Origin of the sequence: Sabulicella flocculans, from assembly GCF_045449635.1 — a bacterium.
In the GTDB taxonomy this organism is placed as follows: domain Bacteria; phylum Pseudomonadota; class Alphaproteobacteria; order Acetobacterales; family Acetobacteraceae; genus Roseococcus.
Genome location: NZ_JBJJBR010000001.1, coordinates 382,583 through 437,262, shown reverse-complemented (window position 1 = coordinate 437,262; position 54,680 = coordinate 382,583). Strand labels below are relative to the sequence as shown.

Genomic DNA, 54,680 nt, shown 5'->3' with positions numbered 1-54,680 from the left:
TAGGTAGGCGTGGTCGCGCGCCACGAAGGCGGTGTTGGTGAAGGGGTCGATGTTGCCCGGGTTGGCGTGCGGCACGTAGCGCAGCACGCGGTCGCGCGCCGGCTGCGCCATGGCGGGGGCGGACAGCGTGGCGGCGCCGAGCGCGGCGGTCGCGCCCATCAGGCTGCGGCGTTGGATCATTCCCTTGGATCTCCCAGGCATCCGGTTCGGTGGCCGGCACACTAGCAAGGGATTCGGCGCCGATGCCACGGGCTTGCGCACCCCCTGGCGTTTTGCCCGCCCACGGTCCATGGAGCAGCCATGATCGGGCAGTTCCTGCGGTTCGGGGTGGTGGGCGGCGTCGGCTTCGTCGTGGACGCCGCGGTGCTGCTGGCGGCGATGGCCCTGGGCCTGGACAAGTATTCCGGCCGCCTGCTCTCCTACCTCGCGGCCGTTTCCACCACCTTCGCGCTCAACCGCGCCTGGACCTTCCGGGACCGGCGCAGCGGCGAGGGCGGGCTGGCGGCGCAGTGGGCGCGCTTCGCCGCGCTGAACCTGGTGGGCTTCGCCGCCAACTACGGCACCTACGCCCTCCTGGTCGCCTTCACTGCCACGCACCCGGTGCTGGGGGTGGCGGCGGGGGCGCTGGCGGGCATGGGATTCAACTTCGCCTTGTCCCGCCGCTATGTATTTCGCGCGAGTTGATTTACCTCGCATCAATGGTACGGGGATAGCCTCACCAGGCGCCAGGATGGGCAGGATGACAGGCACGATCCCCGTGGGGCGCGGGCGCGCATGATGCCGCCGCGCCACGCCGCCGAGGCGGCGAAGCAGACCCCCCTCGCGCGGGCGGTCGCGGCGTGCCGCGGCCAGTTCTGGATGGTCGGCGCCTTCTCCGGCGTGGTGAACCTGCTGCAGCTCACTGTCTCGCTCTACATGATGCAGGTGTTCGACCGCGTGCTGGCCACGCGCAACACCGACACCCTGCTGTTCCTCACCCTCATCGCGCTGTTCGCCCTGCTGGTGCTGGCGGCGCTGGAGGCCGTGCGCTCCGTCGTCATGCAGCGCGTCGCCGCCTGGATCGAGCTGCGCGTGGCGCCCGAGGGCTTCCGGCGCGCCATCGAATCCCAGCTGCGCGGCCGCCCCTACCGGATGGAGGCGCTGCGGGACCTCGCGCTGTGCCGCGGCTTCCTGGGCTCGCCCGGCATGCTGGCGCTGTATGACGTGCCCTGGGTGCCGGTGTACCTCGCCGTCATCTTCATGCTGCACCCGCTGATGGGCTGGATCGCGCTGGGCGGCGCCGCGCTGCTGTTCGGCCTCACCCTGCTGACGGAGGCCATCTCCTCCGGCCTGATGCGTGAGGCCAACACCGCGGCGATGCAGAGCCAACGCCGGGCCGAGGCCATCGTGCGCAACGCCGAGGTCATCGACAGCATGGGCATGGCCCCGGCCGTGATGGCCCGCTGGCGCGAGGGCGTGGCGGCGATGACGCCGCCGCAGCAGAAGGCGGCGGACCGCGTCGCGCTGATCCTCGCCACCACCAAGTTCTTCCGGCTGGCGGTGCAGCTGGCCGTGCTGGGCGTGGGCTGCTGGCTGGTGCTGCAGCAGCAGCTCACCTCGGGCGCCTCCATCGCCGGCTCCATCATCATGGGCCGGGCGCTGGCGCCGGTGGAGCAGCTGATCGGCGGCTGGAAGGCCCTGGTGGCGGCGCGCCAGGGCTATGCCCGCCTGCAGGCCTTCCTTGTGCAGCCGCGCATCCGCCCCGCCGGCATGCCGCTGCCCGCGCCGGACGGGCGGCTGGAGGTCGAGCGCGTCTCCTTCGGCTTCCCCGGCCAGGCGGTCGCGCTCATCAAGGGGGTGAACTTCGCCCTGGCGCCGGGTGAATCCCTGGCGGTGATCGGCCCCTCGGCCGCCGGCAAGACCACGCTGATCCGGCTGCTGATCGGCACCCTGCCCGCCTCGGCCGGCACGGTCCGGCTGGATGGCGCCGACGTCTACACCTGGCAGCGTGAGGATTTCGGCCGCCACCTCGGCTACCTGCCACAGGACGTCGAGCTGTTCGACGGCACGGTGATGCGCAACATCGCCCGCATGGGCGAGCCGGACGCCGAGGCGGTGTTCGCTGCCGCCCGGCTGGCCGGCTGCCACGAGATGATCCTGCGCCTGCCGCTGGGCTACGACACCGAGATCGGCGAGGGCGGGCAGCACCTGTCTGGCGGGCAGCGCCAGATGATCGGCCTCGCCCGCGCGCTCTACGGCTCGCCGCGGCTGGTGGTGCTGGACGAGCCCAACAGCAACCTGGACGGCGACGCCGAGGCCAACCTGGTGGAATCCCTGGGCCGCCTGAAGGCCGAGGGCACCACGGTGGTGCTGGTCAGCCACCGGCCGGCGCTGGTGCAGGGGGTGGACAAGGTGCTGCTGCTGAAGGAAGGCGCCATCGAGATGTTCGGGCCGCGCGCGGAGGTGCTGAAGCGCCTGATGGCGCCGCCCCGCCCGGCTGAGGCCGCGGTGCCCGCCCCGGCCGGCGCGTTGCGGGCATGAGCGAGGTGATCCCCGCCCCGGCGGCGGCGCCCCCGGCCCGCCGGCCGCTGCCGCCGCTGGCCGTGCCGCCGCCCCACCCCCTGCTGGACGCCGCCCGCCCGCGCACCCGCTGGCCGATGCTGGTCGGGCTGGTGGTGATGGTCGGCTTCTTCGGCGGCTTCCTGGCCTGGGCCTTGCTGGCCCCGCTGGCCGAGGCCGCCATCGCCCCCGGCGTCATCAAGGTCGAGGGCCAGCGCCGGACGCTGCAGCACCTGGAGGGCGGCATCGTGCGGGAGATCGCCGTGCGCGACGGCGACCAGGTGCGCCGCGGCCAGGTGGTGATGCGGCTGGACGACGTGCAGTCCGGCGCCAACATGGAGGCGATGCGCGCCGCCCTCTGGGCCGTGCTCGCGCAGTCCGCCCGCCTGTCCGCCGAGTTGCAGGACCTGCGCGAGCCCCCCTTCCCCGCCGAGCTGACCGCCAGCCGCGACCCGCGCGCGCAGGAGGCGCTGGCCGGCCAGCGGGCGCTGTTCCAGGCCCGGCAGGAAAGCCTGCGCTCCCAGCTCGCCGTGCTGGAGACGCGGCGCGACCAGGCCGCCGCGACCATCCGCTCGGCCGAGGGCCAGCTGGGCGCCACGCGCGACCAGCTGCGCCTCATCGTCCAGGAGGAAGGGATGCGGCAGGCCCTGGTGAACCAGGGGCTGGCGCGCCTGCCGGAATTGCTGGCGCTGCAGCGCTCGCGCGCCGGGCTGGAGGGGCAGATAACCGACCTGCAAGGGCAGATCACTCGCGCCCGCGCCGCCATCGCCGAGGCCGAGGGCCAGGCCCGCGCCACGCTCGACCAACGCCGGCAGGAGGTGGGGACCGAGGCGCGCGAGGTGGCCGCCCGCCGCCACGAGGCCGAGGAGCGGCTGCGCGCCGCGGAGGACGTGGCGAACCGGCGCGAGATCCTGGCGCCGGAGGACGGCACGGTGGTCAACCTGCGCCTGTTCACCGTGGGCGCCGTGGTCCGCGCCGGCGACCCGGTGATGGACCTGATCCCGCGCGAGGACCGGCTGGTGGCCGAGGTGAACGTCTCGCCCACCGACATCGACGTCGTGTATCCCGGCCTGCAGGCGGAGGTCCGGCTGCCGGCCTTCAAGCAGCGGCTGGTGCCCTACCTGCACGGCCACGTCACCTTCATCGCCGCCGACGTGACCACCGACCCGCAAACCCGGCAGAGCCACTACCGCGCCTATGTCCGCATCGACGAGGACCAGCTGGCACGCCTGCCGGCGGTGTTCCTGGCGCCGGGCATGCCGGTGGAGGCGCACATCCAGATCGGCACGCGCTCCTTCTGGCGCTACGTCACCCAGCCGATCCGCGACAGCCTGCAACGCGCCTTCACCGAGCAGTGAGGACGGGCTAGGAAGGGCCATGACGAACGCCACGATCTTCGCGGATGGGCTGGTGGAGGCCTCGGTGCAGCACGGCGTCGTGCGGCTGACGCTGGGCCAGGTGCAGGCGGACGGCGCGCCGCGCCCCGCGGGCCAGCTCTGCGTGCCGGTGGTGCAGATGGCGGCGCTGGCGCGGTCCCTGGCCGCGGTGGTGGCACAGATCGAGGCCCGCGCCCGTCCGGCCGCCGCCCCGCCCGCGGCGGAGGCCGCCCTGCCCGGCGCCTTCACCTTCGGAGACCGCCCATGACCGCGCGCCCCCTGCTGCTTGCCGCCCTTCTCCTGGCGCTGCCGGCCGTGGCGCAGGCCCAGGGGATGCTGGGCCGCTCCGGCGCCGTGCGCCCCTCGGAGGAGCAGGCCCGCCCGCGGGAGGCGCCGCAGGGCCTGCCCGGCATCGCCGCCCGCCGCGGCGCCCAGCCCATCCCCGCGCAGGAGAACCCGGCGGGCATGAACCCCAACGACGCCCTGTTCGACGGCATCAGCCGCGGCGACCTGGGTACGGTGCGCGACGCCATCACCCGCGGCGCCGACGTGAACGCGCGCAACGCCCTGGGGCTGACGGCGCTGGACAGCGCGGTGGACCAGGGCCGGCCCGAGATCACCTTCTACCTGCTGTCCGTGCGCGGCACCGGCAGCAGCGCCCCGCCGGAGGCCGCGCCGCGCCCCGGCCGCGCCGCCCCGCCGCCGCGCGAGGCCCGCGCCCCCCGGCCGGAGCGCGAGGCCGCGCCTGCCGCCCCGGCCCGCCCGCGGCTGTTCGCCAATGATGGCGGCGCCCCGCGCCCCGAGATCGGCTTCCTGGGCTTCGATGCCGGGCGCAGCGGCGGGCCGCGCGGCTGACGCCCGGTTGCGCGGCGCGGGGCGCCTCGCCGCCCCGTTGAAGGCCGCATTCTAGCGCGCCCGCGCCGCGTCCAGGATGGCCGTGGCCTCGGGGGTGTCCAGCAGCGCCTCCAGCGGCACCGGCAGGCGGTGGCGCCAGTTCGGGCGCTCCCGGTCGGTGCCGGGCAGGTTCACCGCCACGCGCGCCCCGGCCAAGTCCTCGGCCTGCACCAGCAGCATGGCGCTCGGCGCGCTGCCGGCATGGGCGTGGAAGCGCGCCGCCAGCGCGGCGGACCACGGCGTGCTGGCGGGCAGGTCCAGGCGCCGCAGCCAATCCGCCTTCTCCGCCTCGCGCGCCGCCGCGTCGGCCGGCAGGCCCAGCGCGGCGCGCTCGCGCAGGTCGTCGCCGTGCCACCAGCCGGCCAGGGTGGGCAGGTCGTGGGTGGTGACGGCGGCGGCCGCGGCGGCGGACCAGTCGCGCGGCGGGCGTTCCTCGAAGCGCAGCACGCGGAAGGACAGCACGCCCGCGGCGTCCAGCGCCGGGCGCAGCCCCTCGGGCACGGTGCCCAGATCCTCGCCCACCACGGCGCAGGCGTGGCGGGCGCTTTCCAGCGTCAGCTCGGCCAGCAGCGCCGTGCGCGGCATGGCCAGGGAGCAGCCTTCGCTGCCCCGCGCCCCGGCGGGCAGCACGAACAGGCGCTGCACCCCCATCACGTGGTCCACCCGCAGCCCGGCCGCGTGCCGCATGTTGGCGCGCAGCAGGGCGCCGAAGGCGGCAGGCAGGCCCGGATGCAGCGGGTCCGGGCAGGGGATGCCCCAATCCTGCCCCTCCGGCCCCAGCGGGTCGGGCGGGGCGCCGACCGACAGGCCGCGCAGCAGCGGCACGTCGCCCGACCACGCCTCGGCGCCGTCGGGGGCGGTGCCGACGGCCAGGTCGCGGAATAGGCCGGGGCCGATGGCGGCCACCTGCCGGTCGCACTCCTCCTGCAGCCAGGCGTGGAAGGCGACCTCCCGCTCGTGGGCGGCGATGAAGGGCTCGACGTCGCCGTCGCGCAGGGCGGCGGGCCAGTGGCGCCAGTCCTCGTGGCCTTGCGCCTCGGCGATGGCGCAGAAGGCGGCGAAGCGGCGCAGGCTGCGCTCCGCCGGCAGGGCGGCGGGCGCGGCCTGGAAGCGCGCCCACAGCGCGGCGCGCCGGGCCGCCCAGGCGGCGGGCCAGTCCACCAGCGCCGCATCTCCCGGCGGCAGGCCCGGCACCTCCAGCAAGGCGGGCTCCAGGAAGCGTCGGTCGCTGGGCTGGTAGGGGCTGGCGCGCCCGCGCGTCACCGGCGGCAGGGCGTGGAAGGGCGAGGCGCCGGCCCAGGCCGCCCCGGCCTCGCGCGCCCGCGCGGCGAAGCGCGCGAAGGTGCCGTAGGTGCCGATGCCGGCATCCCCGGCCTCGCGCAGCGCATAGGCCTGGGCGCACAGGGCGAAGCCGCGGGCCGGCGGCGGATGCGCGGCGGCGGGCGCCGCCACGAGCGGCCGCGACCCGCCCGGGCCGTGCAGCATGTGGCGCCCTGGCGGCAGCGGCGGCAGCGCCAGGACGGGCGGGCCGCCGCGCAGCGCCACCTCGCCGCCGCCTTCCAGCGCCAGCACGAAGGCGCCGGTGTCCTGCACCGGCAGCGCCGCCGCCCGGCCTTCCCGCACCGCCAGCGGCGGGCGGCGGGCACGCAGCCGCGCCAGGGCCTCGCGCGCCTGGGCGGCGGTTTCGGCGCGCAGGCCCAGCGCGTCCAGCACGGTGCGCAGCGTCGCCTCCGGCACGGCATGGGGCGTGCCATCCACCGCGTGCCAGCGCAGCGCGATGCCGGCCTGCCCGGCCAGGGTGGCCAGCAGGGCGCCGTCCGGCGCGCCGGGCGCGCGCGGCGGCAGCGCTTCCTCGGCCAGCAGCAGGGCGGCGCGGGCGGGCAGCGCCTCCGGCGGCGTGCCGGCGCGGTCCGGTGCGGCGCTGTCAGCCAGCAGGCGCCAGCGGTGGCCGGGGCGCGGCGCGGGCAGGCGCAGCGGCCGGGCGGCGGGGCCGGCGTTCAGCGCCACGGCGCAGCGGTCGGCGCCGTCCCTCAGCACCGCCACCAGGGCGGAGGCGCCCGCCCATTCGGCATCGGCGATGGCCGGGCCTTCCGGGTGGTGCCAGCGCCCGGTTGCCGCCGTCAGCGGCGCGGCGCCGTGCAGGGCCGGGTGGGCGGCCCGCGCCGCCGCCAGCCGGGCGACGAAGGCGGCCAGTCCCGGCTCCTCCGGCGGCCAGCGCAGCGGCATGTCCTGGCACCAGGCATTGTTGTTGCCGCCCTGCGAGCGGCCGGACTCGTCGCCCATGCCCAGCATCGGCGTGCCGCGGGCGCCGAACAGAGTCAGCAGCAGCGCCCGGGCGTCGGCCGGGCTGCCTTGCCAGGAGGGCTCGTCCGGCCCGTCGCGGTTGCCCTCGCCATTGGCGTGGTTCCGCTTCGCCGCGAAGGTGACGAGGTCGCGCAGGGTGAAGCCGTCATGCGCGGCGACGTAGTTCACCGAATCGGTCAGCGGCCGGTCCCGGAACAGGTCGGTGGAGCCGGCCAGCCGCGTGGCCATGGCGCCGGCCATGCCGGGGTCGCCACGCCAGAAGCGGCGCGTGTCGTCCCGGAAGCGGTCGTTCCACTCGCCCCAGCCGGCGGGGAAGCGGCCGCCGGCATGGCCCGCCATGTCCCAGGGCTCGGCGATGAAGCGGCGGTGGCGCAGCACCGGGTCCTGCCGGCAGGCCAGCAGGAAGGGGGCGTCCTCGCGGAAGGCGCCATCCACCCGGCCCAGCGCGGCGGCGAGGTCGAGGCGGAAGCCGTCCACCCCGGCGGCCTCGGCCCAGTGGCGCAGCGCGTCCATCGCCAGGCGCAGCGGCCAGGGCTTCTCCACCGCCAGCACGTTGCCGCAGCCGGATTCATTGGTGCCGCGGTACCAGTGCGCCTCGCCCAGCCCCTTGAGCGACAGCACGGGGCCGAGCGCGTCGCCCTCGCCGGTGTGGTTCAGCACCACGTCCAGGATGACGGCGATGCCGCCCTCGCGCAGGGCGGCGACGGCCGCGCGCACCTCCGCCATGCCGCCGGGCGCCAGGCGCGGGTCGGGCGCCAGCAGGGCCACCGGGTTGTAGCCCCAGATGTTGTGCATGCCGTCGGGCAGGTGGCGGTCATCCACCCAGGCGGCGCAGGGCATCAGTTCCACGGTGGTGACGCCGAGCCCCCGCAGGTGGCCGATGGCGGCCGGGTGCGCCAGGGCGGCGAAGGTGCCGCGCAGCGCCGGGGGCACTTCCGGGTGCAGGCGGGTGAAATGGCCGACATGCAGCTCGTAGATGAAGTCCGGACGGGCGGGCAGCGGCGCCCAGGGCAGCGGCGGCAGGTCGGCCTCCAGCACCGCGCGGGCCAGCGGCGGGGCGCGGCGCAGCGGGTTGTCCAGCCGGCGCGCCCAGGGGTCGAGGACCAGGCGCTCCGGGTCGAAGCCGGGGCCGTGCAGGCGGAAGCCGTAGGCGGTGCCGGGGGCGGGGGGCGGGACGCGGCCGTGCAGCACCTCGCCCCTGCGCCCGGCCAGTTCGTGGCGGGCCACTTCCGCCTCGCCGTCGAACAGGCACAGGAAGGCGCGTTCCGCCCCCGGCGCCGGCAGGGCGCAGCCGCCGTCCGGCGCCAGCCCCAGCCTCACGCCAGGGCGCGCAGCGTGGCGGCGTAGCGCCGCGCCGGCCGCGCCCAGGACAGGTCCTGCCCCATGCCGCGCCGTTGCAGCGCCGCCCAGGCCGGCGCGTCGCGCCACAGGGCGCCGGCCCGGCGCAGCGCCGCCCCCAGCAGCGGGGCCGAGCCGGGGGCGCAGCAGAAGCCGGTGCCCGCCTCCATGGCCAGGGCGGCGTCGTTGGCGTTCACCACCGTGTCCGCCAGCCCGCCGGCGAAGGACACCACCGGCGGCGCGCCGTAGCGCAGGGCGCAGAGCTGCCCCAGCCCGCAGGGCTCGAAGCGCGAGGGCATGGCGAACAGGTCGCACCCGGCATAGACCAGCCGCGCCAGCGCCTCGTCATAGCCCAGCACCACGCCGACCCGGCCGGGGTTCGCCGCCGCCAGCGCGTTCGCCGCCTGCTCCAGCCCCGGCTCGCCGGAGCCCAGCAGCGCGAGCTGCGCGTCAACCGGCAGGGCGGCCAGCAGCAGGTCCACCCCCTTCTGCCAGGACAGCCGCCCGACGAAGCCGATGAGGGGCGCCTCGGCCTCGGCCAGGGCGAAGCGGGCGCGCAGGGCGGCGCGGTTGGCGGCGCGGCGGCCCAGGCGGCGCGCGTCGAAGCGCGCCGGCAGCCGGTGGTCGGCCGCCGGGTCCCATTCCGCGGTGTCCAGCCCGTTGGCGATGCCCTCCAGCACCGCTGCGCGGCCGCGCAGCAGGCCGTCCAGCCCCATGCCGCCCTCCGGCGTGGTGATCTCGGCGGCGTAGCCGGGCGAGACGGTGGACAGCCGCGCCGCGAACCACAGCCCGGCCTTCAGGTAGCCCACGCCGCCATGGTACTCGGCGCCCTCGGTGGCCAGGAAGGCGGGCGGCAGGCCCAGGGCGGGAAACAGCGCCGCCGGGAACTGCCCCTGGAAGGCCAGGTTGTGCACGGTGAACAAGGTGCGCGGCCCGCTGCCGGCCGCGGCCAGGTAGGCCGGCAGCAGCCCGGCCTGCCAGTCATGCGCGTGCACGGCGTCGAAGGCCATGTCCCGCGCCGCGCGGGCGCCGGCGGCGGCGAAGGCGGCGAAGCGGAGGGGGTTGTCGCCCCAGTCGCGCCCGTCCGGCCCGGCATAGGGGCCGCCGGGGCGGGCGAACAGGTGCGGCGCGTCCAGCACCAGCAGGTCCAGCCCGGCATGGGCGGCGCGCAGCAGCCGCGCCGGCCCGCCGAACAGGTCGGGGATGGCCAGCGCCGCCTCGCCGCCCGCGAGGGCCGCCATCACCGCCGGATAGCCGGGCAGCAGGGTGGTGACGGCGATGCCCTCGCGCGCCAGGGCCGCCGGCAGGGCGCCCGCCACGTCGGCCAGCCCGCCGGTCTTGACCAGCGGGAACACCTCCGAGGCGACGGCGAGGACCCTCACAGCCGGTCCAGCATCGCCTGGGTGATCAGGGTGACGCCCTTCTCGGTGCGGCGGAAGCGGGCGGCGTCGGCCGCCGGGTCCTCGCCCACCACAAGCCCCTCGGGGATGCGGCAGCCGCGGTCCACCACCACGCGGGACAGGCGCGCCCCGCGTCCCACATCCACCCGCGGCAGGATCACCGCCTCCTCCACCCGCGCGAAGGAGTGCAGGTGCGCCCCGGTGAACAGCAAGGAGCGCCGGGCGCTGGCGCCGGAGACGATGCACCCGCCGGAGATGAGGGAGGAGATGGCCTCGCCCCGCCGCCCGTCCTGGTCGTGCACGAACTTGGCCGGCGGCGTCACCTCGCCATAGGACCAGATGGGCCACTCGGCGTCGTAGAGGTCGAGGGCGGGCAGCACGTCCGTCAGGTCCAGGTTGGCCTCCCAGTAGGCGTCCACCGTGCCGACGTCGCGCCAGTAGGGCGCCGTCTCGCTGGCCGAGCGCACGCAGGAGCGCTCGAAGCGGTGCGCCACGGCGCGGCCGCGCGCCACCAGCCGGGGGATGACGTCCTTGCCGAAGTCGTGGCTGCTGGCGGCGTCGGCGGCGTCGCGCCGCAGCTCCTCCAGCAGGAAGCGCGTGTCGAAGACGTAGATGCCCATGGAGGCGAGCGCGAGGCCGGGCTGGCCGGGGATGGCGGGCGGGTCGGCCGGCTTCTCCACGAAGTCGGTGATGCGGCCGGCGCCGTCCACCGCCATCACGCCGAAGCCCCGCGCCTCCTCCCGCGGCACCGCGATGCAGGAGACGGTGACCTCCGCCCCCGCCTCCACGTGCTGGCGCAGCATGCGCTCGTAGTCCATCTTGTAGATGTGGTCGCCGGCCAGCAGCACGATGTGGCGCGGCGCCAGGTCCTCGATGATGTCCATGTTCTGGAACACGGCGTCCGCCGTGCCCTGGTACCACGCCGTCTCGCTCACCCGCTGCGAGGCGGGGAGGATGTCGAAGCTCTCGTTGCGCTCGGGCCGCAGGAAGTTCCAGCCGCGCTGCAGGTGGCGGATCAGGCTGTGCGCCTTGTACTGCGTCGCCACCGCGATGCGGCGGATGCCGCTGTTCATGGCGTTGCTCAGCGCGAAGTCCACGATGCGCGACTTGCCGCCGAAGAACACCGCCGGCTTGGCGCGCCGGTCCGTCAGCTCCATCAGGCGCGAGCCGCGGCCGCCGGCCAGCACGAAGGCCATGGCGGTGCGCGCCAGGGGTGCGCCGGCCGGCGCCTCTTGTCCGTCACGCATCGCCCGTCTCCTCCTCCTCCAGATACAAGGCGCAAAGCCCCGGCAGGTCCACCGCGGCGGCCGACAGCCCCACCGCCTCCCCTGCCCCGCCCCAGCGCGCGGCGCCGGTGTCCAGCAGCACGCGCCACCGCCCGGGGGGGATGGGCACGGCCTCGCGCCGCACGGGGGTGAAGTTCACCAGCACCAGCACCTCCGGCACGCCGTCCCCGCCGCGCCGCCGCCAGGAGAACACGGAGCGCTCGGCGTCGTCCGGCTCGATCCAGGCGAAGCCCTCCGGCGCGCAGTCCAGCGCGTGCAGGGCGGGGTGGGCGCGGTGCAGGCGGTTCAGCTCGCGCACCAGCTCCTGCACGCCGCGGTGCGGCGCGTGCTCCAGCAGCCACCAGTCCAGCTCGCGCGCCTCGCTCCATTCCCGCCACTGCGCGATCTCGCCGCCCATGAACAGCAGCTTCTTGCCCGGGTGGCCCCACATGAAGGCGTAGAAGGCGCGGAGCGTGGCGAAGCGCTCGGCGTCGGTGCCGGGGATGCGGCCGAGCAGCGAGCCCTTGCCGTGCACCACCTCGTCATGGCTCAGCGGAAGCACGAAGCGCTCATTCCAGGCATAGACCAGCCCGAAGGTGACCAGCCCGTGGTGCCAGCGGCGATGGACGGGGTCGAGCGCCAGGTAGCGCAGCGTGTCGTTCATCCAGCCCATGTTCCACTTGAAGCCGAAGCCCAGCCCGCCCTCCTCCGGCGGGGCCGTCACGCCCGGGCGGTCCGTCGCCTCCTCCGCGATGGACAGCTTGCCCGGCGGCAGCCCGGCGTGCAGCTCGTGCAGGAAGCGCACGGCGTCGGCGTTCTCGGCGCCGCCATCGGCGTTGGGCGCCCATTCCCCCGGCCCGCGCGAGTAGTCGAGGCGAATCATGGAGGACACCGCGTCCACCCGCAGCCCGTCCGCCCGGCAATCCTCCAGCCAGAAGGCGGCGGAGGAGCGCAGGAAGGCGCGCACCTCGGCGCGGCCGTGGTCGAACACCGCGGTGCCCCAGTCGGGATGGAGGCCGCGCCGGGGGTCCGGGTGCTCGAACAGCGGCGCGCCGTCGAAGCGCGCCAGCCCGTGCGCGTCGCGCGGGAAGTGCCCCGGCACCCAGTCGAGGATGACGCCCAGCCCCAGCCCGTGCGCGGCGTCCACGAAGCGCCGCAGCCCGGCGGGGTCGCCCAGCCGCGCGGTGGGGGCGAAGAACCCCGTCACCTGGTAGCCCCAGGAGGCGTCCAGCGGGTGCTCCATCACCGGCATCAGCTCGACATGGGTGAAGCCCATGCCGGCCACGTAGGGCAGCAGGCCGGCGGCCAGCTCGTCCCAGTCCCAGAAGCGGCCATCCGGGTGGCGCTTCCAGGAGGGGGCGTGGACCTCGTAGATGCTCAGCGGCGTGGCGGGGCCGGCGGGCGGCGGCGGCGCGTGCCGCCATTCGTGGCGCGGCGCGGCGGCGACGGAGGCGGTGGCCGGGCGCAGCTCGGCGGCGGCGGCGAAGGGGTCCGCCTTCAGCGGCAGCAGGCGGCCATCGGGGCCCAGCAGCTCGAACTTGTAGGGCTCGCCGGGCGCCAGCCCGGGCAGGAAGATCTCCCACACGCCGCTGTCCAGGCGGCGGCGCATCGGGTGGCGGCGGCCGTCCCAGCCGTTCCAGCCCCCCACCACCGAGACGCGGCGCGCGTGCGGCGCCCACACCGCGAAGCGCAGCCCCGCCGCGCCCTCGTGCAGGACTGGGTGCGCACCCAGGCGCCGGTGCAGGGCGGTGTGGGTGCCCTCCAGCAGCAGGTGCTCGTCCAGTGCGCCCAGGGCGGGGCCGAAGGCGTAGGGGTCCTCCACCTCCTGCCCGGCATCGGGCCAGCGGATGCGCAGGCGGCGGGTGGGCGGCGCCGGTCCCTCGAAGAAGCCGGGGGCGCGCGGCGCCAGGGGGTGCGCGACGCCGCCGGCCAGCGCCCAGGCGGCCTCCGCGCCGGGCAGCAGGGCGCGGTGCTCCCCGCCATGCGGGCCGAGCGCGGCGAAGGGGTCCGGGTGGCGGCCGGCCAGCAGCAGCGCCACCTCCTCCGCCGGCAGGGGCATCAGCCGCCCCGCGCCTGCCAGATGCCCTCGGCGTACTCGCGGATGGTGCGGTCGGAGGAGAACCAGCCCATGCGCGCCGTGTTGGTCATCGCCGAGCGCGTCCAGCCCGCCTGGTCCAGCCAGCGCGCGTCCAGCGCCCGCTGCGCCTCCCAGTAGGCGTCGAAATCGGCGGTGACCAGGAAGTGATCGTGCTCGCGCAGGGACTTCACCAGCCCGTGGTAGCGCGCCGGGTCATCGGGGCTGAACAGGCCGGAATCCAGCGCCGCCAGCACCCCCTGCAGCCGCGGCGAGGCGGCGATGGCGTCCGCGCCGCGCCAGCCCTCCTGCCGGTGGCGGGCCACCTCCTCCGCCGTCAGGCCGAAGATGCGCATGTGCTCGGCGCCCACCTGCTCCAGCATCTCGACGTTGGCGCCGTCCAGCGTGCCGACCGTCAGCGCGCCGTTCAGCGCCAGCTTCATATTGCCGGTGCCCGAGGCCTCCATGCCCGCGGTGCTGATCTGCTCGCTGAGGTCGCAGGCCGGCACCATCACCTCGGCCAGCGAGACGTTGTAGTTGGGGAGGAACACCAGCTTCAGCCGGTCGCGCATCGTGGGGTCGCGGTTGACCACGCGGGCCACGTCGTGCGCCAGCTTGATGACGAGCTTGGCGCGGTGGTAGCTCGCCGCCGCCTTGCCGGCGAACAGCTTGACGCGCGGCGCCCAGGGCAGGTGCGGGCGGGCGCGCATGTCCTGGTACAGCGCCACCGCCTCCAGGATGTTCAGCAGCTGGCGCTTGTACTCGTGGATGCGCTTGATCTGGATGTCGAACATCGCCGCCGGGTCGAGCCGCACGCCGACCTCGCGCTGCACCAGCGCGGCCAGCGCCTCCTTGTTGGCGCGCTTCACCGCGGCGAAGCGCTGCTGGGCGGCGGCGTCGCCCGCATGGGCCTCGAAGGCCCGCAGCGCCAGGGAATCGTCCAGGAAGCCGTCGCCGATGGCCTCGCGCAGCAGCGCGGTCAGCCCCGGGTTGCACTGCACCAGCCAGCGGCGGAAGGTGACGCCGTTGGTCTTGTTGACGATCTTGCCCGGCTCCAGCGCGTGGAAGTCGCGGAACACCGTCTGGCGCAGCAGCTCGGTGTGCAGGGCCGCCACGCCGTTGACCTTGTGGCTGCCCACGAAGGCCAGGTGGCCCATGCGCACGCGCCGCCCGTGCTCCTCCTCGATCAGCGAGACGCTGCCCAGCAGGCGGCCGTCGCCGGGGTGGCGCGCCGCCACGGCGTCCAGGTGCACCGCGTTGATCAGGTAGATGATCTGCATGTGGCGCGGCAGCAGCCGCTCCATCAGCCCGACGGGCCAGGATTCCAGCGCCTCGGGCATCAGGGTGTGGTTGGTGTAGGACAGGGTGCCCTGGGTGATGCGCCACGCCTCGGCCCACTCCATGCCGTGGTCGTCCAGCAGGATGCGCATCAGCTCCGCCACCACGATGGCGGGGTGGGTGTCGTTCATCTGCACCGCCACCCGGTCGGGCAGGGAATGCAGGTCGCCATGGGCGCGCAGGTGGCGGCGCAGCAGGTCCTGCAGCGCGGCGGAGGAGAAGAAGAACTCCTGCCGCAGCCGCAGCTCCTGCCCCTGCGGGCTCTCGTCGGCCGGGTACAGGATGCGCGAGATCGCCTCGGCGCGCGCGCGCTCGCTGACGGCGCCGATGTGGTCGCCGCGGTTGAAGGCGTCCAGGCGCAGCGGGTCCTGCGCGCGGGCGGACCACAGGCGCAGCGTGTTCACGTGCCGCCCGCGCCAGCCGACGATGGGGGTGTCGTAGGCCACGGCCATCACCGTCTCGGCCGGCATCCACAGCTGGCGGGTGCCGCCCTGCGGGCCCGGCACCTCCTCCACCGTGCCGCCGAAGCCGATGGGGTGGGCGATTTCCGGGCGGGCGAACTCCCAGGGGTTGGGGAAGGTCAGCCAGGTCTCGGGGAACTCCTCCTGCCAGCCGTCGCGGATGATCTGGCGGAACAGCCCGTGGTCGTAGCGGATGCCGTAGCCGAAGGCGGGGATGCCCAGCGAGGCCAGGCTTTCCATGAAGCAGGCGGCCAGCCGGCCCAGCCCGCCATTGCCCAGCGCCGCGTCGGGCTCGCTGCCCAGGACGCGCACCGGGTCCACGCCCAGCGCGGCCAGGGCGGCGCGCGCCTCCTCCAGCAGGCCCAGGTTGCTCATGTTCTCGCGCAGCAGGCGGCCGACCAGGAACTCCAGCGACAGGTAGTACACCTGCTTGCTGCCCGGCAGGGCGGTGGCGCGGATGTCGTCCAGCCAGGGCTCCACCACCCGGTCGCGGATGGCCAGGGCGGTGGCCATGAACCAGTCGCGCTCCTGCGCGCCCGCCATGCTCTTGCCGATGTCGAAGGTCAGCTTGCGCTGGATGGCCTCGCGCAGGGCGGCGGCCTGGGGGGGAAGGGCATCGGGCATGGCTGCGGCAGTGCAGCATGCCCGGGTGGCCAGGGCTAGCGGCGTCGCCGCACGGGGGCCGCCGGCACCGGCTCCGGCCCCGCCGCGCGCGCCAGGATCTGGTTGAAGGCGGCGCGCAACGGCACCTCCAGCCGGCGGTAGTTGCGCAGCAGCGCCTCCTCGTCGGGCGCCAGCAGGCCCAGGCTGCCCTGGGCCTCCTCCAGCATCTCGGCGGGAATGGCCTCGCCGGGGTCGAGCCCCAGCAGGAAGTGCTCGTCCACCCCCAGCGCCTCGGCCAGGCGGCGCAGCGGCGTGCCGCGCGGCAGCGGCCCGCCGGCCAACAGCCCGGCCACCGTGCCGGCGGGCAGGCCCACGGCGCGGTCCACCTGCTCCGGCGCCAGTTCCAGCCGCTCCAGGCGGCCCTCGATGCGCCCGGCGATGTCGCGGCTCATTCGCGCTCCCCCGTCACCTCCACGCGGCGCTCCAGCGCCTCGCGCACCCACAGGCGCTGCACCACGGCCAGCGCCACCACGGTGATGGGCGCGGCTAGCACCACGCCGGGCAGGCCGAACACCGTGCCGGCCGCCACCACCCCCACCACCAGCACGAAGGCCGGCACGTCCACCAGCCGCTCGCCCACCAGGGGCGAGAGCAGGTTGCTTTCGAGTTGCTGGATGAGCAGGAAGGCGCCCGCCGTCCAGAGCAGCGCCTCGCCGCCCTGCGACGCCGCGACCAGCAGCGCCGGCACCGCGCCGATGAAGGCGCCCAGCGTCGGCACCACCTCCATCAGCCCGGCGAACAGCCCGATGGCCAGCGGCGCCGGCAGGCCGAGCGCCCAGGCGGCCAGCCCGGCGGCGACGCCCACGCAGGCCATGGCCAGCAGCGTCGCCAGCAGCCAGCGGCGCAGGGCCCGGCCCAGCGTGGCCAGCACCTCCTCCACCTCCTGCGTCAGCGCCTTGGGGAACAGCTTCACGAAGCCGCGGCGGTAGCGCTCCGGCTCCAGCGCCAGGTAGGCGCCGCCCACCACGGCCAGCGCCACGGCGGCCAGCGCGTCCATCACAATCCGCCCCAGCCCGGCCAGCTGCGCCAGCATCCCCTCGCTGACGCTGCGCGCCTCTTCCGGCACGCGCAGGCCCAGGCGCTGCTCCAGCCCTTGCAGGGCGCCGGGCAGCGCCTGGCTCAGCTGCGCCACCTGGGCGGCCATCTGCGAGCCGACCAGCGCCACCGCACCCACCACGGCGCCGATGATGAGCAGCCCGGCCGCCAGCAGCGCCCACTTGCGCCCCAGCCCCAGCCGCGCGCAGAGCTGCCCGGCCGCGCCGTCGAGCAGGATGGCGATCAGCACCGCGGCGAAGGACACCAGGATGGCCTCCCGCGCCGCCCACAGCAGCAGCAGGAACACCCCCAGCCCGGCCGTCATCAGCAGGCGGCGCAGGAAGCGGCGGTCGTCGTCGGGAAGGTCCATGCCGCCCCAAGCCGCCGGGAACGGCAAGGTTTCAGCCCACCTGCCGCAGCCATTCCCGGAGGTTGTAGAAGTTGCTCACCCGCGTGATCCGACCGTCGCGCAGCGCGAAGAAGGCGCCCACCGGCAGCATGTAGCCCTGGCCGCGCGCCGGCGGCAGGCCGGGCTCGGCGGCCAGGTAGATGCCATGGATGGTGAACTCGGCGGCGGCGCGGCCCCCATCGGGCGTGGCCATCACCACAAGGTCGCGCACCTCCTCGCGATAGGCGCGGGCCATGCGCAGCAGGAAGGCGCGGAAGGCGTCGCGCCCGGCCTCGCGCCCGCCCTGGTTGACGTCGTGCTGCACGTCCTCGGCCAGCAGGGCGCACATGCTGTCCCAGTCCCCGGCGTTGAAGGCGGCGTAGTAGGCGCGGATGGCGTCTTCGGCGGTCATGCGGCGGTGGATGCCACCGCGGCCTCGGTCACCGCAAGCCGGGCCAGGGCGGCGGCGGCGCGGCAGGGCTCGATGACGGGCAGGCCGGATTCCTCGGCCGCCAGCGCGGCATGGCCGGCCAGCCCGGCGCAGCCGAGGATGAGCACCTCGGCGCCCCGCCCGCGCAGGGCGTGCGCGGCGGCGGCGATGCGCGCGCGGGGGGCGAAGGGGTCGGTCAGCACCTCCATCGGCAGGCCCAGCGGCTCCCACGCCGCCAGCCGCGCCTCCAGCCCCATGGCGCGCAGCACGTGGCGGTGCCGCGACTCGGATGCCGCGGTGAAGCCCAGCACGCCGATGCGCTCGGCCCGCGCCACCGCCGCCGCCACCGCGCAGCGGAACATGCCCAGCACCGGGCGCGGCGTCGCCTCGCGCACCGCCTCCAGCCCCGGGTCGCTGACGCAGGCGATGACGTAGGCGTCCGCCGGATGCGCCGCCACGAAGCGGCACAGCGGCTCGGCCACCGCGAACCAGTCCCGCCAGGAGGCGATGGCCGGCGGCCCGCCGGGCAGGGAGGCGACCGCCAGCCCCGGCCCGAAGGGGGCGATCGCTTCGGCGATGCCCGCCGTGCAGGCCGCCGACGCGTTGGGGTTGATGAAGAGGATGCGCCGGTCCATCACGCCCCGAAGCTTGGCAGGCGGCGCCCCAACTTGCCATGCTCTCCCGAAAGGTCGCATTGTGCAGCGCAACATGCCTGACGCCCCCTCCCCGCCCGGCACGCCCTGGCCCCGGCCCCCGCTCGGGCAGGCGCTGTGGCGCGGCGCCTGCAACCGCTGCCCCATCTGCGGCCAGGGCCGGGTGTTCCGCGGCTTCCTGCGCGTGGTGGAGCGCTGCGAGTCCTGCGAGGCGCCGCTGGGCTCCCTGCGGGCGGATGACGCGCCGCCCTACTTCACCATCTTCATCGTCGGCCACCTGTTCATCCCGCCCATCCTGTGGGCCGAGAAGGCGTACGAACCCTCGGTGATGTTCTACGCCCTGGTGGTGCTGCCGCTGTTCGCCCTGGCGACCACGCTGCTGCTGCGGCCGGTGAAGGGCGCCACGGTGGGGCTGATGGCGCGGCTGAACATCGCGGGCACGCTGTAGCCCCATGCCCGACCGCCGCCTGGTCCGCATCGAGCTGCCGGACGCGCCCCCGCCGCCCTCGGCCTATGCCGAGGCGGACCGCCGCCAGGCGGTGGAGGACCTGCTGGCCGGCAACCGCTTCGACCCGGTGGGCATGGGCCCCGGCCCCTTCGCGCTGCACCTGATGGTGCGCGAGGGGCGGCTGGTGCTGGACGTCCGCGACGCCGCCGACCAGCCGCTGCGCGCCATCGTGCTGGTGCTCGGGCCGTTCCGGCGGCTTATCAAGGACTACCACATGCTGGTCGCCACCCACGAGGAGGCGGTGAACGCCGGCGCCATGGACGCGCGTGTGCAGGCGATCGACATGGGCCGCCGCGGCCTGCACAACGAGGCGGCGGAGCTGCTGATCACCCGGCTGGAAGGCCGCATCGGCCTGGATTTCGAGACGGCGCGCCGCCTGTTCACCCTGGTGGCGGCGCTGCACGCCCGGGTTTAGCCCGGCGCCTGGGGCAAGCGAGGGACCATGAAGCTCAACGGCACCGCCTACCGCAGCGTCTGGACTGAGGGGGATGGCGACGTCCGCATCCTCGACCAGACCAAGCTGCCCTGGGAGCTGGACATCCTGCGCCTGCGCAGCTGGGAGGAGGCCGCGCACGCCATCCGCACCATGCAGGTGCGCGGCGCGCCGCTGATCGGCGCCGTGGCGGCCTACGGCGTGGCCCTGGCGATGCGCGAGGACCCGTCGCGGCTGGACGAGGCGCTGCACACCCTGGCCGAGACGCGCCCCACCGCCATCAACCTGCGCTGGGCGCTGGAGCGCCAGCGCTCGCGCCTGCACAACCTGCCCCCCGCCGAGCGCCGCGAGGCCGCCTATGCCGAGGCCGCGGAGATCGCCGACGACGACGCCGAGACCTGCCGGCGCATCGGCGAGAACGGGCTGCCGCTGCTGGAGGCCATCGCCGCGCGCAAGGGCAAGGTGAACGTGCTGACCCACTGCAACGCCGGCTGGCTGGCCACGGTGGACTGGGGGACGGCGCTGGCGCCCATCTACATGGCGCACGACAAGGGACTGGACGTCCACGTCTGGGTGGACGAGACGCGCCCGCGCAACCAGGGCGCGGCGCTGACCGCCTTCGAGCTGGGCGGCCACGGCGTGCCGCACACCGTGGTGGCGGACAATGCCGGCGGCCACCTGATGCAGCACGGCGAGGTGGACATCGTCATCGTCGGCACCGACCGCGTCACCCGCACCGGCGACGTGGCGAACAAGATCGGCACCTACCTGAAGGCGCTGGCCGCCAAGGACAACGGCGTGCCCTTCTGGGTCGCCCTGCCCCATTCCACCCTGGACATGGAGGTGCGCGACGGCGTGGCCGAGATCCCGATCGAGGAGCGCGCGGGCAGCGAGGTGACGGAGCTGACCGGCCGCACGGCGGATGGGCGGATCGAGACGGTGCGCGTGGCGGCCGAGGGCAGCCCCGCCGCCAACCCGGCCTTCGACGTGACGCCGTCGCGGCTGGTGACCGGGCTGATCACCGAGCGCGGCCGCTGCGCGGCGAACGAGGCGGCGCTGCTGGCGCTGTACCCCGAGAAGGCGTGACGCCCTATTCGGCCGGCACCGTGGTGGCGGAGCCGGCCGGCGCGGCGACCAGGCGCAGCAGCCCCCCGAGGAACAGCGCCGCGCCCGCGGTCCAGAGCAGCGCGCCGAGGATGGCAACCGCCGGCGGCGCGCCCGCCACCGCCAGGGCGATGCCCAGCGGCAGGACGAAGGCGCCCGCGCCCGACACGGCGAGGTGCATCCGCGCCAGCGGCGCCTCCGCCATCGCCGGCCAGGCCCGGTAGGCCAGGCCGAACAGCGCCATGGAGGCCCAGCCGAGCAGGTTCAGGTGGGCGTGGACGGGGGCGAAGACGAAGTCGTGCGCCACGCCCATCCAGATCCCCATGCAGGAGCCGGCGAGCAGCGACAGGGCCGACAGGACCATGAAGCACAGCGCGAGGCCAGCCGCGCCGTCATGCGCCCGGGTGAAGGAAGGTGTCATGCGCTGCGTCTCCGAGCCTGCGGGGCTTGGAGCACGCTGGCCGGCGGCGCGCAGTGACCTGCGTCACACCGGCCCGGCGTTCAGGCCCGCGCGAGGATGGCGGCCTGCTGGCCACGCTCCAGGCAGGCCATGCCGCTGGCCAGCAGCAGCCCGGCCACCGTGACCATCAGGGCCGGGGCCGCGCCGATGCTGCTGCCCTGCGCGAACAGGAAGCCGACGGCGCCGAGCACCAGGGCGAGGCCGGAAAACACGAGGACCAGACCGATACGCTGCATGGCAGCACCTCCTGCGACAATTTTGAGCATGGGGGTGCAGCGTGGCGAAAAAGCGGCGGCGCCATGCGCATTGCGTGGCGCGGCCATGCATGGAAGCCTCGGCCCCCGAGACGAGGAAGGACCACGCGAATGACGCGCACCCTGCTGGCCGGGCTGCTGGCCGCCACCCTTTCGCTGCCCGCCCTCGCGCAGTCGCCGCAGCCGCCGCTGCGCTGCGCGGTGGACGGCACCTTCGCCCCGCACGCCTTCCCCGACGGCCGCGGCGGCGTGCAGGGCTTCCAGGTGGACATGTTCCGCGAGGTGGCGCGCCGGCTGGGGCGCGAGCTGGTGGTGGACAGCGCCTCCTTCTCCGGCCTCATCCCGGCGCTGAATGCCGGGCGCTACGACTTCCTCTGCGCGCCGGTGACGGTGACGCGGGAGCGCGCGGAGGCGCTGCTGTTCACCGAGGGCTACCTCTGGACCGCCCTGCAATTCGGCATCCGCCGCGGCAGCGCGCCCATCCGTTCGGAGGAGGATCTGCGCGGCAAGACCATCAGCGTGAACAAGGGCACCCCCTACGAGCAATGGGTGACGCGCAACGCCGAGCGGCTGAACCTCACCCTGCTCGCCTTCGACACCCAGCCCGACGCGGTGCAGGCCGTCATGGCCGGACGGGCCTATGCCAACCTGTCGGGCAACACGGTGATCCGCTACTCGGCGTCGCGCACGCCGCTGTTCATCGCCGACTGGGTGCTGCCGGGCACGCAGCTGCACTGGGGCGCGCCCTTCCGCCGCGATTCCGGCGCGCTGCGCAACCAGGTGGAGGATGTGCTGGCCTGCATGAAGCGCGACGGCACGCTGGCGCGCATCAGCGAGCGCTGGTTCGGTGACCGCCCGGGGCCCGAGCAGGCGGAGAACATCGTGTTTCCCGGCTACGGCCCGCCCGACCTGCCGGGGCATGACGCGACGGCGCAGAACCCGACCTGCGGGTGAGTTTTTCCGACAGCTTCCTCAACGCCCGCGTCGCGGCGGAATACGCGCCGAAGATCATCGAAGGCATGGGGGTGACGGTGGTGCTGGCGCTGTGCGTCATCGCCGCCGGGCTGCTGGCCGGGCTGGCGCTGGCGGTGCTGCGGGCCATGGGGGTGCGGCCGCTGAACTGGCTGATCGTCTTCACGGTGGACCTGTTCCGCGCCGTGCCGCCGCTGGTGGTGATCGTGCTGCTGTATTTCGGCCTGCCGGCGGCCGGGCTCGCCCTGCCCGGCTTCGCCGCCGCCTGGCTGGCCCTGTCCCTGGTGCTGATGGCCTTCGCGGAGGAGATCTTCTGGGCCGGCATCACCACCGTCGCCAAGGGGCAGTGGGAGGCGGCCCGCGCCCTGGGGTTGCGCTTCCTGCCCTGCTTCTTCCTGGTGGTGCTGCCGCAGGCGCTGCGGCTGGTGATCCCGCCGCTGGTCAACCGCACCATCGCCGTCACCAAGGGCACGGCGCTGGCCTCGGTGGTGGCGGTGCCGGAGATCCTGGGCGCGGCGCAGGCCGGCGTGTCCTTCTCCTTCAACCCGACGCCGCTGACGCTGGCGGCGCTGGCCTACCTGGCGCTGTTCCTGCCGGTGGTGCTGCTGGGCCGCTGGGTGGAGCGCCGCTGGCATGTTCGCTGACGCCTTCCTGAACGCCGAGGTGCTGGCCGAGGCCTGGCCGCTGCTGTGGATGGGGCTGGTGCAGACCGTGCTGCTTTCCCTGCTGGTGGTGCCGGTGGGGGTGCTGGGCGGGCTGCTGCTGGCGCTGCTGTCGCTGGCGCGGTCCCGGCCGCTGCGCTGGGCGGTGGCGGCCTGGGTGGACGTGTTTCGCGCCCTGCCGCCGCTGGTGCTGCTGGTGCTGGTCTATTCGGGGCTGCCCTTCGCCGGCGTCGAGGTCTCGGCCTGGGGGGCGGTCGCCATCGGCTTCTTCCTCAACACCGGGGCGTATTACGGGGAGATCCTGCGCGCCGGCATCGCCTCCGTGCCGCCGGGCCAGATGGAGGCGGCGCGTTCGCTCGGCCTCACCCGCGCCCGCGCGCTGCGGCTGGTGGTGCTGCCGCAGGCGGTGCGCAACGTGCTGCCCGACCTGCTGAGCAACACGCTGGAGGTGGTGAAGCTCACCTCCATCGCCGCCGTGGTGGCCCTGCCGGAGTTGCTGTTCCAGGCCCGGCAGGCGCAGAGCCTGTCCTACAACGCCACGCCCATCCTGGCCGCGGCGGCGCTCTACTTCGCCCTGCTGTGGCCCCTGGTGCGCCTGCTGTCGCGGCTGGAGAACCGCGCGCCGCCTCAGCGCACGGCGTAGACGTCGTAGGTCGGGCCCTCGGGCGGGCGCATCCCGGTGCCCACCGCCAGCACGCGGTTCATCCAGTCCAGCCGCGGGGCCGCCGTCTCGAAGCGGATGGCGGTGCGGAAGTAGTAGGCGGCCGGGTCCACCGCCTCGCCGGCGGCCAGCCGGGCCAGCGCCTCGGCCGGGCCGGTGCGCAGGCCGGTGTAGGACATGAACACCTCCTCCCCCTCCGCCGTGCGCAGCACCAGCCGGACGTCCATGTGGGCGGTGCCGTCCGGCTCCACCCGCAGCCAGTCGGCGCCGGCGCTGCCCAGCACCTCGCCGCGCAGGGACGGCCCCTCGAACCGGCCGCCGCGCAGCGGCACCACGCGCAGCTGGCCGCCGCGCGCCGCGGCGCCGCTGGCCATCAGCGGCGGCCCGACTTCGATCACCAGCCGGAACAGGAACTCCAGCGCGGGGGCGGGCAGGTTCACCGCTGCCGCCAGGGCAGGCCGGCGGCCTTCCAGCCGCTGACGGTGCCGCGGTGCCCCTCGGCGTCCACCGGCCCCTCGAAGCCGTCGCTGACGTTGAAGCCGTGCGGGAAGCCCGCCATCTGCGCCGCCTGCGCCGCCGCCAGCGAGCGCGCGCCGGAACGGCACAGGTAGTACACCTTGCTCTCGGCGGTGACGCCGGCGCGGCGCAGGTGCTCGGCGAAGTGGTCGTTCACCTGCATGGAGGGAAACACCTGCCAGGGAATCAGCACGACCTGCTTGTTCACGCCCGACAGCTCGGGCACCCCGACGAAGTTCCACTCGGCGTCGGTGCGCACGTCCACCAGCACGGCGTCGGGGTCTTCCTGCAGGGCGCGGAAGGCGGCTTCGGGGGAAACCTCGGGCACGCTGGCCATGGCTGGGCCTCCTTGCATCAAGGGTTGGTGCCCGCAGCATGGCGCGACGGAGGCGGTTTGCCCAGGGCTTGGGCAATTCGGGGGCCGCGGCGGGGATGACGGGAAAACCCCGCGCTTGCATCCCCGGCCCGCCCTCGGGAAAGGTGGCGCGCAAAGCACCCGTTCCGGAGAGCCCGTCGCATGCCCGTGTCCCGCCGCCTGCTCCTCGCCAGCCCCGCGCTGCTGGCCGCGCCAGCCGTGCAAGCGCAGCCCGCGCCGCGCGTGCGCGTCCAGCTCGACTGGGCCTTCCAGGCGCCCAACGCCTTCGCCCTGGTGGCGCGCGAACGCGGCTTCTTCCGCGAGGCGGGGGTGGAGGCGGTGGTCAGCGCCGGCCAGGGCTCGGGCGCGGTGCCGCCGGCCATCGCCTCCGGCACCGCCGACATGGGCTATGCCGACCTCAACCCGGCCATCCGCTTTCTGGCGCAGAACCCGGATTCGGGGCTGGTGGCGGTGGCCATCCTGCACGACCGCTCGCCGCTCTGCGCCATCGTGCGCGCCGACGGCCCCGTCCGCACCCCGAAGGACCTGGAGGGCCGCCGCCTCGCCGCGCCGGAGTTCGACGCCGGGCGGCAGCTGTTCCCCGCCTTCGCCAAGGCGGCGGGCGTTGATGCGTCGAAGGTCAACTTCATCTCCGTCACGCCGGCCCTGCGCGAGCCGATGCTGGTGCGGCGCGAGGCCGACGGCGTCACCGGCTTCGTCACCACCTCCGCCCTGGCGCTGAAGGGCATCGGGCTGGATCACCCGCAGCAGCGGGTGATGATGTACTACGACCACGGGCTGGACCTGTTCGGCGGCGCCATCCTCACCACGCGGCGCTTCATCCAGGCGAACCCGGAAGCGGTGCGCCGCGCCACCGCCGCCCTGGTGCGCGGCTTCCGCGAGACCCTGCGCGACGAGGCCGGCATGATGGCCGTGCTGCGCCAGGTGGACCCGCTGACCGACGCCGCGCTGGAGACGGAGCGCCACCGCATGAACCTGGCGCGCGTCATCATGACGGACAACGTGCGGCAGAACGGCATCTCCAACGTGGACATGGCGCGCCTGCAGCGCGGCATCACCGCGGTGGAGGAAGCCTACGGCCTGCCCGCGCGGGTGCAGGCGGCGCAGATGTACGACGCCGCCTTCCTGCCGCCCGCGGCGGACCGCCGCATCTGATGCAGCCGCGCCCCTTCGTGGAGATCGACCGCGTCGCCATGCGCTATGGCGGCGCGGAGGGCACGCTGGCCTTGCAGGAGTGCTCGCTGGACGTGGCGGAGGGCGAGTTCGTCGCCGTGGTCGGCCCCTCGGGCTGCGGCAAGTCCACGCTGATGCGCCTGGTCTCCGGCCTGTGGCCGGCCTCCGCCGGGGGCGTGGTGGTGGCGGGCGAGGAGGTGCGCGGCCCCATCCCGCTGGTGGGCATGGCGTTCCAGAACCCGACCCTGCTGCCCTGGCGCTCCATCCTCGCCAACGTGATGCTGCCGCTGGAGGTGGTGCCAGCGCATCGCAAGCGCCTGTCGGCCGAGCGCCGCCAGTACGAGGCCAAGGCGGAGGCGCTGCTGAAGCTGGTCGGGCTGGAAGGCTTCGGCGGCAAGCAGCCGCACCAGCTTTCGGGCGGGATGCAGCAGCGCACCTCCATGTGCCGCGCGCTGATCCATGAGCCGCCCCTGCTGATGCTGGACGAGCCCTTCTCCGCGCTGGACGTCTTCACGCGCGAGGAGCTGTGGAGCGTGCTGCAGGACGTGTGGCTGGCCCGCCGGCCCACCGTGATCCTGGTGACGCATGACCTGCGCGAGGCGGTGTACCTCGCCGACCGCGTGCTGGTGATGAGCAGCCGCCCCGGCCGCATCATCGCCGAGCGCCGGATCGACTTCCCCCGCCCCCGCCGGCTGGAGGCCACCTATGACGGCGCCTTCAACGCCATCGTCGCCGAGCTGCGCGGCCTGATCCACAAGGCCCGCGCCGGGGAGCCCGTGTGATGCCCGAGATCGAGACCGACCGCGCCGCGGCGCTGATCGCCCGCGCCCGCCGCCGCCAGACCCTGCAGCGCTGGCTGCCCTGGATCGTCATCGGCGCCGCCTTCCTGCTGTGGGAGGTGGCGGTGGTGGCCCTCGGCGTCTCGCCCTTCATCCTGCCCGCCCCCTCGGCGGTGCTGGAGGCCGGGCTGAAGTGGTGGCGGCCGCTGATGCAGGACAGCGCGGTGACGCTGATGACCACGCTGATCGGCTTCGGCATGGCCATCGTGTTCGGGCTGCTGCTGGGGGTGGCCATCGGCTCCTCCACCCTGGTGTACCGGGGGCTGTACCCGCTGCTGATCGCCTTCAACTCCATCCCCAAGGTGGCGGTGGTGCCGGTGCTGATCGTGTGGTTCGGCATCGGCATCTGGCCGGCCGTGATCACCGCCTTCCTGATCTCCTTCTTCCCCATCGTGGTGAACGTCGCCACCGGCATCGCCACGGTGGAGCCGGAGCTGCGCGACGTGCTGCGGGCGCTGGGCGCCAAGCCGGTGGACGTGATCCGCAAGGTCGGCCTGCCGCGGGCCATGCCCTACTTCTTCGCCTCGCTGAAGGTGGCGATCACCGTGGCCTTCGTCGGCTCCATCATCGCGGAGAGCGTGGCGCCCAACGCCGGCATCGGCCGGCTGATGATGGTGGCCAGCAGCCGCTTCGACGTGCCGCTGGTCTTCGCCGGGCTGATCGTGACCGGCATCATGGGCGTGCTGCTGTACTGGATCGCGGAGGTGATCGAGCGGCGCACCACCGGCTGGGCGACGCGCGGCCAGGACAACTTCCAGCCCGGCGGCTGAGTCTTGTTTTCCGGGACCACGTCCCGCTTCCGGTTGAAGGCTTAACAAGGTGTGAATAGGCTCGGGGCATGCGCACACCGGCGCCGCGCCCCGGCCTCCTCACCTTCAACCTCGACGGGCTTTCCCCCACCGAGGCTCTCCTTGCCCGCGATGCCCTGGCGATGTGGGACGTGGTGTCCGGCGTCGGCTTCGCGGCCGTGCCGCGCGGCGCCGACATCGCCTTCCGGCCCGGCGACACCCTGCTGGCCATGGCGCAGCAGGTGGGGCGGGCCATGGGTCTGTCCGGCGCGCCGGACGCCGCCAGCCTGCTGAACCCCGGCGCCGCCCTGCCGCCCTTCCTGGGCGCCTACGACGTGGCGCAGGCCCAGGCCCGCTGGGGCACCCCGGCGGACGAGATGTCCTTCGGCGTGGTGTGGCGCTGGGACGCCGGGCTGGACGCGCTGCGGGCCGACCTGCTGGCGCCGCTGGGCCGCCTGGTCGCCGGGCGCGCCGGGCGGGACGCCCTGTTCGGCGGCGACGGCGACGACCTGCTGCACGGCGGCGACGGCGACGACCTGCTGGCCGGCGGCGCGGGCGTGGACCTGCTGCTCGGCGGCGCCGGCGCCGACACCGTGCTGGAGCCCTTCCTGCGCCGCGAGGCCACGGTGGACTGGGCCGCGGGCCGCATCCTCAACCCCGCCGGCGACGGCAGCTTCGCCGAGGTCGAGGCGCTGCGCTTCCTCGACGGCACCTGGGCGCTGGACCCCGGCCACGCCGCGGCGCGGGTGGAAGCGGTGTACCGCGCCATCCTCCAGCGCGGCGCCGACCCCTGCGGCCTGACCGATGGCGTGGCGGCGCTGGAGGCCGGGCGCTCCATGGCCTGGCTCGCCAGCACGATGCTGGACAGCGAGGAATACCGCGAGCGCTTCGGCCCGCCCGACGCCGCCGCCCGCGCCCGCGCCGCCGCGGCGGATGCCCTGCCGCTGCCGGCCGACGCCCTGCCCCTCTGGGTGCCCGACGCCGAGGCCGCCCTGGCGGTGCGCATATTCCACTTCGGCGCCGGCCGCCTGCCGACGCGGGAGGAACTGCTGCACTGGCAGGCGGCGCTGGAGGGGGCGGATGACGCGGCGGTGGCGGCCGCCTTCCTCGGCGACGGGGGCGACGGAACCGCCTTCCTGGCGCGCATCAATGGGCTGGACGCCCTGCGCGAGACCGAGGCGCTCACCGGTTGGGGCGTCCGCACCCTTGACATCTGGTGATGTTATAAAGTAACAATACGGGCATGCGCCGCCATGCCCTTTTGCTGTGTGTCCTGCCCCTCGCCTCCGCCGCCGCGCAGGAGGCCGAGCTGCCCGAGGTGGTGGTGGAGGCCCGGCGGCTGAACGAGGCGCGCTCGCGCATCTCGCCCACGCTGGGCGCGGCGGTGTCCAGCCTCGACCGCAAGGCCATCGAGGCCCTGCCGCTGGGCGCGGATGCGCCGCTGAACGGCCTGCTGCTGCAATTCCCCGGCGTGGTGCAGGACAGCTTCGGCGAGATCCATGTGCGCGGCGAGCACCGCAACCTGCAATACCGCATCAACGGCGTCACCATCCCCGAGGGCGTGCAGGGCTTCGGCGCCTTCCTCGATGCCCGCGCGGTGGCGCGGCTGGACCTGCTGACCGGCGCCCTGCCCGCCCAGTTCGGCTACCGCACCGGGGGTGTGGTGGATGTGACGCTGCGCTCCGGCGCCGCCGACCCGGGCGGCTGGGTGGGGGTCAGCGCCGGCTCCTTCGGCACGGTGCAGCCCTCGGCCGGCTGGGCCGGGGTGGTGGCGGGGTGGGACGTCTTCGCCACCGGGACCTACCGGCAATCCACGCTGGGCATCGAGGCCCCCACCGCGCGCCAGCCGCCGGCCAATGGCTTCACCGAGCAAGGGCGCGGGTTGTTCAGCGTCTCCCGCGTGCTGGCGCCGGACACGCGCCTCTCCGTCATCGGTGGCGCCAGCGCCAACCGCTTCGGCATCCCGTCCAATCCCGGCCAGCCAGCGGAATTCGGCGCCGGCGACAGCGCCCTGCTGCGGGCGCGGCAGTGGGAGCGGAACCAGTTCGGCATCGCAGCGCTGCAAGGCAGCAGCGGCGCCTTCGACTGGCAGGTGGCCGGCTTCGGCCGGAACAGCACCACGCACTACCTGCCGGATGCCAACGAGGTCGCCTTCAACGGCATCGCCACCGATTACCGCCGCCGTTCCGCCGCGCTGGGCGTGCAGGCGGATGGCGCATACCGGCTGAACGCGGGCCACACCCTGCGCTTCGGCCTGATGAGCATGGGCGAGCGGACACTGGCCGCCAATACCTCCACGGTGCTGGACGAGGCCGGCGACCCGCTGCTGCTGGGCACCCGCCGCGCCCGCACCACCTTTCTGCACGGCGCCTGGGTGCAGGATGAATGGAGGGTGACGGAGCGCCTGACCATCAATGCCGGGCTGCGCGCCGACCACGCCGACCAGGCGGTGCGGGCCGGGCAGCTTTCGCCCCGGCTGAACGCTGTGTTCCGCGCCACCGACGCCACCACGCTGTCGCTCGGCTACGCGCGCTACTTCACGCCACCGGCCCAGGAGCTGATCCAGCCCGCCCAGGCTGCCATCTTCGCCGGCACCACCGGCGCCCCGCCCGGCAGCGATGGCCAGCTGCCGCGCCCCGAGCGGTCGCACTACCTCTCCGCCGGCATCGCGCATCGCTGGGACGAGCGGCTGACCCTGGGCGCCGATGCCTGGTTCAAGGAGGCGCGGGACATGCTGGACCTCGGCCAGTTCGGCCGCGCCATCGTGTTCACCCCCTTCAACTACCGCCAGGGCCGCACCTACGGCGCCACGGCGACAGCGCAGTGGCGCAGCGGCCCGCTGGAGCTGACCGGCAGCCTCACCCTCTCCCGCGCCACCGGGCGCGACATCCGCTCCTCGCAATTCGCCTTCGAGGCGGAGGAGCTGGCGTACATCCGTGGCAAGTGGGTCCGCACCGACCATGACCAGCTGCTGACCGCCACGGCCGGCGCCGTCTGGCGCGCCTGGGAAGGCGGCCGCGTCAGCGCCACCGCCTATTTCGGCAACGGCCTGCGCCGCGGCTTCGCCAACAGCGAGAAGCAGGACCCCTACGCCACGCTGAACCTCGGCATCGCGCACGGCTTCGAGGCGCTGGGCGGGCGGTGGGAGGCGCGGCTGGACGTGCTGAACATCGCCGATGCGCGGGTGCAGCTGCGCGACGGCTCGGGCATCGGCGTCGGCGCGCCGCAATTCCTCCCCCGGCGCGCCGCCTATGCCGCGCTGACTCGCTTCTTCTGAACCGGCGCAACGCGCGGATGGCCCGGCGCGGCGCGGCGCGCCACAAGGGCGCATGACCGCCCGCGCCTGGACCCTGCTGCTGGCCCTGTCCTGCGTCTGGGGCGGGTCCTTCCTGTTCGTCGGCATCGCCGTGCGCGAATGGCCGCCGCTGCCCATCGTGCTGGCGCGGGTGGCACTGGTGCTGCCTTTCCTGTGGGCGCTGGTGTGGTGGCTGCGCCTGCCGGTGCGGCGCGACGGCGCGGCGCTGCGCGCCCACCTGGGCATGGGGGTGCTGAACAACCTGCTGCCCTTCACCCTGATGGTGACGGCGCAGGGCGCGCTGCCCTCGGGCGTCGCCGCCATCCTCAACGCCACCACGCCCTTCTGGGGGGTGCTGCTGGCCCACCTGGCCGGCGCCGAGCGCGCCACGGCGGCGCGCGTGCTCGGCGTGGCGCTGGGCTTCGGCGGGGTGGCGGCGATGGTCGGCGCCGACCCCTTCGCCGCGCCGCTGCACCCCGTGGCGCTGATGCTGCTGGGCACCCTCTCCTACGCGCTGGCGGGCCTGTGGGGGCGGCGGCTGCGCGGCTTGGGCATCCCGCCGATGGTGGCCGCCACCGGGCAGCTCTCCGCCTCGGCGCTGCTGCTGGCGCCGATGGTGCTGCTGGGCGCCTGGCCGCCCCTGCCCGGCCCGGCGACCGTGGCGGCGCTGCTGGCGCTGTCGCTGCTGTGCTCCGGCCTGGCCTATTGGCTGTATTTCGCGCTGCTGGAGGCTGCGGGGCCGGTGAACCTGCTGCTGGTGACGCTCATCATCCCCGGCTTCGCCGCCGTGCTCGGCTGGGCCGTGCTGGGCGAGGCGCTGGGCTGGCCGCATGCGCTGGGCATGGCGCTGATCGCCCTGGGCTTCGCGGTGATGGATGGGCGGTTGCTGCGGCGGCGCGCCCGGTAGCGGCCCGCGTCAGGCCGGCCGGCGCAGCAGCAGCACGCCCAGCCCCAGGGCCATGATGGCCGCGCCGGACCCTTCCCGCAGCCGCCGCACCAGCGCCGGGCGCGCGGCGGCGCCGGCACGCAGCCCACCGGCGGCGAAGGCCACGACGACGTCGGCCAGGGTGTTCAGCGCCACGCAGACCACGCCCAGCCCGACGAACTGCGCCGCCACGTTGCCGGCGGGGTCCACGAATTGCGGCAGGAAGGCCAGGAAGAAGGCGGCGGTCTTGGGGTTCAGCGCCTCCACCACCGCGCCTTCGCGGAAGGCCCGCCAGGGGCCGATGGGCGGAGTGGGCGCCAGCGCCAGCGCCTCGCGCCGCGCCGCGCGCAGGGTGCGCCAGCCCAGCCACAGCAGGTAGGCCGCACCCGCCCATTTCAGCGCGGTGAACAGCTCAGCGCTGGCCAGCACCAAGGCCGAGACGCCCAGGGCGCCTGCCAGCACATGCGCCATGCCGCCCAGCGCCGTGCCGAAGGAGGACGCCACGCCCTCGCGCCGGCCGCCGGCCAGCGAGCGCGCCGCCACGTAGAACAGCCCCGGCCCGGGCGAGACGGCCAGCGCCGCCGCCGCTGCGAGGAACAGCCAGAACTCCATCAGCCGGTGCCGCCGACCGTCAGCCCGCGCATCCGCAGCGTCGGCTGGCCCACGCCCACCGGCACCCCCTGGCCCTGCTTGCCGCAGGTGCCGATGCCGGGGTCCATGCCGGGGTCGTTGCCGATCATGGTGATGCGCGTCAGGGCGTCCGGCCCGTTGCCGATCAGCGTCGCGCCCTTCACCGGCGCGCCCAGCTTGCCGTCCTTGATCAGGTAGGCCTCGCTCATGCTGAACACGAACTTGCCCGAGGTGATGTCCACCTGCCCGCCGCCGAAGTTCACCGCCCAGATGCCGTCCTTCACCGAGGCGATGATCTCGCCCGGCTCGTGCGCGCCGCCCAGCATGATGGTGTTGGTCATCCGCGGCATCGGGCTGTGGGCGTGGGATTGCCGGCGCCCGTTGCCGGTGGGCGCCACGCCCATGAGGCGCGCATTCTGCCGGTCCTGGATGAAGCCGCGCAGGACGCCATCCTCGATCATCACCGTGCGGCCCGAGGGCGTGCCCTCGTCATCCACGGTGATGGAGCCGCGGCGGCCCTCGATGGTGCCGTCATCCACCACCGTCACGCCCGGGGCGGCGATGCGCGTGCCCAGCAGGCCGGCGAAGGCGGAGGTCTTCTTGCGGTTGAAGTCGCCCTCCAGCCCGTGCCCGATCGCCTCGTGCAGCAGGATGCCGGGCCAGCCGGGGCCCAGCACCACGTCGCACTCGCCGGCGGGCGCCGGCACCGATTCCAGGTTCACCAGCGCCTGGCGCAGCGCCTCGGCCACCGCGCGCTGCCAGCCGCCGCCCTCCAGCACACGGGCGTAACCGTGGCGGCCGCCGGTGCCGAAGGAGCCGGTTTCGCGCCGCCCGCCCTGCTCCACCACGATGGACACGTTGAAGCGCACCAGCGGCCGCAGGTCGGCCACCGCCTGCCCATCGGGGCGCAGGATGCGCACGGCCTGCCACTCGCCGGTGAGCGAGGCGCTGACCTGCACCACGCGCGGGTCCAGCGCGCGGGCATGGGCGTCCAGCTCCATCAGCAGCGCGGTCTTCTCGGCGAAGCCGAGCGAAAGCAGGGGGTTGGCGCCGTCGTACAGCCGGGCGTTGGTGGCGCGCGGCGCCACGTCCAGCGTGCCGGAGCGCCCCTGCGCCACGGCGCGCACCGTCTCCGCCGCGCGCGCCAGCGCCGCCTCGGTGAGTTCCGCGCCATGGGCGTAGCCCGCCGCCTCGCCGCTGACGGCGCGCAGGCCGAAGCCGCGGGACTGGTCGTAGGAGGCGGAACGGATGCGGCCGTCGTCCAGCGACACCGCCTCGCTCTCGCGGTGCTCCAGGAACAGCTCGCCATCCTCGCAGCCCGCGGTGGCCTCGCGCAGGCGGCGCAGGGCGGCCCCGGGGTCCAGCTCGGCGTGGAACAGGCGGTCGGTGACGGAAAGGGCGTCGCTCATGGCACCACAAGATGGGGCGGGAAGGCGATGCGCGCCAGGGTGCCGCGCCCTTCCTCGCTTTCCAGGGTCAGCGTGCCGCCCTGCGCCTCCAGCAGCACCCGGCACAGGTAGAGCCCCAGCCCCGAGCCGGGATAGCGGCGCGAGGCCGCGCTCTCCACCTGGGCGAAGGGCTGGAACAGCCGGCCCATGTCCTCGCGGGCGATGCCGATGCCGGTGTCGCCCACCTCGATGCGCAGCCCCTCGGCGTCGGCGGCGGCCGACAGCGTCACCCGCCCGCCGCGCGGGGTGAACTTGATGGCGTTGGCCAGCAGGTTCAGCAGCACCTGGCGCAGCCGCCGCGAATCGGCGGACACGGCGGGCAGCGCCGCCGCCGCGTCCAGCGACAGCTCCAGCCCGGCTTCGGCCGCCTGGCCGGCCATCATGCGCCGGGTGGTGCGCAGCAGGGCGGCCACCGGCACCCGGTCCCGCGCCACCGGCAGGCGGCCCTCCTCGGCGCGGGTGATGTCCAGGATGTCATCGATCAGGCTCAGCAGGTGGCGGCCCGCCTCCTCGATGGCGCCGGCATATTCGGGCACCAGCCTGGGGTCCGCCCCGGCCGCCAGCACCTCGCTGAAGCCGATGACGGCGTTCAGCGGCGTGCGCAGCTCGTGGCTCATCGTGGCCAGGAAGCGGGACTTGGCGAGGTTCGCCCCCTCCGCCGCGGCGCGCGCGCGCTCCAGCTCGGCGCGCACCCGCCGGTCCTCCGTCACGTCGGTGTAGGTGACGACGAAGCCGCCGCCGGGCGTGGGGTCGGACACCACCTCGTACACGGCGCCGTCGCCGCGGGCGCGGATGGAGCGCTGGGTGACGCTTCGGTCGCGTGCCTTGATGGCCTCGGCGGTGGCGCGCGCGGCCTCGCCCTCGCCGTACTCGCCGGCCGCCAGCAGGGCGTCCACCATCTCGCCCAGGGTCATGCCGTCGGCGAAGGCCTGCTCGCCCACCCCCAGCATCTCCTGGATGCGCGGGTTGGAGGCGGCGATGCGCCCGGCGGCGTCGAACAGCACCACGCCCTGGCGGATGTTGCCCAGCATGTCGGACAGGATGGCGTTGCGGCGCTTGGCCTCCGCCTCCGCCTGCACCAGGGCGGTGACGTCGCTGATGGCGATGGCGAAGCCGCCGCCCGGCGCAGGGTCGAGCGAGACGTCCAGCACGCGCCCGTCGGGCAGCGGGCGCTGGTAGCGCTGCGGCCGGGTGCGGTCGAGCCGCAGCACGCGCGCCAGGCGGCTGCCGACCGCCGCCTCGCCGTATTCGCGGCGGAACTGCGCCAGCAGGATCTCCTCGAAGCTGCGCCCGGTCATCTCCGCGGCCGAGCCGAAGCCGCAGAGCTGCGCGGCGATGCCGTTCGCCGCCACCAGCCGCCCGTCGGCGCCGTACAGGAACAGCGCGTGGCCGGTGGCGTTCAGCGTCGCCTCCAGCACCGCCGCCTGGCGCCGCGCCGCCTCGCGCGCCGTCGCCAGCTCCGTCACGTCGCTGATGGAGATGACGAAGCCACCATCCGGCCGCGGGTCGGAACGCACGTCGAAGATGGCGCCGTCCGACCGCCGCCGCTCGTAGTGGTGGGGCAGCGTGCGGTCGAGCGACAGGCCGAAGCGCAGCAGCTCCTCCGCCTCCGGCCCGCCCTGCGGGTGCTCGCGGGCCACCTGGCGGCGCCACACCTCCTCGTAGGACAGGCCGATGGCCTCCTCGGCGCTGCTGACGCCGCTGGCCTGCACCGAGATGGCGTTGGCGGCCAGCACGCGGTGGCCGGGCCCGAAGATGGTGATGCCGGTGCGCGCGGCCTCCATGGTCGCTTCCAGCATGGCCGCGCGCTCCTGCGCCTCGCGCTGGGCGACGAGCTGGCCGGTGATGTCGGTCAGCGTCAGCACGAAGCCGCCGCCGGCCACCGGGCTGGTGGCGGCCTCCAGCTCCGTGCCGTCCGGGCGGGTGCGCCGGAACACGTGCGTCCCGGCGGCGTAGTCCAGGGTCTCGGTCCGCGACAAATAGGCGGCGGTGGTGGCGGCGTCGCCGAACTCGCCGGCCGCGGCCTGGATGCGCGCCATCTCGGCGCGCTCCAGGCCCAGGCGCAGCTCCCCCTCCAGCCCGGTCAGCCGCGCCGCCAGGGCGTTGAAGGCGGCGACCCGGTGGCCGGCGTCGAACAGGATGAGGCCGTGGCGGATGTTCTCCAGCATCACCTGCTGGGTGGCGGCGCGCCGCTCCGCCTCCTCCTGCGCGCGGGCCAGGGCGGTGATGTCGGTGAAGGAGCGCACGACGCCGCCGCCGGGAATCAGGTCGGTGCGGATCTCCAGCACCGTGCCGTCGGGCTTGCGCCGCTGGTAGGTGCTTTCCCCTTCCCAGGGGCGCGCGATGCGGTTGGCGACGTAGGCGGCGGCCGCCTCGGCGTCGCCGTGCTCGCCGCGCACCACCTGCTCGCCGCGCAGCTCGTCGAAGTGCCGGCCGCGGCGCAGCGCGCCCTCCGCGAGGCCCGACAGCTTCTCGCCCAGGCGGTTGCCGGTGATCACGAAGCCCTGGGCGTCGTACATGATGATGCCGTGGCGCATGGTGTCCAGCACCTGCCCCAGCTCCTCCGCGCGCTGCTTGGCCTCGCGCTCGGCGTTCACCAGCGCCGTCACGTCGGTGTAGGAGCGCACGAAGCCGCCGCCCGGCAGCACGTCCGTCGCCACCTCGATGACCACCCCGCCCGGCGCGGTGCGGCGGTAGCTGTCCTCCGCGCGCAGCGGCATGGCGCCGCGCCATTCCAGGAACTCGGTGGTGGAGCGGGCGTCGCCGAACACGCCGCGCCTCACCTGCTCGGCCCGCAGCTCATGGATGGAGGCGCCGGGGCGGAACGCCTCCATCGGCACCCCGGCCAGGCGGGCGGCCAGCCGGTTGGCCGCCACCACGCGCCCATCGGGGTCGAACAGCACGATGCCGTGGCGCGTGCTTTCCAGCATGGTGTCCAGCACCGCGGCGCGGGAGCGCGCCTCGTTCTGCGCCGCATGCAGGGCCGAGATGTCGGACACCACGATGGCGTGCCCGCCATCCGGCAGCGGCACCGAGCGGTGGATGGAATAGCCCCCGCCCGGGCGCCGCCGCTCGAACCCCTGCGGACGGTGCAGCGAGGCCAGCACCGCCGCCACCTGGTCCTCCGGGTCGCCCAGCCCGTACTCGCCGCGGCGGGCGCGGCGCAGCAGGATGTCGCGCAGGTCGTCGCCCACCTGCACGGGGTCGTCCTCCAGGATGCGGTTGTACGCCTCGTTCACCAGGGCCACCCGGCGGTCGGGGCCGTACAGCGCGACGCCGACCGGCAGCGCCTCGATCAGGGCAGCGTGCAGCGCGGCGCGGCGCTGCGCCTCCTGCTCCGTCCCGCGCTCGGCGGTGATGTCGGTCACCTCGGTCTGCCAGCCGCCTTCGGGCAGCGGGGTGTTGGCGAAGCGGATGGTGCTGCCGTTCGGCCGCGTGCGCTCGTGGCGCCATTCCACGCCGGCGCGCGCCCTCTCCCTCACCACGCGGTGCTCGATCGCGGCGATGTCGGCGTCCGGCAGCTCCCCTGTCTCGCTCTGGGCCTGCAGCAGGGCGCGGAAGGACTGCCCCTCCGGCGCCAGGCCTTCCGGCAGGCCGAGCAGGCGGGCGAAGGCCGGGTTGGCCCGGCGCAGCACGCCCCCGGCGTCGTAGCGCCCGACGCCGGTGTGCAGCCCGTCGAGGATGGCGCGCAGCTCCCGCGCGGCGATGTCGGAGGCCGGCCGGGCATCCGCCTCCAGCAAGGTGACGAGGCGCCCGCCATCGGCCAGCGCAGCGCAGCTCCACGCGCGCGGGCGGCCGTCGGCGCCATGGATGGTGCGCGCGGCCGCGCCTTCCGCCGGCGGCCCCTCGCCCAGCACCCCGCGCGAGGCCAGGCGGCGCAGGAATTCCCCCCAGGGCGGCAGAACCTCGCCGCCCAGCAGCGCCAGCATCGGGGCATTGGCCAGCAGCGGCGCCCCGTCTGGGCCGAAGGCGGCCAGCGCCAGGGGCAGGGCGTCCAGCGCGGCCGCGGCGGGCGTCAACCGCGCGGCTCGCGCAGGGCGTGCCAGGCGCAGAGCCCGGCGGCCAGCACCCCCACCGCCACCGTCTGGTGCAGGGTGCCCAGCGCCACCGGCACCGCATGCACCAGCGTCGCCACCCCCAGCAGGTACTGCGCGCCCAGCGTGGCGGAGAAGGCCAGCGCCGCGCGGCGCGCGAAGCCGGCGGGCAGGCGGCGCCACGCCGCCACCCCGGCGCCGATTCCCGACAGCAGGGCCAGCGTGGCCAGCAGGCGGTGGTTCCACTGCACCAGCGCCAGGTTCTTCGTGAGGTTCTCCCACCACGGGTCGAGCGCGAAGGCGCCAGGCGGCAGCAGCGAGCCGTCCATCAGCGGGAAGCTGTTCCAGGTGAAGCCTGCCCGCGTGCCGGCCACGAAGCCGCCGGCCAGCATGGTCAGCGCCGCCAGCCAGAAGGCCGCCTGCACCTGCCGCCGCACGCTGCCCTGGCGCGGCGCGATGGCCTGCGCCTGCGGCCGCAGCAGCCCCAGCGCGGTCCAGAGGATGAGGCCGAACAGCAGGAACGCCATGCCCAGGTGCAGCACGAGGCGGTAGGGTGACACCGCCGTGCGGTCCGCCTGGAAGCCGGAGGCGACCATGAACCAGCCGATCGCCCCCTGCAGCCCGCCCAGCAGGAACAGCACCCCCAGCCGCGGCAGCAGCGCCCGCCCGATGGCGCCGCGCCACCACAGGAAAAGGAAGCCGCCCAGGTAGGCCAGCCCGATCAGCCGCCCCCAGGCGCGGTGGATCCATTCCAGCCAGAAGATGCGCTTGAAGCCTTCCATCCCGAAGCCGGCGTTCAGCAGCTCGTATTGCGGGATGGTGCGGTAGAGGTCGTAGAGGCGCCGCCATTCCGCATCGCTCAGCGGCGGCAGCGCGCCCGACAGCGGCGCCCACTCCATGATGGACAGGCCCGAGCCGGTGAGGCGCGTGGCGCCGCCGATGGCCACCATGATCCAGATCAGCGCCGCCACGCCCAGCAGCCAGGAGGCGACGGCGCGGGGGTTGCCATGCCCGCCGCGCTCGGCGGGCGGCATCAGGGGCTGGCCGGAGGTGTCGAAGGGCATGGCGCGCAATATAGGGCAGACCGGCGCGCGGGGCAGCCCGGCGCTGGACGTTGCGGCCCCCGGGTGTTAGCGCCCGCACCCATGCCCGAGCCGCTCGTGTCGGTCGTCATTCCCGCGCGGAACGAGGCCCCCAACATCCTGCCCCTGGTCGCGGAGATCGAGGCCGCGCTGGCCGGCACCCCGCATGAGGTCGTCTTCGTGGACGACGGCAGCACGGACGACACCCCGGCCCGCCTGCGGGAGGCCGCGGCGACCGCCCCGGTGCGCCACCTGCGCCACCGCGCCGCCTGCGGCCAGTCCGCCGCAGTGGCCACCGGGGTCCGGGCGGCGCGCGGCGCCTGGATCGCCACCCTGGACGGCGACGGCCAGAACGACCCGGCCGACATCCCCCGCCTGCTGGCCCGCGCCATGGCGGCGCCGGGGCCGGTGCTGGTGGCCGGGCACCGGGTGAACCGGCGCGACACCTGGACCAAGCGCGCCTCCTCGCGCGTCGCCAACCGGGTGCGGGCGCGGCTGCTGCGCGACTCGACGCCGGATTCCGGCTGCGGGCTCAAGGTCTTTCCCCGCGCCTTGTTCCTGGATTTCCCGCGCTTCGACCACATGCACCGCTACCTCCCCGCCCTCGCCATCCGCGCCGGGGCCGAGGTGGTGAGCGAGCCGGTGAACCACCGCCCGCGGGTGCGCGGCGCCTCCAACTACGGCACGCTGGACCGGCTGGCGGTCGCCTTCCTCGACTTGGTGGGGGTGGCCTGGCTGCAGCGCCGCGGCCGCCGTCCGGAACTGGAGGAGCCGTGACCCCCGCCGCGCTGGGCCGCCTGCTGTTGCTGGTGGCCGGGCTGGCGGCGGTCGGCTGGATGCTGCGCACCGTCGGCGCCGTGCCGGGCACCAGCTGGGTGGACCTGCACGTGCGCGACGCCGGCTGGCGGGGCGAGGCCACCTTCCTGCTGCTGGGCATGGCCACCACCGGGCTGGGCCTGCCCCGCCAGGCCATCGCCTTCCTGGGCGGCTACGCCTTCGGCGCGCTGGAAGGCACCGCGCTGGCGCTGGCGGCGCAGCTGCTGGGCTGCGCCGCCGGCTTCCTCTGGGCGCGCGCCGTCGGCCGCGCCTGGGCGGAGCGCCGGCTGGCCCGCCCCGGCGCCGCCCGGCTGCGCCCGCTGGTGGACACGCTGCGCGCCCGGCCCTTCGCCGCCACGCTCGCGCTGCGCCTGTTTCCCGTCGGCAACAACCTGGCGACGAACCTGCTCGCCGGCGTCGCCGGGCTGCGCCCCCTGCCCTTCCTGGCCGCCTCCGCCCTGGGCTACCTGCCGCAGACCCTGGTCTTCGCCCTGCTGGGCAAGGGGGTGCGGGTGGACGGCGCCTGGCAGGTGGGGCTGTCGCTGGTGCTGCTGGCGCTCTCGGTGTGGCTGGGGGTGCGGGTGATGCGCCGCGCCGCCGCCTGAGGCGGGGTTGCCGCGCCGCGAGCCCGGACGCTATCAACGGGGGCGGGCCCCTTCCGTTCCCGCGCACGAGGCCCAGATGACACCCCCCGCCGCGGCCGCTTCGCACCGGCCGGGCACCCGCTTCCGCACGCTGCTCGTGGCCCTGGTCGCCGGGCTGGCGCTGCCGTTCCTGCTGCTGGCTGGCTTCGCCGTGTGGCAGGCCGCGCAGACGGAGCGCGCACGCTACGAATCGCAGCTGCTCTCCACCGCCCGGGCGCTGGCCATCGCCGTGGACCGCGAGCTGGGCCAGGCGCAGGCCCGGCTGGAAACCCTGGCCGCGCTGCCCACGCTGCGGCAGGGCAGCCTGGACGCCTTCGCCGCCATCGCCTTGCAGGGCTTGCCGACGGATGCCTCGGTGGTGGTGTACCGCGCCGACGGGGTGATCCGGCTCGTCGTCACCGCAGCCGGCGTCAACGCGAGCGAGACCGGGCAGCCCTCCCGGGCCGGCGAGTTCCTGCGCGCGGCGCTGGAGCCGGGCGGGCCGCGCATCTCCCCCGTGCTGACCGCCACCCCGTCGCGCCAGCCGCGCGTGCTGGTGGTGCGCCCGGTGCAGGTGGCCGGCGAGGCCCACCTGCTGGGCCTGTCGCTCGCCGCCAACCGCCTGCGCCGCATCCTGGAGGACCAGGGGCTGCCGCCCAGCTGGCGGGCCGCCGTGCTGGACGCGGAGCTGCGCGTGGGCGCGCGCACGCACATGGAGGAGGAGTTCATCGGCCGAGCGGCCCACCCGCGCATCGTCGCGCTGCTGGGGCGCGAGGCGGGCGGGCTGTTGCGAGACATCCGCACCATGGATGGGCTGCTGACCGTGCTGGCCGCCGCTCGTGCCCCGGAGAGCGGCTTCGCCATCGCCCTCGCCGCCCCGTCCGAGACCTGGTGGGAGCAGCTGCGGCGCACGCTGGGCCTGACCATCCTGCTGGGCGTGCTGGTGGCGCAGGCCGGGCTGGTGCTGGCGCTGTCGCTGGCCAGCCGCCTCATCCAGGCGCTGGACCGGCTGGGCGAGGCCGGCGCGCCCGCCACCGGCATCGCCGAGGTGGACGCCACCGCCCGCAAGCTCGCCAAGGCGCGCAGCATCCGCGACGCCGCGCTGGACGCGCTGATGGAGAACGAGGAACGCAGCCGGCTGACGCTGGAGGCCTTCGGCGGCGGCGGCGACGACTGGCACCCGGCCGAAGGGCGTGTCGTGCGCTCCGCCGGCCTGCTCGCCCTGGTCGGCGAGGCGGCGCATGACGCCACGCCGGGCTGGTGGACGGACCGCATCCACCCGGACGACCGCCCCGCCTGGTACGCGGCGCGGGAGCGGCTTTCCGCCGGCGACCGCCTGTTCGAGGCGCGCTACCGCGTCCGCCACGCCGACGGGCGCTGGGTGCACGCCTGGCACCGCTCCCTCGCGCTGCGCGACGCGCGCGGCGCCGTCACCCGCCTGGTCGGCTACGTGCTGGACGTCTCGGCCGAGGCGCAGGCGCGCGCCCAGGTCGCGCTGGTGGCGCGCGAGATGGACCACCGCGTCAAGAACAGCTTCGCCCTGGTGGCCGGCCTCGCCGCCGCCGCCGCAGCCGAGCACCCGGAGGCCGCGGCCTTCGCCGAGGAGCTGCGCGACCGGCTGCGCGCCATGGCCACGGCGCATGACCTGTCGCGCCTGGGCGCGGCGGGCGGCGCCACCAGCCTGGCCGAGCTGGCGCGCCGCCTGGGCCGGCCGCACGGGGCGGCCGTGGTGGTGGAGGGCGCCGACCTGCCCCTGGCCGCCGATGACGTGCAGCCCCTGGCGCTGGTGCTGCACGAGTGGCTCACTAACTCCGTGAAGCACGGCGCGCTGTCGCGGCCGGGCGGGCAGGTCGCCATCCGGCTGGCGGCGCGCGACGCGATGGCCGAGCTGCATTGGCGCGAGAGCGGTGGCCCGCCCGCCATGGCCCCGGCGGAACGCGGCTTCGGCGCCGAGCTGGTGCGCGCCACGGTCGAATCCCAGCTCGGTGGCCAGGCGGAGGAGGAATGGGCGCCCGAGGGGCTGCGCATCACCCTGCGCTGGCCGGCCGGGTCGGCCGCGGGATAGCGCCCCGGGCGGCGTCGCGCCTCAGGCCAGCGCCGCCTCCAGCGCCTCGGCGGTGAAGGGGCGGCGCAGCGAGCGGCGCTGCGGCACGGGGGCGCCCGCGGGCAGCAGCTGCACCACCTTGGCGCCCGCGCCCTCCAGCGTCGCCGCCGCTTCCGCCTCGCCCACCAGCGCGGCGTCGAAGCCGGGGCGCGCCCGTGCCAGGGCCGCCAGGGCGCCGGCCGCATCGGCTTCCACGCGCACCTCGTGCCCGGCCTCCTCCAGCGCCGCGCGCAGCAGCGCGGCCATGTCGGCGCGGCCCTCCACCAGCAGCAGGCGGCGCGGCGGCGGCGCGGGGCGGCCCGGCGGCGGCGCCGGGGCCGCCGCCCCCTCGCGGTCGCGCGGCAGCAGCAGCGAGACGGTGGTGCCGCGCCCCGGCGTGCTCTCGATGCGCAGGCCGCCGCCCGACTGCCGCGCGAAGCCGGCCGCCTGCGCCAGGCCCAGCCCGGTGCCGCGCCCGCGCTCCTTGGTGGTGAAGAAGGGCTCCAGCACCTTGGCCAGCAGCTCCGGCGGGATGCCCGCGCCGGTGTCGCGCGGGGCGATGCGCAGGAACTCGCCGCGCAGCGGCTCCGGCTCCCCGGCGCGTTCCGCCAGCACCTCGTTGGAAAGGGCGATGGCCAGGGTGCCGCCGCGCGGCATGGCGTCGCGCGCGTTCACCGCGAGGTTCAGCAGCGCCATCTCCAGCTGCACCGGGTCGGCCAGCACGGGCCAGGCCTCGGCGGGCAGGTCCATCTCCAGCCGGATGTCCGAGCGCAGGGCGCGCTCCAGCAGCGGGCGCATCCCCCCCAGCTGCTCCGCCGGCTCGATGCGGGCCGGGCGCAGCTCCTGCTCGCGCGCGAAGGCCAGGATCTGCGCGTTCACCGCCGCCCCCCGCTCCACCGCGCGGCGCATGGCGTCGTGCACCATGGCGCGGCTGTCGTCGTCCATCTGCCCCTGCTCCAGCAGGTTGAGGCCGGAGGTGACGACCTGCAGCAGGTTGTTCACGTCATGCGCCACCCCGCCCATGACGAGGCCGAGCGACTCCATCTTCTGCGCCTGCAGTAGCGCCGCCTGCGAGGCCGCGAGCTCCCCCGCGACGCGGCGCGTGGTGCGGCGCAGGGCCGCCACCCACAGCGCCGCCGCGCCGCCCAGCACCGCGGCGCCCCCCAGCGCGGCCAGCTGCAGGCGCTGGCGGTTCTGCGCGCGCTCCTGCGCCTCGCGCACCGGGTCGAACAGGAAGGCGCGGGTGTCCAGCGGGGCGTCGGGCACCAGCCCGGCGCGGGCCAGCAGGCGGTTCATGCGCTCCCACCGCTCAGGGTTCACGTTGCCCAGCTGCACGATGGGATGCAGCGTCAGCTCCCGCACGATGGGGATCTGGAAGCGGTTGAAGCCCCCCACGTCGCCGACGGCCAGCACGCGCGGGAACTCGCGCGGGATGCGCTCGGCCACTTCCTCGGGATTGTCCAGCGCCCAGGCCCAGCCGCGCAGCGCGGCGTCGCGGAAGGCTTCCACCAGCTTCGGGTCGGCGCGGGCCAGGCGGCGGTCGGCGAACAGGCTGTCGCCGTAGAAGGCGATGCCGTAGTCGGTGGGGCGCAGCTCGCCGAACTCCACCCCCAGCTCCCGCTGCTCCCAGGGGGCAGACAGGGAGTAGCCGAAGGTCATGTCGTACTCGCCCGCGGCCAGCGCGCGCAGCAGGCGGTCGGGCGCGTAGCGCACCACCTCCAGCCGCTCGGGGCTGATGCCCTCGGCGGCCAGCATGGCCAGCAGCTCCACGTCCAGCAGCTCGTTGCCCTGGTTGCGGCCCAGGCGCAGCCCCACCAGGTCGGCCGGCGAGCGCACCTCGCGCAGGCCGCGCCGGAAGTACAGCCGCGTGCCGGATTGCTGGAACAGCGTGGCGACGACGGCGATGGGCGCGCCCCGCGCATGGGCCAGCAGGATGCCGGCGTTGCCGGTGCCGAACTGCGCGCGCCCCGCCGTCACCTCCGCCACCGGGGCGCGGTAGGCGGGGCGGCCATCCGGGAAGGCGGAGCGGATCTCGGCGGCGAAGCCGGCCTCGCGGAAGAAGCCCTGCCACAGCGCGGCGTAGTAGCCGGCGAACTGGAACTGATGGTCCCATTGCAGGGCCAGCACCACCGGCCGCGCCTGGGCCAGGGCGGGCCGGGCCAGCGCCGCGGCCAGCCCCGCGCCGGCCAGGGCGCGGCGCGGCAAGGGCATGGGCAGGCTTACAGCTTCTCCAGCACCGCCTCGGCCTTGCTCACCTCGAAGGCGCCCGGCGCCTCGACCGCCACGTGGCTGACGACGCCGTCCTTGGCCACCAGCACGAAGCGCTGGCAGCGCACGCCCAGCCCGCGGCCGGTGAGGTCGAACTCCAGCCCCAGCGCCTTGGTGAAGGCGGCGGCGCCGTCGGCCAGCAGCGTCACCTCCTCGTTGATGCCCTGGTCCTTGCGCCACGCGCCCATGACGAAGACGTCGTTCACGCTCATGCAGGCCACGGTGTCCACGCCCTTGGCCTGCAGGGCGGCGCGCTGCTGCACGAAGCCCGGCAGGTGCTTGGCCGAGCAGGTGGGGGTGAAGGCGCCGGGCACGCCGAACAGCACGACGGTCTTGCCAGCGAAGATCTCGTCGGTGGAAACCTCCTTCGGCCCGTCGGCCGTGGCGGCCATGAGGGTGGCGGAGGGGATGCGGTCGCCGGGCTGGATGGTCATTGCGCGGGGGTCCTTGGAGCGGTTTTCCTTCGCCCCCGGCCTAACGGATTCGTCCAGCGCTGTCACGCTTGCAGGGGGCGGCGGGCGCCGCCATCTTCCCCCGCATGGCCAAGGACGACTGGAAGGCCGCCTTCGGCGGCGCGGCGGATGCGGGGCAGGATGGGCGGCTGGCCGGCCAGCTGCTGATCGCCATGCCCAGCCTGCAGGAAGGCCCCTTCGCGGGCACGGTGATCTGCGTCTGCGCCCATTCGGCGGAGGGGGCGATGGGGCTGGTGCTAAACAAGCCCATCCAGCGCCTGACCTTCGACGCGCTGCTCAAGCAGGTGGGCGTGGAGCCGGTGCCGCCGCAGCGCCGCATCGAGCTGGTGGCCGGCGGCCCCATGGAGGAGAGCCGCGGCTTCGTGCTGCACAGCGGCGAATGGCAGGCCGAGGGCTCGCTGGCGGTGGAAGGCGGCTTCGGCCTCACCGCCAGCGTGGACATCCTGAAGGCCATCGCCGGCGGCGGCGGGCCGCGGCAGTGCCTGCTGGCGCTGGGCTACGCCGGCTGGGGCCCCGGCCAGCTGGAGGACGAGATGGCGCGCAACGCCTGGCTGTCCGTTCCCGCCGACGCCGCCCTGGTGTTCGAGGGCGAGGCGGCCACCAAGTGGCGCCGCGCCCTCGCCAAGCTGCACGTGGACCCGCTGATGCTGAGCGCCACCGCGGGCCACGCCTGACGCCGCCTCAGGCGGCCGCCTTCCCGCGCTCCAGGAACTGCACGCCGAGCCGGCCGTCACGCATGTGGCGCACCTCCACCGGCGCCGCGGCGCGGCCCGGCAGGGCCAGCATGGCGCGCTGCCCGGGCCGGGCCGCGACCTCGCCCTCGAGCCCCACCCCGTTCTCCGACAGGTCGAGCACGCGCAGCCGGTGCTCCCGCCCGTCGAGGACCAGGCTGGCTTCCCCGCCATGCGGGCGCCGCTCCGCCGCGCGCCGGTCCACCTCGGGCACGGCGCTGCGCAGGATGCCCACCACCTGGGAGGACAGCGCGGCGGTGCCCTCGGCCAGGGCGGCGGTCTCGGTGCGGGTGCGCCCGGCGCGGTCGCCGGCTTCCCGCGCATCGGCCGCCACCTCGCCGATGCGGCGCGTCACCTCCCGCGCCGCCTCCGCGGCCTCGGCCACGTTGCGGGCGATGTCGCGCGTCGCGGCGTTCTGCTGGCCCACCGCGTCCGAGAGGTGAGCCGCCAGCTGGTCCATCCGGCCGACGGAGGCGGCGATGCGGCGCACCACGCTGACTGCGTCGTCGGTGCGCGTGCGCACCGCCTCGATCTGCGAGGCGATCTCCTCCGTGGCCTTGGCGGTCTGCGCGGCGAGGTTCTTCACCTCGCTCGCCACCACCGCGAAGCCCTTGCCGGCCTCGCCCGCCCGCGCCGCCTCGATGGTGGCGTTGAGCGCCAGCAGGTTGGTCTGCCCGGCGATGCCCTCGATCAGCCGCGCCACGTCGCCGATCTGCGCCACCGAGCCGGACAGGGCGACGATGGCGCGCTCCGTCTCGGCGCTGTCGGCGCTGGTGCCGCGGCTGACCTCCGCGGCCTCCCCCACCCGTTCCGTGATGGCGCGGATGGAGGCGGCCAGCTCCTCGGCCGCCGCCGCCACCGTCTCGGCCACCGCGAGGGATTGCGCGGCGGCGCCGTCCACCGCCGCGGCGTTGCCGTTCACCCGGCCGGTCGCGGCCTCCATCCCGGCTGCCTCCTCCGCCAGGTGCCGCGCCTGGTCCACCAGGGTGCGCATGGCGGTCAGGGTTTCGCCTTCCACGCGGTCGGCCATGGCGCGCAGGGCGGCCGCCTGGTCGGCCTGGGCGGCCTTGGCGGCGGCATCCTGCTCGGCGCGCAGGCGGCGGGCCTCCGCCCCCTCGGCGCGGAACACCTCCACCGCCGCGGCCATGGCGCCCACCTCGTCGCGCCGGCCCAGCCCGGGGGTCGCCGGCACCTCGCCACCCGCCGCCAGCTCGCGCATCGCCGCGGCGAGGCGGCGCAGCGGCGCCACCGCGCGCAGCGACCACGCGCAGATGCCCGCGCCGATCGCCAGCGCCGAAGCGAGCAGCCCCAGCATCAGCGCCTGGAAACCATCGGCGACGCCGCGCGCCTCGCTGGCCACGGCGCGGTTCTTCTCCTCCTGGAGGTCGATGAACTGGTTGATGCGCGCCAGCCATTCGATGAACAGCGGCCGCGCCTCCGCCATCAGGCGGCGATGCGCGCCCGCGGCGTCGCCTGCGGCGCGGGCGGCGATCACCGCCTCGATCACCGGCAGGGTGCGGGTTTCCGTCGCCTTGATGCTGGCGAGGATCTCCACTTCCCGCGGCGTCACCTCCCGCCCGCCCGCCATCATGGCGTCCAGCCGGACCGCGCTGGTCGCGTAGAACTGCGCCAGCCGGGTGATCTCCTCCAGCGCGGCGCGGCGCTCGCCCTCCGCCTCCAGCAGCACGACGTCGCGCAGGCTGATGGCGCGGTCATGCACGCTGCCGCGGAAGTTGATGGCGAAGCGCTGCTTGACGCTGTTGACGTCGTTCACCGTGGCCAGGCTCTCGGCGATGCCGTTCACCCGGCCCACCGCCACGGCGGCGAGCACGACCAGCAGGGTCAGCACCGCCGCGAATCCGGCGGCAAGGCGCACGGCGATGCCGCCGCGTGGCTTCGAGGGGTGGGCGTGGTTGGTCATCGGCCTCAGCGTGCTCCTCCGTGGGGGGCGGCAGGATGGCTGCGGAAGGGTTGAGGGACGGTGAACGGGCGCCGCGGTTCCACCCCGTCGCGCCGCGGCCTATCCTGGGCCGCATGAGCCTCCCTCCCCTCCTCCTCCTCGGCTGCGGCAAGATGGGGGGCGCGCTGCTGTCAGGCTGGCTGGAACAGGGCCTGCCGCCCCACAGCGTGGTGGTGGAGCCGCATGCGCCCGCCGTCGCCGCCTTCGCCGGGCGGGTTCGCCACGTCCCCAGCCCGGCCGGGGTGCCGGCGGGCTTCGCCCCCGCCGCCGTCATCCTGGCCACCAAGCCGCAGGAGGCGCCGGCCGCCCTGCCGCCGCTGGCGGGGCTGGCCGGCCCGGGCACGGTGTTCCTGTCCATCATGGCCGGACGCAGCGTGGCGGGCATGAACGCCCTGCTGGGCGGCCGGGCCGCCGTGGTGCGCGCCATGCCCAACACCCCGGCCGCGGTGCGCCAGGGCTTCACCGCGGCCTTCGCCGGACCGGGGGTGACGCCGCAGCAACGAGCGCTGTGCGACCAGCTGCTGGCCGCGGTGGGCGAATCCGCCTGGGTGGAGGAGGAAGGCCAGCTCGACGCCGTCACCGCCGTGTCCGGCGGCGGGCCGGCCTACGTGTTCCTGCTGGCCGAGGTGCTGGAGCAGGCCGCGCTGTCCCAGGGCCTGCCGGCGGCGCTGGCGCGGCGGATGGCCCGCGCCACCGTGGCGGGCTCCGGCGCCCTGCTGGCCGCATCGGCCGAGGACGCGGCGCAGCTGCGCCGCAACGTCACCAGCCCCAAGGGCACGACGGAGCGTGCCCTGGCGGTGCTGATGCGCGAGGGCGCCTGGCCCGCGCTGATGGAGGAGGCGATCGCCGCCGCCACCGCGCGGTCCCGCGAGCTGGCGGGATAGGGCGCGTCCCGCAAGCTGGAAGCGCGACGCCCTGGAGCGGAAACGCGCGTCAGCGCCGGCCCTGCGGCAGCACCTCGCTGACGCGCACGGTGGCCTGCTGCGGCCGCCCGCGCTCGAAGGTGCCGACCCAGATGTTGTAGTTGCCCGACTTGGGGCTGCGGAACACCACGCCGGGGTTCAGCCCGTCCCAGTCGTCGTTGCAGTGCCAGTTGCCGTCGGCGTCGTTGACCACGATGGTGGTGTCCACGCTGCTGACGGCGCTGATGACCAGCGGGTACTGCCCGGACTCGTAGTTCAGGTCCACGTCGGGGCGGGAGAAGTCGATCCAGCCGGCGCATTCGGGGCGGATGGCGGTGGCCTCGCGGTCGCCGCCGGCCTCCACGCGCACCTCGCGCGGGTCGGGCTCGAAGCCGGCGCGCAGGTTCAGCGTGGTGTAGCGGGGCTCGGCCCGCCAGTCGGGCAGCGCGCCCTGGGTCGGCTGCTTGGCCTGCTGCGCCAGCGCGCCACCGGCCAGCACGGCCCCCAGCACGGCCAGCGGGATGAGACGGTTCATGGCGACGGAGTCTCCTCGTGTCGGGAACGGAGCGTGGCGGCGGCGACGCGGCTTGTCAAAGCGGCGGCGCCCGCAGGTGCCAGTCGGTCTCGCGCTGGAAGGCGTCGGCGGCGCGCAGCACCGCGGCCTCGGCGAAGGGGCGGCCGATCACCTGCAGGCCCACCGGCAGGCCGCGCCCGTCAAAGCCGCAGGGGATGGAGGCGACCGGCAGGCCCAGGTAGTTGAACACCCGCGTGTTGGCCGACACGCCCATCATCCGCGGCCAGTTGGCCGGGTCGGCGTCCACGTCCGTCTCGGCCCGGCTGGGCACGGGGGTGCGCAGGGTGGGCGCCAGCAGGATGTCGTGCTCGCGGAACGCCTCGGCGCAGAAGGCGCGCAGCACGCCGCCGCGCCGGGCCAGCGCCTCGGCATAGGCGGCGGCCGGCACGGCATAGCCGGCGTAGATGCGGGCCGAAAGGTGCGGCGCGTAATCCGCCGGCCGCTCGCGCATCCATTGCGCGTGGATCATCGCCCCCTCGCTGCGCGACACCAGGGCGGTGTAGGTGGCGGCGGGCTTCAGGCTGGCCGGCGCCACGCCGCGCAGCAACGCCCCGCGCGCCCGCCAGGCGTCCAGCGCGGCGTCGAAGGCGCGCCGCACCTCCTCCTCGCAGCCCTCCGCCATCGGCTCGATCACGCCGATGCGCAGGCCGCGCAGGTCGCCGTCCAGCGCGGCCTCGTAGTCCTCCGCCGGCAGGGCGCTGCTGGCCGGGTCGCCCGCGCAGCGCCCGGCCAGCACGCCCAGCAGCCGCGCCAGGTCGCGCGCGGTGCGCGCCATCGGCCCGACATTGTCGCAGGAGAAGGACAGCGGCATCGCGCCGGTGCGCGGCACCCGTCCCTGCGTGGGCTTCAGGCCGGAGATCCCGCACATCGCCGCCGGCAGGCGGATGGAGCCGCCGGTGTCCGAGCCCAGCGCCCCCCAGCACATGCGCGCCGCCACCGCCGCGCCGGAGCCGGAGGAGGAGCCGCCGGTGCAGTAATCCCCGTTCCAGGGGTTGCGGGCGTCGCCATAGGGGCGGTTGTGGCCGGTGCCGTTCTGGGCGAACTCCGCCATGTTCAGCCGGCCCAGGTCCAGCGCGCCGGCGGCGTCCAGGCGCTCCAGCACGGTGGCGGTGCGCCGGGCAATGCGGTCGCGCCAGATCACGCTGCCCGCGGTGGTGGCGTGGCCCGCGCGGTCGAACATGTCCTTGTGCAGCAACGGCACGCCGGCCAGCGGGCCCGGCGCCTCGCCCTTGGCGCGCGCCCGGTCGGCGGCAAAGGCGGCCATGCGCGCCGCCGCCTCGTCCAGCCGCAGCACGGCGTTGGTCAGCCCCTGGGCGTGGCGGATGCGGCCCAGCGCGGCGTCGAGCAGGCGCGCGGCCGTCACCTCGCCGCGGCGGAAGGCGTCGGCGGCCTCGGTGAGCGGAAGCTCCAGCAGCGCCTCGGGCGTCATGGCGCGCGGCAGTCCTCCAGCGCCGCGGCGAACTCCGCGGGCTCGCAGTCGAAGGGGACGGTGCCGTCCAGCTCGGCCAGGGCGGCAATCACCGCCTCCAGCTCGGCCAGGGCCTGCGGCGCGGCGGCGGAGGGTGGGGCGATGCCGTGCCAGCGGCGGATGTAGTCCGCGAGCTGCAGGGCCAGGGCGGAGTCGGACATGCCCCGATGGTGCGGGCCGCCCACCCGCCTTGCCAAGCCCCCGCGCCCCGGCGCATCAGGGAGATGCAACCTTCACGGGAAAGCCCGGATGCTCCTTCGCCTCCTTGCCCTGCTCTTGCTGCTGGCGCCGCCGGCCCTGGCCGAGCGGCGCGCGCCCACCCCCGCCCAGCAGGCCCAGCACGAGCGCATGCGCGCCTGCAACGCCGACGCGCGCAGCCGCAACCTGGCGGGCGAGGGCCGCAAGGGCTTCATGCGCGAATGCCTGCGCGGCCAGGCGCCCGCGGCGGGCACCCAGCGCAACTGAGCCTCACCAGCGGCGGACGGGGCCGCAATCCAGGTGGACGAAGCCGTCGCGCCGGTACAGGCCGACGCCGCCGGTCTGCATCTCGGCGGCCGCGCGGGCGATGGCGGTGGCGGCGCGGTCCGGCAGGCGGCAATCCGCCGCCATGCCCGACATGTGCAGCGACACGCGGGACACCCGGCGGGATTCGCGGGCGCGCGCGGCGTTGGTCTCGGGCGCGCGGTAGGCGCTGATGACGTTCCAGGTGTCGTCGGAATCCAGCCGCCGCTGCACCTGGGACAGCACGTCGAACAGGCGCGGGTCCATCGGCGTCGCCTCGTCCATGCCGGGGTCGCGCAGCACCTCGTCCAGCCGGCGCAGGGCGTCGCGGTCGTAGCGGCCGTCGCGCCAGTAGACGCCGGAGAAGCTGTCGCCGGTCTGCACGCGGCGCACGGCGATGCGGCGGACGCCGCCGGCGCCGGATTGCGCCATGGCCGGCGCCGTCAGCAGCCCGAAGGCCGCGCCCAGCATGACGCGGCGGGACACGGGGGTGCAGGTCTCCCCGGCCGCGCAGGCCGGGCAGGCATCGTGGAAGAGTCGCATGCCTTCGTCCTCTGTCAGCTCCGCGCCGCGAGGGGGACGCGCGCGCCGCGGTGGTCCATGGCACGCGCGTAGGCCTCGTCCAGCCCGTAGATGTCCTGCCGGACGCGGACCTCGGCCCCCGCCACGGTGACGGTGGTGTAGTGCAGGCGGATGGGCATCTGCCGGCGCAGGGTGGTCACGGAGGTGGCGCGCGAGGCCAGGACGCGGTCCGCCCGCTCCCTGTCCCAGCCCGGCATGCCGTCCAGCACCAGCAGCAGGAAGTCCATCGGGCGCTCCAGCCGGATGCAGCCCGAGGAATGCGCACGGTCCGGGCGGCGGAAATACTGCCGGTCCGGCGTGTCGTGCAGGAAGATGTCGTCGTTGTTGGGCATGATGAACTTCAGCCGGCCCAGGGCATTCAGGTCCCCCGCATCCTGCCGCAGGAAGAAGGGGAAGCGGTCGGGATGGATGGCGCGCCAGTCCACCGTGGTCGGGTCTACCTCCACCACCTCGCCCTCGATGCGGCGGAAGATGCGGATGCCGCGGGCCTGCAACGCGGTGGGGTCGCGCCGCAGCCGGGGCAGCATGTCCTCCTTCGCCAAGCGGTGCGGCACGCCCCAGGGCGGGTTGAACTGCACGGAGGTCAGCCGCGTCACGATCATCGGCGTGGCGCGGGCGGGGCGGCCCACCACCACGGCCATGTCCATCAGGGTGCGCCCGTCCTCCAGCACCAGCAGCCGGTAGTCGGGGATGTTGACCTCCACCCTGCGCTCGCGCGGGGGGGCGGCCATGCCGCGGCGCATGTCCATCGCCACGCGCAGCTGGTTCACCTGCGCCTGCGGGGTGCGGTTCAGCGCCGCGAAGGTGGCAGCGCCGATGCGCCCGTCGGGCTCCAGCCCCGCCGCCGTCTGGAAGCGGCGCACGGCGGCCACCAGCGCGGCGTCGTACTCGCCGCCGGAACCGGGGCGCACGGCCAGCTGCGGGTCGGTGGCGGACAGGCGGGCGCGCAGCGCGGGCACCCGCGCGTCCAGCGCGCCGGGCTCCAGCGTGCCGCCGGCCGTGGGCACCGGCGTCCAGCCGGCCTGGGCGCGGGCGCGGGCGGCGGCCAGGGCGGCCTTCAGCGCCGGCATGTCGGGGTGCGCCAGGGCGGCGCGATCCAGCACCTCGGCCGGTTCCGCCGCCTCGGCCAGCTGGTTGATCCAGGGCTGCAGCGGGTTCGCCGCGGCGTCGCGCCGCAGGTCCACCCGGCCCGGCGGCGTGCCGGCGCGGCCCTGCACGAGGTCGGCCAGGGCTTGCCCAGTGGCGCGCAGCACGGCAGCGGGGTCGGCCGCGTTGCCGGCGTGCAGGTCGTACCAGCGGGGGTCCAGCCCGTCCTCCTCCAGGCGCAGCAGGCGCTGGCCGAGGCGGGCGATCGCCTCCGGCCCGGCGGCAACGGGGCGTGGCTGCGCGCGGCCGGAAGCGGGCGGGAGGGCAAGCGCCGCCACCCCGGCGAGGAAGGCACGACGGTCCATGCCGCCCTTCTACACGGCGGGGGCCGCCAAGGCAAAACCGCTCAGGTGAGGATCCAGGACATGACGACGACGCCCAGCGCCAGCAGGCCCAGGGCGCGCAGCAGGGTCCACACCTCGCCGCTGTCGCTCGCCTCGCCCTCGCGCGTGGAGCCGATGCGTCGGCGCGCCTGCGGCTTCATCGGTTGCCCGAGGCTCATGTCTTCCTCCCGTCACGTCGCTGCCATCATTCCGGCAGCGGCCGAGCGGGCGCAACAGATCGAAAGATGCATGCCCAGGAAGGCTGCGCGCGTCAGTTGTGGGCGCGTCAGCCCGGCTGGGGCACCAGATGGAGGATGGGCTCCCCCTCCTCCACGGCGTCGCCCGCCGCGTGGGGGGTGGCGGCGACGCGCCCGGCCATCGGGGCGTGGAACTTCAACTCGGTCTTCATCGCTTCCATCACCGCCACCAGCTGCCCCTCGGCCACCTCGTCGCCCGCCGCCACCAGCAGCTGCACTAGCCGCCCGGGGATGGGCGCCAGCAGGGTGCCGGCATCCTTGGCGGCTGCGGCGCGCGGCATCGCCTCCACCGGGCGCAGCCGCCATGCCTCGCCCGGCAGCGTGACCAGGATGTCGTCGCCGCGCCGCTCCAGCCGCGCGCCCGCCGCGTCGGGCGCCGCGCCGTCCACCGTGGCGCCATGCGGCCCGCGGGCCACGCGGTGCTCGCTGGTCTGGAAGCCGTCGCCCCAGGCCTCCAGGCGGGCGGCGGCGCCGTGCAGGCGGAAGCCGTCGCGGCGCGACCACGGGGCGTTCGGTGGCCCATGCGGCAAGGACAGCGCGGCGGCCAGCAGCCCGGGCGGCACCGGGCGGGGCGGGGCCAGCAGCGCAGCGGCGTGGCGAGGGATGAAGCCGGTGTCCAGCTCCAGCGCGCGCAGCGCCCCGTGCCGCGCCAGCCGCCGCAGGAAGGGCAGGTTGGTGGGGAAGCCCTCCAGCGCGGTTTCCTCCAAGGCCGTCGCCAGCCGGTCCAGCGCGGCGTCCCGGTCCGGGCCCCAGGCGATCAACTTGGCCAGCATGGGGTCGTAGAAGGAGGTGACGGCGTCGCCGGCGCGGAAACCGGCATCCAGCCGCAGTCCCTCCCCCTCCGGCACCTCCAGGCGGGTGATGCGGCCGGTGGAGGGGCGGAATTCCTGCGCCGCATCCTCGGCATAGAGGCGCACCTCCACCGCGTGGCCATGCGGCGCGGGCGGGAAATCCGGCGGCAGCGCCTCCCCGGCGGCGATGCGGAGCTGCCATTCCACCAGGTCCAGCCCGGTGACCATCTCGGTGACCGGGTGCTCCACCTGGAGGCGCGTGTTCATCTCCAGGAAGAAGGCGTCGTCGCCCTCGACGATGAACTCCACCGTGCCCGCATTGACGTAGCCGACCGCCTTCGCCGCATCCACCGCCGCATCGTGCAGCCGTTGGCGCAGGGCGTCGTCCAGCGCCGGAGCCGGCGCTTCCTCCAGCACCTTCTGGTGGCGGCGCTGCACCGAGCAGTCGCGCGTGTGCAGGTGGATGATGCGGCCGTGCGCGTCGCCCAGCACCTGCACCTCCACATGGCGCGGGCGTTGCAGGTATTTCTCCAGCAGCACGCGGTCGTCGCCGAAGGCGGCCTTGGCCTCGCGCCGGGCGCCGGCCAGCTCGGCGGCGAAGTCTTCGGCGCGCAGGGCGGGGCGCATCCCCTTCCCGCCCCCGCCGGCGCTGGCCTTGATCAGCACGGGGAAGCCGATGCGCGCGGCATGTTCGGCCAGCGTGGCGTCGTCCTGCGCCTCGCCATGATAGCCCGGCACGGTGGGCACGCCGGCGGCGACCATCAGCCGCTTGCTCTCCGCCTTGGAGCCCATGGAGCGGATGGCATCCGGCCCCGGCCCGACGAAGGCGATGCCGGCGGCGGCGCAGGCCTCGGCGAAACCCGCG

At 75.2% G+C, this 54,680-nt stretch carries 48 protein-coding genes and 3 pseudogenes (2 of these 51 running past the window's edge); 23 read left to right on the top strand and 28 right to left on the bottom strand.

Annotation, left to right across the window (positions count from 1 at the left end):
* Positions 1-180: the 5' end (the start) of an ABC transporter substrate-binding protein gene (locus ACI6QG_RS02175; protein ID WP_407022915.1), read on the bottom strand. It extends 1,431 nt beyond the left edge of the window; the window shows 180 of its 1,611 coding nt (coding positions 1-180); the start codon lies at positions 178-180; its stop codon lies beyond the left edge, outside the window.
* Between the two features lie 120 nt (positions 181-300).
* Here ACI6QG_RS02175 and ACI6QG_RS02170 point away from each other — a divergent pair, with 120 nt between their 5' ends.
* The 5 genes from ACI6QG_RS02170 to ACI6QG_RS02150 all read left to right on the top strand — a co-directional run bounded on the left by ACI6QG_RS02170 (position 301) and on the right by ACI6QG_RS02150 (position 4,769).
* Positions 301-684: a GtrA family protein gene (locus ACI6QG_RS02170; RefSeq protein WP_407022914.1), complete on the top strand. Its 384-nt coding sequence runs from the start codon at positions 301-303 to the stop codon at positions 682-684.
* A gap of 90 nt (positions 685-774) precedes the next feature.
* A complete protein-coding gene (locus ACI6QG_RS02165) occupies positions 775-2,520 on the top strand; it encodes a type I secretion system permease/ATPase (protein ID WP_407022913.1) in 1,746 nt (581 codons plus the stop codon).
* A complete protein-coding gene (locus ACI6QG_RS02160; protein ID WP_407022912.1) occupies positions 2,517-3,896 on the top strand; it encodes an HlyD family type I secretion periplasmic adaptor subunit in 1,380 nt (459 codons plus the stop codon). The genes ACI6QG_RS02165 and ACI6QG_RS02160 overlap by 4 nt, the downstream gene beginning before the upstream one ends.
* A 19-nt stretch (positions 3,897-3,915) precedes the next feature.
* The gene (locus tag ACI6QG_RS02155; RefSeq protein ID WP_407022911.1) at positions 3,916-4,182 is read left to right on the top strand and encodes a hypothetical protein; all 267 of its coding nucleotides are present in this window, start codon (positions 3,916-3,918) and stop codon (positions 4,180-4,182) included.
* The gene (locus ACI6QG_RS02150) at positions 4,179-4,769 is read left to right on the top strand and encodes an ankyrin repeat domain-containing protein (protein ID WP_407022910.1); all 591 of its coding nucleotides are present in this window, start codon (positions 4,179-4,181) and stop codon (positions 4,767-4,769) included. Before ACI6QG_RS02155 ends, ACI6QG_RS02150 begins: the two co-directional genes overlap by 4 nt.
* A gap of 51 nt (positions 4,770-4,820) precedes the next feature.
* Here ACI6QG_RS02150 and ACI6QG_RS02145 read toward each other — a convergent pair whose 3' ends face one another.
* The 9 genes from ACI6QG_RS02145 to ACI6QG_RS02105 are packed head-to-tail and all read right to left on the bottom strand — an operon-like array spanning position 4,821 to position 18,139.
* The gene (locus ACI6QG_RS02145; RefSeq protein ID WP_407022909.1) at positions 4,821-8,432 is read right to left on the bottom strand and encodes a 4-alpha-glucanotransferase; all 3,612 of its coding nucleotides are present in this window, start codon (positions 8,430-8,432) and stop codon (positions 4,821-4,823) included.
* Positions 8,429-9,832: a glycogen synthase GlgA gene (glgA, locus tag ACI6QG_RS02140; protein WP_407022908.1), complete on the bottom strand. Its 1,404-nt coding sequence runs from the start codon at positions 9,830-9,832 to the stop codon at positions 8,429-8,431. Before glgA ends, ACI6QG_RS02145 begins: the two co-directional genes overlap by 4 nt.
* Complete coding sequence (glgC, locus tag ACI6QG_RS02135; RefSeq protein WP_407022907.1) at positions 9,829-11,097, bottom strand: glucose-1-phosphate adenylyltransferase; 1,269 nt, start codon at positions 11,095-11,097, stop codon at positions 9,829-9,831. Before glgC ends, glgA begins: the two co-directional genes overlap by 4 nt.
* On the bottom strand, positions 11,090-13,174 hold the full coding sequence (gene glgB / locus ACI6QG_RS02130) for a 1,4-alpha-glucan branching protein GlgB (protein ID WP_407022906.1): 2,085 nt from the start codon (positions 13,172-13,174) through the stop codon (positions 11,090-11,092). Before glgB ends, glgC begins: the two co-directional genes overlap by 8 nt.
* Complete coding sequence (locus tag ACI6QG_RS02125; protein ID WP_407022905.1) at positions 13,174-15,612, bottom strand: glycogen/starch/alpha-glucan phosphorylase; 2,439 nt, start codon at positions 15,610-15,612, stop codon at positions 13,174-13,176. Before ACI6QG_RS02125 ends, glgB begins: the two co-directional genes overlap by 1 nt.
* 35 nt (positions 15,613-15,647) lie before the next feature.
* On the bottom strand, positions 15,648-16,043 hold the full coding sequence (locus ACI6QG_RS02120; protein WP_407022904.1) for a hypothetical protein: 396 nt from the start codon (positions 16,041-16,043) through the stop codon (positions 15,648-15,650).
* On the bottom strand, positions 16,040-17,056 hold the full coding sequence (locus tag ACI6QG_RS02115; protein ID WP_407022903.1) for an AI-2E family transporter: 1,017 nt from the start codon (positions 17,054-17,056) through the stop codon (positions 16,040-16,042). Before ACI6QG_RS02115 ends, ACI6QG_RS02120 begins: the two co-directional genes overlap by 4 nt.
* 31 nt (positions 17,057-17,087) lie before the next feature.
* A complete protein-coding gene (locus ACI6QG_RS02110; protein ID WP_407022902.1) occupies positions 17,088-17,486 on the bottom strand; it encodes a ketosteroid isomerase-related protein in 399 nt (132 codons plus the stop codon).
* Positions 17,483-18,139: an aspartate/glutamate racemase family protein gene (locus ACI6QG_RS02105; RefSeq protein ID WP_407022901.1), complete on the bottom strand. Its 657-nt coding sequence runs from the start codon at positions 18,137-18,139 to the stop codon at positions 17,483-17,485. The genes ACI6QG_RS02110 and ACI6QG_RS02105 overlap by 4 nt, the downstream gene beginning before the upstream one ends.
* Between ACI6QG_RS02105 and ACI6QG_RS02100 the strand changes: the two are divergent.
* The 3 genes and pseudogenes from ACI6QG_RS02100 to mtnA all read left to right on the top strand — a co-directional run.
* Positions 18,081-18,515: pseudogene (locus ACI6QG_RS02100) on the top strand (DUF983 domain-containing protein); the annotation flags it as partial. The gene ACI6QG_RS02105 and the pseudogene ACI6QG_RS02100 overlap by 59 nt on opposite strands.
* Positions 18,516-18,565: 50 nt before the next feature.
* Positions 18,566-19,080 (top strand): annotated as a pseudogene (locus ACI6QG_RS02095) (UPF0262 family protein); the annotation flags it as partial.
* Between the two features lie 27 nt (positions 19,081-19,107).
* Positions 19,108-20,184, top strand: a complete 1,077-nt coding sequence (gene mtnA / locus ACI6QG_RS02090) for an S-methyl-5-thioribose-1-phosphate isomerase (protein ID WP_407022900.1) — start codon at positions 19,108-19,110, stop codon at positions 20,182-20,184.
* 4 nt (positions 20,185-20,188) lie between these two features.
* Here mtnA and ACI6QG_RS02085 read toward each other — a convergent pair whose 3' ends face one another.
* Both ACI6QG_RS02085 and ACI6QG_RS02080 read right to left on the bottom strand, forming a co-directional pair.
* A complete protein-coding gene (locus tag ACI6QG_RS02085; RefSeq protein ID WP_407022899.1) occupies positions 20,189-20,623 on the bottom strand; it encodes a hypothetical protein in 435 nt (144 codons plus the stop codon).
* 80 nt (positions 20,624-20,703) lie between these two features.
* Positions 20,704-20,898 carry a hypothetical protein gene (locus tag ACI6QG_RS02080; protein ID WP_407022898.1) on the bottom strand — a complete coding sequence of 65 codons (195 nt, stop codon included), beginning with the start codon at positions 20,896-20,898 and terminating at the stop codon, positions 20,704-20,706.
* Positions 20,899-21,027: 129 nt separating this feature from the next.
* On the opposite strand from ACI6QG_RS02080, the gene ACI6QG_RS02075 reads away from it, so the two are divergent.
* The 3 genes from ACI6QG_RS02075 to ACI6QG_RS02065 are packed head-to-tail and all read left to right on the top strand — an operon-like array spanning position 21,028 to position 23,193.
* Complete coding sequence (locus ACI6QG_RS02075) at positions 21,028-21,870, top strand: transporter substrate-binding domain-containing protein (RefSeq protein ID WP_407022897.1); 843 nt, start codon at positions 21,028-21,030, stop codon at positions 21,868-21,870.
* Positions 21,867-22,532, top strand: a complete 666-nt coding sequence (locus tag ACI6QG_RS02070; protein ID WP_407022896.1) for an amino acid ABC transporter permease — start codon at positions 21,867-21,869, stop codon at positions 22,530-22,532. The genes ACI6QG_RS02075 and ACI6QG_RS02070 overlap by 4 nt, the downstream gene beginning before the upstream one ends.
* Positions 22,522-23,193, top strand: coding sequence for an amino acid ABC transporter permease (locus ACI6QG_RS02065; RefSeq protein WP_407022895.1), 672 nt, complete (start codon positions 22,522-22,524; stop codon positions 23,191-23,193). The genes ACI6QG_RS02070 and ACI6QG_RS02065 overlap by 11 nt, the downstream gene beginning before the upstream one ends.
* Here ACI6QG_RS02065 and ACI6QG_RS02060 read toward each other — a convergent pair.
* Together ACI6QG_RS02060 and ACI6QG_RS02055 are read right to left on the bottom strand one after the other, a co-directional pair.
* The gene (locus tag ACI6QG_RS02060; protein WP_407022894.1) at positions 23,178-23,651 is read right to left on the bottom strand and encodes a DUF3237 domain-containing protein; all 474 of its coding nucleotides are present in this window, start codon (positions 23,649-23,651) and stop codon (positions 23,178-23,180) included. The genes ACI6QG_RS02065 and ACI6QG_RS02060 overlap by 16 nt on opposite strands.
* Positions 23,648-24,064: a rhodanese-like domain-containing protein gene (locus ACI6QG_RS02055; RefSeq protein ID WP_407022893.1), complete on the bottom strand. Its 417-nt coding sequence runs from the start codon at positions 24,062-24,064 to the stop codon at positions 23,648-23,650. Before ACI6QG_RS02055 ends, ACI6QG_RS02060 begins: the two co-directional genes overlap by 4 nt.
* Positions 24,065-24,244: 180 nt before the next feature.
* On the opposite strand from ACI6QG_RS02055, the gene ACI6QG_RS02050 reads away from it, so the two are divergent.
* The 6 genes from ACI6QG_RS02050 (at position 24,245) to ACI6QG_RS02025 (ending at position 31,105) form a co-directional block, all read left to right on the top strand.
* Entirely contained in the window at positions 24,245-25,258 is a 1,014-nt protein-coding gene (locus ACI6QG_RS02050; RefSeq protein ID WP_407022892.1) for an ABC transporter substrate-binding protein, read from the top strand.
* The gene (locus ACI6QG_RS02045; RefSeq protein ID WP_407022891.1) at positions 25,258-26,058 is read left to right on the top strand and encodes an ABC transporter ATP-binding protein; all 801 of its coding nucleotides are present in this window, start codon (positions 25,258-25,260) and stop codon (positions 26,056-26,058) included. The genes ACI6QG_RS02050 and ACI6QG_RS02045 overlap by 1 nt, the downstream gene beginning before the upstream one ends.
* Positions 26,058-26,885 carry an ABC transporter permease gene (locus ACI6QG_RS02040; protein ID WP_407022890.1) on the top strand — a complete coding sequence of 276 codons (828 nt, stop codon included), beginning with the start codon at positions 26,058-26,060 and terminating at the stop codon, positions 26,883-26,885. The genes ACI6QG_RS02045 and ACI6QG_RS02040 overlap by 1 nt, the downstream gene beginning before the upstream one ends.
* A gap of 68 nt (positions 26,886-26,953) precedes the next feature.
* Complete coding sequence (locus ACI6QG_RS02035) at positions 26,954-28,123, top strand: hypothetical protein (RefSeq protein WP_407022889.1); 1,170 nt, start codon at positions 26,954-26,956, stop codon at positions 28,121-28,123.
* 23 nt (positions 28,124-28,146) lie between these two features.
* A complete protein-coding gene (locus ACI6QG_RS02030; RefSeq protein WP_407022888.1) occupies positions 28,147-30,180 on the top strand; it encodes a TonB-dependent receptor in 2,034 nt (677 codons plus the stop codon).
* 52 nt (positions 30,181-30,232) lie between these two features.
* The gene (locus tag ACI6QG_RS02025) at positions 30,233-31,105 is read left to right on the top strand and encodes a DMT family transporter (RefSeq protein ID WP_407022887.1); all 873 of its coding nucleotides are present in this window, start codon (positions 30,233-30,235) and stop codon (positions 31,103-31,105) included.
* 9 nt (positions 31,106-31,114) lie between these two features.
* On the opposite strand, the gene ACI6QG_RS02020 is transcribed toward ACI6QG_RS02025, so the two are convergent.
* Genes ACI6QG_RS02020 through ACI6QG_RS02005 form a run of 4 tightly spaced genes read right to left on the bottom strand, consistent with a single transcriptional unit; the run spans position 31,115 to position 38,299 of the window.
* Positions 31,115-31,735: a LysE family translocator gene (locus tag ACI6QG_RS02020; RefSeq protein ID WP_407022886.1), complete on the bottom strand. Its 621-nt coding sequence runs from the start codon at positions 31,733-31,735 to the stop codon at positions 31,115-31,117.
* Positions 31,735-33,162 carry a metalloprotease TldD gene (gene tldD / locus ACI6QG_RS02015; RefSeq protein WP_407022885.1) on the bottom strand — a complete coding sequence of 476 codons (1,428 nt, stop codon included), beginning with the start codon at positions 33,160-33,162 and terminating at the stop codon, positions 31,735-31,737. The genes ACI6QG_RS02020 and tldD overlap by 1 nt, the downstream gene beginning before the upstream one ends.
* On the bottom strand, positions 33,159-37,220 hold the full coding sequence (locus tag ACI6QG_RS02010) for a PAS-domain containing protein (RefSeq protein ID WP_407022884.1): 4,062 nt from the start codon (positions 37,218-37,220) through the stop codon (positions 33,159-33,161). The genes tldD and ACI6QG_RS02010 overlap by 4 nt, the downstream gene beginning before the upstream one ends.
* On the bottom strand, positions 37,217-38,299 hold the full coding sequence (locus ACI6QG_RS02005; protein WP_407022883.1) for a COX15/CtaA family protein: 1,083 nt from the start codon (positions 38,297-38,299) through the stop codon (positions 37,217-37,219). The genes ACI6QG_RS02010 and ACI6QG_RS02005 overlap by 4 nt, the downstream gene beginning before the upstream one ends.
* A gap of 81 nt (positions 38,300-38,380) precedes the next feature.
* On the opposite strand from ACI6QG_RS02005, the gene ACI6QG_RS02000 reads away from it, so the two are divergent.
* The 3 genes from ACI6QG_RS02000 to ACI6QG_RS01990 all read left to right on the top strand — a co-directional run bounded on the left by ACI6QG_RS02000 (position 38,381) and on the right by ACI6QG_RS01990 (position 41,821).
* Entirely contained in the window at positions 38,381-39,094 is a 714-nt protein-coding gene (locus tag ACI6QG_RS02000) for a glycosyltransferase family 2 protein (RefSeq protein ID WP_407022882.1), read from the top strand.
* Positions 39,091-39,738, top strand: coding sequence for a TVP38/TMEM64 family protein (locus tag ACI6QG_RS01995; protein ID WP_407022881.1), 648 nt, complete (start codon positions 39,091-39,093; stop codon positions 39,736-39,738). Before ACI6QG_RS02000 ends, ACI6QG_RS01995 begins: the two co-directional genes overlap by 4 nt.
* Before the next feature lie 76 nt (positions 39,739-39,814).
* Positions 39,815-41,821, top strand: a complete 2,007-nt coding sequence (locus ACI6QG_RS01990) for a PAS domain-containing protein (RefSeq protein WP_407022880.1) — start codon at positions 39,815-39,817, stop codon at positions 41,819-41,821.
* Positions 41,822-41,842: 21 nt separating this feature from the next.
* On the opposite strand, the gene ACI6QG_RS01985 is transcribed toward ACI6QG_RS01990, so the two are convergent.
* Both ACI6QG_RS01985 and ACI6QG_RS01980 read right to left on the bottom strand, forming a co-directional pair.
* A complete protein-coding gene (locus tag ACI6QG_RS01985; protein ID WP_407022879.1) occupies positions 41,843-44,050 on the bottom strand; it encodes an ABC transporter substrate-binding protein in 2,208 nt (735 codons plus the stop codon).
* Between the two features lie 8 nt (positions 44,051-44,058).
* Complete coding sequence (locus tag ACI6QG_RS01980; protein ID WP_407022878.1) at positions 44,059-44,541, bottom strand: peroxiredoxin; 483 nt, start codon at positions 44,539-44,541, stop codon at positions 44,059-44,061.
* Between the two features lie 104 nt (positions 44,542-44,645).
* Between ACI6QG_RS01980 and ACI6QG_RS01975 the strand changes: the two genes are divergently transcribed.
* Positions 44,646-45,254, top strand: a complete 609-nt coding sequence (locus ACI6QG_RS01975) for a YqgE/AlgH family protein (protein ID WP_407022877.1) — start codon at positions 44,646-44,648, stop codon at positions 45,252-45,254.
* 7 nt (positions 45,255-45,261) lie between these two features.
* Here the strand turns inward: ACI6QG_RS01975 and ACI6QG_RS01970 are convergent.
* Positions 45,262-47,181, bottom strand: a pseudogene (locus ACI6QG_RS01970) (methyl-accepting chemotaxis protein); the annotation flags it as partial.
* A gap of 164 nt (positions 47,182-47,345) precedes the next feature.
* Between ACI6QG_RS01970 and proC the strand changes: the two are divergent.
* Positions 47,346-48,155: a pyrroline-5-carboxylate reductase gene (gene proC / locus ACI6QG_RS01965; protein ID WP_407022875.1), complete on the top strand. Its 810-nt coding sequence runs from the start codon at positions 47,346-47,348 to the stop codon at positions 48,153-48,155.
* A 49-nt stretch (positions 48,156-48,204) separates the two neighbouring features.
* Here the strand turns inward: proC and ACI6QG_RS01960 are convergent, their stop codons facing one another.
* The 3 genes from ACI6QG_RS01960 to ACI6QG_RS01950 are packed head-to-tail and all read right to left on the bottom strand — an operon-like array spanning position 48,205 to position 50,376.
* Complete coding sequence (locus ACI6QG_RS01960; protein ID WP_407022874.1) at positions 48,205-48,708, bottom strand: hypothetical protein; 504 nt, start codon at positions 48,706-48,708, stop codon at positions 48,205-48,207.
* Positions 48,709-48,763: 55 nt separating this feature from the next.
* Entirely contained in the window at positions 48,764-50,176 is a 1,413-nt protein-coding gene (locus ACI6QG_RS01955) for an amidase (protein WP_407022873.1), read from the bottom strand.
* A complete protein-coding gene (locus tag ACI6QG_RS01950; RefSeq protein WP_407022872.1) occupies positions 50,173-50,376 on the bottom strand; it encodes a hypothetical protein in 204 nt (67 codons plus the stop codon). The genes ACI6QG_RS01955 and ACI6QG_RS01950 overlap by 4 nt, the downstream gene beginning before the upstream one ends.
* 88 nt (positions 50,377-50,464) lie before the next feature.
* On the opposite strand from ACI6QG_RS01950, the gene ACI6QG_RS01945 reads away from it, so the two are divergent.
* Positions 50,465-50,680 (top strand): PsiF family protein, encoded by a 216-nt coding sequence (locus ACI6QG_RS01945; protein ID WP_407022871.1) that lies wholly within the window; start codon positions 50,465-50,467, stop codon positions 50,678-50,680.
* A gap of 3 nt (positions 50,681-50,683) precedes the next feature.
* Here ACI6QG_RS01945 and ACI6QG_RS01940 read toward each other — a convergent pair whose 3' ends face one another.
* The 4 genes from ACI6QG_RS01940 to ACI6QG_RS01925 form a co-directional block, all read right to left on the bottom strand.
* Positions 50,684-51,259 (bottom strand): peptidoglycan L,D-endopeptidase MepK, encoded by a 576-nt coding sequence (locus tag ACI6QG_RS01940; protein WP_407022870.1) that lies wholly within the window; start codon positions 51,257-51,259, stop codon positions 50,684-50,686.
* A gap of 14 nt (positions 51,260-51,273) precedes the next feature.
* Positions 51,274-52,749, bottom strand: a complete 1,476-nt coding sequence (locus ACI6QG_RS01935; RefSeq protein WP_407022869.1) for a L,D-transpeptidase family protein — start codon at positions 52,747-52,749, stop codon at positions 51,274-51,276.
* Positions 52,750-52,790: 41 nt separating this feature from the next.
* Entirely contained in the window at positions 52,791-52,946 is a 156-nt protein-coding gene (locus ACI6QG_RS01930) for a hypothetical protein (RefSeq protein ID WP_407022868.1), read from the bottom strand.
* A 107-nt stretch (positions 52,947-53,053) separates the two neighbouring features.
* Positions 53,054-54,680: the 3' portion of an acetyl/propionyl/methylcrotonyl-CoA carboxylase subunit alpha gene (locus ACI6QG_RS01925; protein ID WP_407022867.1), read on the bottom strand. It continues 263 nt past the right edge of the window; the window shows 1,627 of its 1,890 coding nt (coding positions 264-1,890); its start codon lies beyond the right edge, outside the window; its stop codon occupies positions 53,054-53,056.

Bases quoted from the DNA above. Each gene is read 5' to 3' on its own strand.
- ACI6QG_RS02170 (WP_407022914.1), top strand. From the start codon at position 301: ATGATCGGGCAGTTCCTGCGGTTCGGGGTGGTGGGCGGCGTCGGCTTC.
- ACI6QG_RS02165 (WP_407022913.1), top strand. From the start codon at position 775: ATGATGCCGCCGCGCCACGCCGCCGAGGCGGCGAAGCAGACCCCCCTC.
- ACI6QG_RS02160 (WP_407022912.1), top strand. From the start codon at position 2,517: ATGAGCGAGGTGATCCCCGCCCCGGCGGCGGCGCCCCCGGCCCGCCGG.
- ACI6QG_RS02155 (WP_407022911.1), top strand. From the start codon at position 3,916: ATGACGAACGCCACGATCTTCGCGGATGGGCTGGTGGAGGCCTCGGTG.
- ACI6QG_RS02150 (WP_407022910.1), top strand. From the start codon at position 4,179: ATGACCGCGCGCCCCCTGCTGCTTGCCGCCCTTCTCCTGGCGCTGCCG.
- glgC (WP_407022907.1), bottom strand. From the start codon at position 11,097: ATGCGTGACGGACAAGAGGCGCCGGCCGGCGCACCCCTGGCGCGCACC.
- glgB (WP_407022906.1), bottom strand. From the start codon at position 13,174: ATGCCCCTGCCGGCGGAGGAGGTGGCGCTGCTGCTGGCCGGCCGCCAC.
- ACI6QG_RS02125 (WP_407022905.1), bottom strand. From the start codon at position 15,612: ATGCCCGATGCCCTTCCCCCCCAGGCCGCCGCCCTGCGCGAGGCCATC.
- ACI6QG_RS02120 (WP_407022904.1), bottom strand. From the start codon at position 16,043: ATGAGCCGCGACATCGCCGGGCGCATCGAGGGCCGCCTGGAGCGGCTG.
- ACI6QG_RS02115 (WP_407022903.1), bottom strand. From the start codon at position 17,056: ATGGACCTTCCCGACGACGACCGCCGCTTCCTGCGCCGCCTGCTGATG.
- ACI6QG_RS02110 (WP_407022902.1), bottom strand. From the start codon at position 17,486: ATGACCGCCGAAGACGCCATCCGCGCCTACTACGCCGCCTTCAACGCC.
- ACI6QG_RS02105 (WP_407022901.1), bottom strand. From the start codon at position 18,139: ATGGACCGGCGCATCCTCTTCATCAACCCCAACGCGTCGGCGGCCTGC.
- mtnA (WP_407022900.1), top strand. From the start codon at position 19,108: ATGAAGCTCAACGGCACCGCCTACCGCAGCGTCTGGACTGAGGGGGAT.
- ACI6QG_RS02085 (WP_407022899.1), bottom strand. From the start codon at position 20,623: ATGACACCTTCCTTCACCCGGGCGCATGACGGCGCGGCTGGCCTCGCG.
- ACI6QG_RS02080 (WP_407022898.1), bottom strand. From the start codon at position 20,898: ATGCAGCGTATCGGTCTGGTCCTCGTGTTTTCCGGCCTCGCCCTGGTG.
- ACI6QG_RS02075 (WP_407022897.1), top strand. From the start codon at position 21,028: ATGACGCGCACCCTGCTGGCCGGGCTGCTGGCCGCCACCCTTTCGCTG.
- ACI6QG_RS02065 (WP_407022895.1), top strand. From the start codon at position 22,522: ATGTTCGCTGACGCCTTCCTGAACGCCGAGGTGCTGGCCGAGGCCTGG.
- ACI6QG_RS02055 (WP_407022893.1), bottom strand. From the start codon at position 24,064: ATGGCCAGCGTGCCCGAGGTTTCCCCCGAAGCCGCCTTCCGCGCCCTG.
- ACI6QG_RS02050 (WP_407022892.1), top strand. From the start codon at position 24,245: ATGCCCGTGTCCCGCCGCCTGCTCCTCGCCAGCCCCGCGCTGCTGGCC.
- ACI6QG_RS02045 (WP_407022891.1), top strand. From the start codon at position 25,258: ATGCAGCCGCGCCCCTTCGTGGAGATCGACCGCGTCGCCATGCGCTAT.
- ACI6QG_RS02040 (WP_407022890.1), top strand. From the start codon at position 26,058: ATGCCCGAGATCGAGACCGACCGCGCCGCGGCGCTGATCGCCCGCGCC.
- ACI6QG_RS02035 (WP_407022889.1), top strand. From the start codon at position 26,954: ATGCGCACACCGGCGCCGCGCCCCGGCCTCCTCACCTTCAACCTCGAC.
- ACI6QG_RS02030 (WP_407022888.1), top strand. From the start codon at position 28,147: ATGCGCCGCCATGCCCTTTTGCTGTGTGTCCTGCCCCTCGCCTCCGCC.
- ACI6QG_RS02025 (WP_407022887.1), top strand. From the start codon at position 30,233: ATGACCGCCCGCGCCTGGACCCTGCTGCTGGCCCTGTCCTGCGTCTGG.
- ACI6QG_RS02020 (WP_407022886.1), bottom strand. From the start codon at position 31,735: ATGGAGTTCTGGCTGTTCCTCGCAGCGGCGGCGGCGCTGGCCGTCTCG.
- tldD (WP_407022885.1), bottom strand. From the start codon at position 33,162: ATGAGCGACGCCCTTTCCGTCACCGACCGCCTGTTCCACGCCGAGCTG.
- ACI6QG_RS02005 (WP_407022883.1), bottom strand. From the start codon at position 38,299: ATGCCCTTCGACACCTCCGGCCAGCCCCTGATGCCGCCCGCCGAGCGC.
- ACI6QG_RS02000 (WP_407022882.1), top strand. From the start codon at position 38,381: ATGCCCGAGCCGCTCGTGTCGGTCGTCATTCCCGCGCGGAACGAGGCC.
- ACI6QG_RS01990 (WP_407022880.1), top strand. From the start codon at position 39,815: ATGACACCCCCCGCCGCGGCCGCTTCGCACCGGCCGGGCACCCGCTTC.
- ACI6QG_RS01985 (WP_407022879.1), bottom strand. From the start codon at position 44,050: ATGCCCTTGCCGCGCCGCGCCCTGGCCGGCGCGGGGCTGGCCGCGGCG.
- ACI6QG_RS01980 (WP_407022878.1), bottom strand. From the start codon at position 44,541: ATGACCATCCAGCCCGGCGACCGCATCCCCTCCGCCACCCTCATGGCC.
- ACI6QG_RS01975 (WP_407022877.1), top strand. From the start codon at position 44,646: ATGGCCAAGGACGACTGGAAGGCCGCCTTCGGCGGCGCGGCGGATGCG.
- proC (WP_407022875.1), top strand. From the start codon at position 47,346: ATGAGCCTCCCTCCCCTCCTCCTCCTCGGCTGCGGCAAGATGGGGGGC.
- ACI6QG_RS01960 (WP_407022874.1), bottom strand. From the start codon at position 48,708: ATGAACCGTCTCATCCCGCTGGCCGTGCTGGGGGCCGTGCTGGCCGGT.
- ACI6QG_RS01955 (WP_407022873.1), bottom strand. From the start codon at position 50,176: ATGACGCCCGAGGCGCTGCTGGAGCTTCCGCTCACCGAGGCCGCCGAC.
- ACI6QG_RS01950 (WP_407022872.1), bottom strand. From the start codon at position 50,376: ATGTCCGACTCCGCCCTGGCCCTGCAGCTCGCGGACTACATCCGCCGC.
- ACI6QG_RS01945 (WP_407022871.1), top strand. From the start codon at position 50,465: ATGCTCCTTCGCCTCCTTGCCCTGCTCTTGCTGCTGGCGCCGCCGGCC.
- ACI6QG_RS01940 (WP_407022870.1), bottom strand. From the start codon at position 51,259: ATGCGACTCTTCCACGATGCCTGCCCGGCCTGCGCGGCCGGGGAGACC.
- ACI6QG_RS01935 (WP_407022869.1), bottom strand. From the start codon at position 52,749: ATGGACCGTCGTGCCTTCCTCGCCGGGGTGGCGGCGCTTGCCCTCCCG.
- ACI6QG_RS01930 (WP_407022868.1), bottom strand. From the start codon at position 52,946: ATGAGCCTCGGGCAACCGATGAAGCCGCAGGCGCGCCGACGCATCGGC.